This window comes from Vibrio wakamikoensis (assembly GCF_050337275.1).
Taxonomy (GTDB): domain Bacteria; phylum Pseudomonadota; class Gammaproteobacteria; order Enterobacterales; family Vibrionaceae; genus Vibrio; species Vibrio chaetopteri.
Map to the genome: position 1 here is coordinate 230,686 of NZ_JAKJST010000014.1, position 51,545 is coordinate 282,230.

The 51,545-nt window shown below is 45.9% G+C and carries 46 protein-coding genes and 3 pseudogenes (1 of these 49 running past the window's edge); 34 read left to right on the plus strand and 15 right to left on the minus strand.

Annotated features, from left to right (window positions below; translation table 11 throughout):
* Window positions 1–1,577 carry the final stretch of a pullulanase-type alpha-1,6-glucosidase gene (pulA, locus tag L4C42_RS05750; RefSeq protein ID WP_353499169.1) on the plus strand. Its footprint begins 2,428 nt before the window's first position, so only the last 1,577 of its 4,005 coding nucleotides appear in the window; its start codon lies beyond the left edge, outside the window; its stop codon occupies window positions 1,575–1,577.
* A gap of 80 nt (window positions 1,578–1,657) precedes the next feature.
* On the opposite strand, the gene L4C42_RS05755 is transcribed toward pulA, so the two are convergent.
* On the minus strand, window positions 1,658–1,978 hold the full coding sequence (locus tag L4C42_RS05755) for a heavy metal-binding domain-containing protein (protein ID WP_112462795.1): 321 nt from the start codon (window positions 1,976–1,978) through the stop codon (window positions 1,658–1,660).
* Between the two features lie 156 nt (window positions 1,979–2,134).
* Window positions 2,135–2,947 carry a phosphate ABC transporter substrate-binding protein gene (locus L4C42_RS05760; RefSeq protein ID WP_353499170.1) on the minus strand — a complete coding sequence of 271 codons (813 nt, stop codon included), beginning with the start codon at window positions 2,945–2,947 and terminating at the stop codon, window positions 2,135–2,137.
* Between the two features lie 178 nt (window positions 2,948–3,125).
* Here L4C42_RS05760 and L4C42_RS05765 point away from each other — a divergent pair, with 178 nt between their 5' ends.
* Window positions 3,126–3,473, plus strand: a complete 348-nt coding sequence (locus L4C42_RS05765; RefSeq protein WP_353499171.1) for a DUF3024 domain-containing protein — start codon at window positions 3,126–3,128, stop codon at window positions 3,471–3,473.
* 86 nt (window positions 3,474–3,559) lie between these two features.
* Here L4C42_RS05765 and rnb read toward each other — a convergent pair whose 3' ends face one another.
* Window positions 3,560–5,572, minus strand: a complete 2,013-nt coding sequence (gene rnb, locus L4C42_RS05770; RefSeq protein WP_353499172.1) for an exoribonuclease II — start codon at window positions 5,570–5,572, stop codon at window positions 3,560–3,562.
* A gap of 432 nt (window positions 5,573–6,004) precedes the next feature.
* Between rnb and L4C42_RS05775 the strand changes: the two genes are divergently transcribed.
* The gene (locus tag L4C42_RS05775; RefSeq protein ID WP_353499173.1) at window positions 6,005–7,951 is read left to right on the plus strand and encodes a DEAD/DEAH box helicase; all 1,947 of its coding nucleotides are present in this window, start codon (window positions 6,005–6,007) and stop codon (window positions 7,949–7,951) included.
* Window positions 7,952–8,230: 279 nt separating this feature from the next.
* Window positions 8,231–9,424, plus strand: a complete 1,194-nt coding sequence (locus L4C42_RS05780; protein WP_353499174.1) for an acetate/propionate family kinase — start codon at window positions 8,231–8,233, stop codon at window positions 9,422–9,424.
* A 107-nt stretch (window positions 9,425–9,531) separates the two neighbouring features.
* On the opposite strand, the gene L4C42_RS05785 is transcribed toward L4C42_RS05780, so the two are convergent.
* Entirely contained in the window at window positions 9,532–10,374 is an 843-nt protein-coding gene (locus L4C42_RS05785) for a patatin-like phospholipase family protein (RefSeq protein WP_353499175.1), read from the minus strand.
* 306 nt (window positions 10,375–10,680) lie between these two features.
* On the opposite strand from L4C42_RS05785, the pseudogene L4C42_RS05790 reads away from it, so the two are divergent.
* The 6 genes and pseudogenes from L4C42_RS05790 (at window position 10,681) to L4C42_RS05815 (ending at window position 16,919) form a co-directional block, all read left to right on the plus strand.
* Window positions 10,681–11,629 (plus strand): annotated as a pseudogene (locus L4C42_RS05790) (cysteine synthase A).
* Window positions 11,630–12,197: 568 nt separating this feature from the next.
* On the plus strand, window positions 12,198–12,770 hold the full coding sequence (locus tag L4C42_RS05795) for a HupE/UreJ family protein (RefSeq protein ID WP_353499177.1): 573 nt from the start codon (window positions 12,198–12,200) through the stop codon (window positions 12,768–12,770).
* Window positions 12,771–12,782: 12 nt separating this feature from the next.
* Complete coding sequence (gene hypB, locus L4C42_RS05800) at window positions 12,783–13,454, plus strand: hydrogenase nickel incorporation protein HypB (RefSeq protein WP_429759759.1); 672 nt, start codon at window positions 12,783–12,785, stop codon at window positions 13,452–13,454.
* A gap of 11 nt (window positions 13,455–13,465) precedes the next feature.
* Window positions 13,466–16,168, plus strand: coding sequence for an FAD-dependent oxidoreductase (locus tag L4C42_RS05805; protein ID WP_429759761.1), 2,703 nt, complete (start codon window positions 13,466–13,468; stop codon window positions 16,166–16,168).
* Window positions 16,169–16,225: 57 nt separating this feature from the next.
* Complete coding sequence (gene hypA / locus L4C42_RS05810) at window positions 16,226–16,567, plus strand: hydrogenase maturation nickel metallochaperone HypA (protein WP_353499180.1); 342 nt, start codon at window positions 16,226–16,228, stop codon at window positions 16,565–16,567.
* 55 nt (window positions 16,568–16,622) lie between these two features.
* A complete protein-coding gene (locus L4C42_RS05815; RefSeq protein ID WP_429759764.1) occupies window positions 16,623–16,919 on the plus strand; it encodes a putative quinol monooxygenase in 297 nt (98 codons plus the stop codon).
* Here L4C42_RS05815 and L4C42_RS05820 read toward each other — a convergent pair.
* The 5 genes from L4C42_RS05820 to L4C42_RS05840 all read right to left on the minus strand — a co-directional run bounded on the left by L4C42_RS05820 (window position 16,891) and on the right by L4C42_RS05840 (window position 21,823).
* Window positions 16,891–17,790 carry a hydroxymethylglutaryl-CoA lyase gene (locus L4C42_RS05820; RefSeq protein ID WP_353500193.1) on the minus strand — a complete coding sequence of 300 codons (900 nt, stop codon included), beginning with the start codon at window positions 17,788–17,790 and terminating at the stop codon, window positions 16,891–16,893. The genes L4C42_RS05815 and L4C42_RS05820 overlap by 29 nt on opposite strands.
* A gap of 22 nt (window positions 17,791–17,812) precedes the next feature.
* The gene (locus L4C42_RS05825; protein WP_429759766.1) at window positions 17,813–18,610 is read right to left on the minus strand and encodes an enoyl-CoA hydratase-related protein; all 798 of its coding nucleotides are present in this window, start codon (window positions 18,608–18,610) and stop codon (window positions 17,813–17,815) included.
* Window positions 18,611–18,619: 9 nt separating this feature from the next.
* On the minus strand, window positions 18,620–20,170 hold the full coding sequence (locus L4C42_RS05830) for a carboxyl transferase domain-containing protein (protein WP_418643009.1): 1,551 nt from the start codon (window positions 20,168–20,170) through the stop codon (window positions 18,620–18,622).
* A gap of 63 nt (window positions 20,171–20,233) precedes the next feature.
* Window positions 20,234–21,403: an isovaleryl-CoA dehydrogenase gene (locus L4C42_RS05835; RefSeq protein WP_353499184.1), complete on the minus strand. Its 1,170-nt coding sequence runs from the start codon at window positions 21,401–21,403 to the stop codon at window positions 20,234–20,236.
* Window positions 21,404–21,451: 48 nt separating this feature from the next.
* Window positions 21,452–21,823 carry a MerR family transcriptional regulator gene (locus L4C42_RS05840; RefSeq protein ID WP_112462770.1) on the minus strand — a complete coding sequence of 124 codons (372 nt, stop codon included), beginning with the start codon at window positions 21,821–21,823 and terminating at the stop codon, window positions 21,452–21,454.
* A gap of 207 nt (window positions 21,824–22,030) precedes the next feature.
* On the opposite strand from L4C42_RS05840, the gene L4C42_RS05845 reads away from it, so the two are divergent.
* The 7 genes from L4C42_RS05845 (at window position 22,031) to L4C42_RS05875 (ending at window position 29,717) form a co-directional block, all read left to right on the plus strand.
* Entirely contained in the window at window positions 22,031–23,290 is a 1,260-nt protein-coding gene (locus L4C42_RS05845; protein WP_429759769.1) for a thiolase family protein, read from the plus strand.
* Window positions 23,287–24,780, plus strand: a complete 1,494-nt coding sequence (locus tag L4C42_RS05850) for a CoA-acylating methylmalonate-semialdehyde dehydrogenase (protein WP_353499186.1) — start codon at window positions 23,287–23,289, stop codon at window positions 24,778–24,780. Before L4C42_RS05845 ends, L4C42_RS05850 begins: the two co-directional genes overlap by 4 nt.
* A gap of 40 nt (window positions 24,781–24,820) precedes the next feature.
* On the plus strand, window positions 24,821–25,975 hold the full coding sequence (locus L4C42_RS05855; protein WP_429759771.1) for an acyl-CoA dehydrogenase family protein: 1,155 nt from the start codon (window positions 24,821–24,823) through the stop codon (window positions 25,973–25,975).
* 28 nt (window positions 25,976–26,003) lie between these two features.
* Window positions 26,004–26,786, plus strand: a complete 783-nt coding sequence (locus L4C42_RS05860) for an enoyl-CoA hydratase (protein WP_418642988.1) — start codon at window positions 26,004–26,006, stop codon at window positions 26,784–26,786.
* Window positions 26,787–26,794: 8 nt separating this feature from the next.
* Window positions 26,795–27,964 carry an enoyl-CoA hydratase/isomerase family protein gene (locus L4C42_RS05865; RefSeq protein WP_353499189.1) on the plus strand — a complete coding sequence of 390 codons (1,170 nt, stop codon included), beginning with the start codon at window positions 26,795–26,797 and terminating at the stop codon, window positions 27,962–27,964.
* Window positions 27,965–28,030: 66 nt separating this feature from the next.
* Window positions 28,031–28,945: a 3-hydroxyisobutyrate dehydrogenase gene (gene mmsB, locus L4C42_RS05870; RefSeq protein ID WP_353499190.1), complete on the plus strand. Its 915-nt coding sequence runs from the start codon at window positions 28,031–28,033 to the stop codon at window positions 28,943–28,945.
* Window positions 28,946–28,958: 13 nt separating this feature from the next.
* The gene (locus tag L4C42_RS05875) at window positions 28,959–29,717 is read left to right on the plus strand and encodes an SDR family oxidoreductase (RefSeq protein WP_353499191.1); all 759 of its coding nucleotides are present in this window, start codon (window positions 28,959–28,961) and stop codon (window positions 29,715–29,717) included.
* Between the two features lie 130 nt (window positions 29,718–29,847).
* Here L4C42_RS05875 and L4C42_RS05880 read toward each other — a convergent pair whose 3' ends face one another.
* The 4 genes from L4C42_RS05880 to L4C42_RS05895 form a co-directional block, all read right to left on the minus strand.
* A complete protein-coding gene (locus L4C42_RS05880; RefSeq protein ID WP_353499192.1) occupies window positions 29,848–30,345 on the minus strand; it encodes a porin family protein in 498 nt (165 codons plus the stop codon).
* 10 nt (window positions 30,346–30,355) lie between these two features.
* Window positions 30,356–30,865 (minus strand): hypothetical protein, encoded by a 510-nt coding sequence (locus L4C42_RS05885; protein WP_418642986.1) that lies wholly within the window; start codon window positions 30,863–30,865, stop codon window positions 30,356–30,358.
* A 63-nt stretch (window positions 30,866–30,928) separates the two neighbouring features.
* Entirely contained in the window at window positions 30,929–31,306 is a 378-nt protein-coding gene (locus tag L4C42_RS05890; RefSeq protein WP_353499194.1) for a hypothetical protein, read from the minus strand.
* A 133-nt stretch (window positions 31,307–31,439) separates the two neighbouring features.
* Window positions 31,440–31,853: a helix-turn-helix domain-containing protein gene (locus L4C42_RS05895; RefSeq protein WP_353499195.1), complete on the minus strand. Its 414-nt coding sequence runs from the start codon at window positions 31,851–31,853 to the stop codon at window positions 31,440–31,442.
* A 135-nt stretch (window positions 31,854–31,988) separates the two neighbouring features.
* Between L4C42_RS05895 and L4C42_RS05900 the strand changes: the two genes are divergently transcribed.
* The 12 genes from L4C42_RS05900 (at window position 31,989) to L4C42_RS05955 (ending at window position 46,017) form a co-directional block, all read left to right on the plus strand.
* Window positions 31,989–33,182 carry a C45 family autoproteolytic acyltransferase/hydrolase gene (locus tag L4C42_RS05900; RefSeq protein WP_353499196.1) on the plus strand — a complete coding sequence of 398 codons (1,194 nt, stop codon included), beginning with the start codon at window positions 31,989–31,991 and terminating at the stop codon, window positions 33,180–33,182.
* A 78-nt stretch (window positions 33,183–33,260) separates the two neighbouring features.
* Entirely contained in the window at window positions 33,261–33,524 is a 264-nt protein-coding gene (locus tag L4C42_RS05905; protein ID WP_418642985.1) for a hypothetical protein, read from the plus strand.
* A gap of 220 nt (window positions 33,525–33,744) precedes the next feature.
* Window positions 33,745–35,394, plus strand: coding sequence for a mechanosensitive ion channel family protein (locus L4C42_RS05910; protein WP_429759776.1), 1,650 nt, complete (start codon window positions 33,745–33,747; stop codon window positions 35,392–35,394).
* Window positions 35,395–35,454: 60 nt separating this feature from the next.
* Complete coding sequence (locus L4C42_RS05915; protein WP_429759778.1) at window positions 35,455–36,267, plus strand: LysR family transcriptional regulator; 813 nt, start codon at window positions 35,455–35,457, stop codon at window positions 36,265–36,267.
* A complete protein-coding gene (locus tag L4C42_RS05920) occupies window positions 36,257–37,162 on the plus strand; it encodes a LysR family transcriptional regulator (RefSeq protein ID WP_353499199.1) in 906 nt (301 codons plus the stop codon). The genes L4C42_RS05915 and L4C42_RS05920 overlap by 11 nt, the downstream gene beginning before the upstream one ends.
* 305 nt (window positions 37,163–37,467) lie before the next feature.
* On the plus strand, window positions 37,468–38,130 hold the full coding sequence (locus L4C42_RS05925) for a hypothetical protein (RefSeq protein ID WP_353499200.1): 663 nt from the start codon (window positions 37,468–37,470) through the stop codon (window positions 38,128–38,130).
* 425 nt (window positions 38,131–38,555) lie between these two features.
* Window positions 38,556–39,506, plus strand: coding sequence for a phosphate acyltransferase (locus L4C42_RS05930; protein WP_429759781.1), 951 nt, complete (start codon window positions 38,556–38,558; stop codon window positions 39,504–39,506).
* Window positions 39,506–40,585 carry a butyrate kinase gene (gene buk / locus L4C42_RS05935; protein WP_429759783.1) on the plus strand — a complete coding sequence of 360 codons (1,080 nt, stop codon included), beginning with the start codon at window positions 39,506–39,508 and terminating at the stop codon, window positions 40,583–40,585. The genes L4C42_RS05930 and buk overlap by 1 nt, the downstream gene beginning before the upstream one ends.
* 29 nt (window positions 40,586–40,614) lie before the next feature.
* Entirely contained in the window at window positions 40,615–42,012 is a 1,398-nt protein-coding gene (locus L4C42_RS05940; protein ID WP_429759785.1) for an aldehyde dehydrogenase, read from the plus strand.
* Between the two features lie 96 nt (window positions 42,013–42,108).
* Entirely contained in the window at window positions 42,109–43,551 is a 1,443-nt protein-coding gene (locus L4C42_RS05945; RefSeq protein ID WP_353499204.1) for a transaminase, read from the plus strand.
* Window positions 43,552–43,615: 64 nt separating this feature from the next.
* The gene (locus L4C42_RS05950; protein ID WP_353499205.1) at window positions 43,616–44,785 is read left to right on the plus strand and encodes an iron-containing alcohol dehydrogenase; all 1,170 of its coding nucleotides are present in this window, start codon (window positions 43,616–43,618) and stop codon (window positions 44,783–44,785) included.
* Between the two features lie 62 nt (window positions 44,786–44,847).
* The gene (locus L4C42_RS05955) at window positions 44,848–46,017 is read left to right on the plus strand and encodes an aminotransferase class I/II-fold pyridoxal phosphate-dependent enzyme (RefSeq protein ID WP_418642980.1); all 1,170 of its coding nucleotides are present in this window, start codon (window positions 44,848–44,850) and stop codon (window positions 46,015–46,017) included.
* A 52-nt stretch (window positions 46,018–46,069) separates the two neighbouring features.
* Here the strand turns inward: L4C42_RS05955 and L4C42_RS05960 are convergent, their stop codons facing one another.
* The gene (locus tag L4C42_RS05960) at window positions 46,070–46,300 is read right to left on the minus strand and encodes a PAS factor family protein (protein ID WP_353499207.1); all 231 of its coding nucleotides are present in this window, start codon (window positions 46,298–46,300) and stop codon (window positions 46,070–46,072) included.
* A 187-nt stretch (window positions 46,301–46,487) separates the two neighbouring features.
* On the opposite strand from L4C42_RS05960, the gene L4C42_RS05965 reads away from it, so the two are divergent.
* Window positions 46,488–47,417: an alpha/beta hydrolase family protein gene (locus L4C42_RS05965; protein WP_353499208.1), complete on the plus strand. Its 930-nt coding sequence runs from the start codon at window positions 46,488–46,490 to the stop codon at window positions 47,415–47,417.
* A gap of 23 nt (window positions 47,418–47,440) precedes the next feature.
* Here the strand turns inward: L4C42_RS05965 and L4C42_RS05970 are convergent, their stop codons facing one another.
* The gene (locus L4C42_RS05970) at window positions 47,441–49,126 is read right to left on the minus strand and encodes an electron transfer flavoprotein-ubiquinone oxidoreductase (protein ID WP_353499209.1); all 1,686 of its coding nucleotides are present in this window, start codon (window positions 49,124–49,126) and stop codon (window positions 47,441–47,443) included.
* Window positions 49,127–49,241: 115 nt separating this feature from the next.
* Between L4C42_RS05970 and L4C42_RS05975 the strand changes: the two genes are divergently transcribed.
* The 4 genes and pseudogenes from L4C42_RS05975 to L4C42_RS05990 all read left to right on the plus strand — a co-directional run.
* On the plus strand, window positions 49,242–49,991 hold the full coding sequence (locus tag L4C42_RS05975) for an electron transfer flavoprotein subunit beta/FixA family protein (RefSeq protein WP_353499210.1): 750 nt from the start codon (window positions 49,242–49,244) through the stop codon (window positions 49,989–49,991).
* A gap of 19 nt (window positions 49,992–50,010) precedes the next feature.
* Window positions 50,011–50,479 (plus strand): annotated as a pseudogene (locus L4C42_RS05980) (electron transfer flavoprotein subunit alpha/FixB family protein); the annotation flags it as partial.
* A gap of 41 nt (window positions 50,480–50,520) precedes the next feature.
* Entirely contained in the window at window positions 50,521–50,955 is a 435-nt protein-coding gene (locus L4C42_RS05985) for an electron transfer flavoprotein subunit alpha/FixB family protein (protein WP_418643008.1), read from the plus strand.
* Window positions 50,956–51,051: 96 nt separating this feature from the next.
* Window positions 51,052–51,545 (plus strand): annotated as a pseudogene (locus L4C42_RS05990) (transposase); the annotation flags it as partial.

Genomic DNA, 51,545 nt, shown 5'->3' on the forward strand with positions numbered 1-51,545 from the left:
TTCTTGATTCAGAAGGCAACACAACTCTGGGCAAAAACGTAGATTACAATGGTGCGCCAGCAGGTTACACAGAGCAACCGTCAGAAAACATTTCTTATGTGTCTAAGCACGATAACCAAACGCTTTGGGATAACAATGCCTATAAGATTGCGTCAGGTACATCGTCTGCAGAGCGCGCTCGTATGCAAACGGTATCTCTGTCTACTGTGATGATGGGGCAAGGTATACCATTTATCCATATGGGCTCAGAGCTACTTCGTTCTAAGTCAATGCAACGTGACTCTTACGATTCTGGTGACTGGTATAACCGCGTTCGCTTTGACGGTTCAGACAACAACTGGAACGTTGGTCTACCTCGTGAAGACAAAGACGGCGCAAACTGGAAGCTGATTAAAGAGATCATTGCAGACTCAACGGCTAAGCCAGATGCGGACGATATCGAGCTGTCTAAGCAGCAGTTCCTTGAGTTACTTAAAATCCGTAACAGTAGTGACCTATTCCGCCTAACGACAGCAGCAGATGTTAAAAACCGTGTTGACTTCCGCAATGTTGGCGAAGATCAGGTTCAAGGTCTAATTGTGATGTCGATTGACAATGGTACGAAAGCAGGTAGTGACAATCTTGATAAAGAAATTGATGCGATTGTTGTCGTTGCTAACTCAACATCAGAGCAACAAGACTTTACTATCGATGGGACTGAAGGCTTCGTTCTGCATGATGTACAACAGAACTCAGCAGATATCATTGTGCAAGATGCAACATTTGCAAATAGCACATTTTCTGTCCCTGCGCTAACTACAGCTGTGTTCGTGCTACCACGAGATGGTGCTCGAGGAGAAGGTCTTCCGGTTGATCTTTCAAACAAAGATGTGTCAAATCTTCCACCGTATGGCGAGACGAATGTTTACGTCCGTGGTGGTATGAACGGCTGGGGAGCGAGTGAGGACTGGAAGCTGCAGTTTATTGCCAATGGTATGTACACGCTGACAGCGCCACTTGAGGCTGGTGATTATGAGTTCAAGTTTGGAGATGCTAACTGGGGTGATGTAAACATCCCTTGTGATTGGGCTGATCAAGCTAACGACTCAATCGACCTTGGTACAGAGGGCAACTGTAAGCTGTCTGTTGAGACTGCGGGCAAATATACGTTCACTGTCGATGCGTCGTACATGCAAAACGATACAGCGGATAAACCTGTTGTGTCAGTTGTTGCAGCACCAGATGCGCCAACTTGGGGTGATACCGCACTCTACCTACGTGGTGATGTGACTGACTCTGGCTGGGCGGCGATTGATTCGGCGAAGTTTACTTACGTAGCTAACGATGTTTATGCGCTTGAAGTATCTCTAAGTGCAGGTAACTTCAATATGAAAGTCGCCGATTCTGGTTGGTCAGATGCAACCATCTTCGCGCCAGAAGCGGAAGGTGTTTCTGTTGAGTTCGGTACTCCACTAGCGCTTGGCGTTGGTCCTGCTACTAAGAACTTAGGCATCGCTATCCCGAGTGCTGGTGACTATCGCTTTGAAGTTAACTTTGCAGACAAGAGTGCGCCAGTACTTACTGTTACGCAGCAATAACTTGATGTCATCGTAAAAACAAAGGCAGCGGTAATTCGCTGCCTTTTTTTCATCACTAAAATAGAGAAAATAAAGAAAGGTTAGTCGACAACGACCGCAGTACCACTCGCCGATACCATTAACATTCCATTTCCAGTCCCCAAGACTTCGTAGTCTAAATCCACGCCAACAACCGCATTCGCTCCAATATCACTGGCTTTTTGTTCGAGTTCTTTTAAAGCAATTTCACGTGCTCGTTGAAGCTCACGTTCGTAAGTACCAGAGCGGCCACCCACAATGTCACGAAGTCCTGCAAACATGTCTTTAAACACATTTGCTCCAAGGATCGCTTCGCCAGCGATGACACCTTTGTAGCTGACAATTCTTTTTCCCTCAACCGTTTGAGTCGTTGTTACTATCATTGAATGCTCCTGTGTGAGGATGTTTAAACAAGTAGTTACACCTTAGCAGCAGTTCGAGCATACCGAAAAGCGCTATCAATGAAATCAAAGGTTTTGTCACAATCTGAAAAACAGAAAAGGGGAGCAGTGCTCCCCTTGAGTAGATAATTAAATCAATTACTTAACTGGTGTATAACCATACTCTTCAATCAATAACTGTCCTTCTTTTGAAAGAACATACTTAATGAACTTGTCTGCATTGTCATCGATGTCGTCTTTTTTGTGAAGCAGTAAGAATGGGCGAGCCAATTGGTACTTGCCGTCTGAAATGTTCTTGGTGTTAGCCTCTACTCCTTCAAAGGTAATCGCTTTTATTGAGCGATCTACTGAACCTTCAGAGATAAAACCAATCGCGTGTGGATTGTGGTTTACGATGGTTTTCACCATGCTGTTGCTATTGACGACAAGGTTAGTTGGATTGATGTCTGAAACAGTTCTGTCGTTAATCACACGTGTCAGGCCAAGTAAGCTTTCGAAACTTGCTCGGGTGCCCGAAGATGCTTCACGAGTGACCACAGCGATTTTTTGGTCAGGTCCGCCAATTTGCTTCCAGTTGGTTATTTCGCCTTTGTAGATGTCATACAGTTGCTCACGGCTAACGTTTTGCACCGGGTTAGCCAAGTTTACAACCACCGCTAAGCCATCATAAGCAATTGGGAATACCTCTAGCGACTCGCTGTTTTCTTGCACGGTTAGGAAGCGGCTGCTCATGCCGATATCGGTAGCGCCTTTTTCTAACAAAGTGATGCCCGCGGTAGAGCCAATCCCTTGTACTGCAACGAATGTATCTGAGTTTTGGTTGTTGTATTGCTCTGCTAATACATCCATCACACGAGCGACAGAGGTCGAACCGGATACGTTGACTTCTTCTGCTTGAACATGAGCAAAACTGGCAATAGAGAGTAGGGTGGCTAGGGCAATGCGAAGCATAGTTAACTCCAAATAAAGTAAGAATTTTCCACATCTTATTTCGTTAGTGTGACACTTTTGTGAATTAGCATTGTCTGCTTTGGCGTGAGTTCTCAATTGCATCTAATTGGTGTATGCAACGCTAACAAACTCGTCAAAAAGCAGTTATATTAAAGGTATCTATCGAGAGGAAGGGTGTATGACGTTAATTCAAATGTCGCAGTGCCGCCTAGAGCGGTGCGCAGAAATTGTTTGTAGTAACCGAAACCGCAGTATGCCCGTGGAGCTCGGTAAGTCCCTGTTTGAGATGCTTGAACATGGCGTGCTGTTTTCTAAAGCGCACTACTTACTCGACTCAAAATCTTCCAGCTATACCAGTGCGGTAGCTAAAGTTGAACTTGATGCCAATGATAATAAATGGTTGGTTTATGTGCCCGATGAGCAAGATGGTGAAGCGTGGATACCTTATCCGTTTCTTGGTAAGAGCTCTGATTTAACCGCAGTAATGCGTGAGATTGAGAAAGATCCGAAAGCTTACTTTTGGTGATAAGGCGATGACAACTAGCCGAACCGGCATAAAAAATGGGAGCGTTTGGCTCCCATTTTTACTTTATAGTTCTTGCGCTTAAGAAGCTACTTTTGCGCTTCTTCCGCGTCAGATTTTGCTTCGACAGGTGTTTCAGCAAACACTTCAACAGGTTTAGCAACAAGGCTACGCGTTTCTTGGTTAACGTCTGACAATACCACTTTCAGTGTGTCACCCAGGCGGTACACAACTTCTTTGTCGATAGCGACTGTGCCCGTTTCGTTATTGCTTTCGATGCGCTCTTTATTTGCAACGATAAGCGGATTTGGAATAAACACACCAGCGCCGTTTTCTAGAAGGCGAGCACGCATACCTGCACGGTTAATATCGAAGATTTCCGCAGTAAACTCGGTGCCTGCTTTTGGATCATTCTCTAGCGTACGAGCATACAACCAATCACCAACGGTACGTTCTGCAATCTTGTGATGCTTGCGGTGGATAGCCAGTTCTTCGCCCAGTTCGTCATCTGGTTTTTGTACTGGTTCATTGCCAAGGATAAGTGCTTTTAGAAGACGGTGGTTGACCATGTCGCCGTACTTACGAATAGGTGATGTCCACGTTGCGTAAACGTCTAGACCCATTGCGAAGTGAGCATCAGGCTGATTGCTGATTTCGCTGTATGCTTGGTACTTGCGAATGCGGTTATCTAGGTAGCTAGACTCAAGTGCACCTAAGTCACGACGCAGCGCCGCGAAACCTTCTAGTGTCGAGAGAGATTCTGCTGTGTAAGTTGCTTCTTCTTTATCTTGGTTTACTAGATCAACCACATCTTTAAGCTTGTCTGCTTTGAAGCCAAGGTGAGTATTAAATACCCCGTAACCAAATGCTTTGCTTAGAGCACGGCCGGCACAGATGTTGGCGGTGATCATCGACTCTTCAACCAAACGATTAGCAGTGCGGCGCATGTCAGCGTGGATAGCAACGACGTCGTTATCTTCGCTAAGCTCAAAGCGATAATCTGGATGATCTGGGAATACAACCGCGTGTGTTTCGCGCCAAGTCGCACGTGCTTGTGCAAATTCGCTTAGCTCGCGTACAACGTTAGCAATCTCGTCAGAAGGCTGCCATTTGTCACTGCTGCTAGTTTCTAGCCAATCAGACACATGGTCATAAGCAAGGCGTGCATGTGATTTAATGTTGGCTGCGAAGAAGCGAATGTCATCGCCAATTACGCCGTCAGCGTCTACGGTGACTTGGCAGCAAATCGCAGGGCGAACTTCGTTTTCAATCAGTGAACACAGATCGTCGGCCAAATCACGTGGCAACATTGGGATGTTGCGACCCGGAAGATAGATAGTAAAGCCACGCTCGCGCGCTACTTTATCCATATTATCTTCTGGTGTGATGTAAGCCGTTGGGTCGGCGATAGCGATGGTCAGTTCAAACTGGCCGTTATCGTTTTTCTTAACGTAGAGTGCGTCGTCCATGTCTTTGGTCGACTCACCATCGATAGTGACAAACGGCATCTCAGTGAGATCAACGCGCTCAAGTGCTTCGTCATCTTTAATGTCCCACTGTTCAAGACCTTCTGGCTCGGTATTCGGCAGATCATTTTGAGCCAGTGTTACCCACCATGGTGCGATCTTGTCGTCGGCGTCTGTGATTTTTTCTGTGATTTCTGCAAAGAAGCCGTTGTCACCTTTGAGAGGGTGTCGAATCAATTGAGCAACAACCCAGTCACCTTCTTTTAAATCATCAGACTTAAGGCCTTTGATCGTTTTCGCCTTTAGCGTCAGCTTTTTAAGCTGTGGATGATCTGGAGTAACGTTCAGTTTGCCTTTAAATAGCTTAACGCGGCCAATAAAGCGCGTGACTGCTTGTTCAACTAGCTCTTGAGGCTCTGCCACTTCACGCTCTTTTTCCGTACGAATAATCGCAACGACTTTGTCACCGTGCATACATTTCTTCATGTATGGAGGTGGGATAAAGAAGCTGTTCTTTGCGTCGACTTCGAGGAAACCAAAGCCTTTTTCAGTCGCTTTGATAGTACCTTCTTTTTTCGGAAGGTTTTCTTGAATTTGCTGCTTAAGTTGAGCGAGTAACGGATTGTCTTGGAACATGTGGTGTCTGTAAACCTTTGCTTAAGAGAAGCGAATATTGCGCTGGATTCTATCATTGGAAAGGAATGGCGTCACATACAAGTTGCCGTAAATCCGTGATCAAATAGAAAGGACAATAGTGAGCTGAGATGAGCTTAAACCCTGATGCGCTTAGTTTTTAGATTATAAATGTGTCAATTTGACTACGGTTTATACAGATTTTTGCCAAAGAGGAGAAAATTGTGATGTATTTCAATTTTTTCTGGCTTTTTTTGTGCTTTTAGGGAATAATCCGCCTCCTTGTTTACGTCCCTAGCGGCTTGATGCGATTTGTTACTTGTCCGCATCTGAATGGAATCAGCTCTTAATCGATTGTTTTTAGAGACAATCTGGATCAGTTTGGAATTGGTAGAGCTCGTGGGACCTAGTTATTAATCTAAGAATGGGATCCCAATGACAGATTCTACTATCCAGTTTAGCGATTTAGCGCTGAACGACGCAATCCTTTCTGCTCTTGAAGGAATGGGTTTTGTTTCTCCAACGCCTATCCAAGCTGCAGCTATTCCTCACCTTCTAGAAGGTAAAGACGCGCTAGGTAAAGCACAAACCGGTACTGGTAAAACAGCGGCTTTCTCTCTTCCTCTACTCAACAAGCTAGACCTTGGTCAACGCAAGCCACAGGCTATCGTTCTTGCGCCAACTCGCGAACTTGCGATTCAGGTTGCTGCCGAAGTTAAGAACCTTGGTAAAAACGTTGCTGGTCTTAAAGTTCTAGAGATCTACGGTGGTGCATCTATCGTTGATCAAATGCGTGCACTTAAATCTGGTGCTCACATTGTTGTTGGTACTCCAGGTCGTGTTCAAGACCTTATCAACCGTGACCGTCTACACCTAGACGAAGTACACACGTTTGTTCTTGATGAAGCAGATGAAATGCTAAACATGGGCTTTGTTGATGACGTAACAGAGATCATGGAGCACGCTCCATCAACTGCACAACGCGTACTATTCTCTGCAACTATGCCTCCAATGCTTAAGAAGATCGTTGATCGTTTCTTGCGTGAGCCAGAGTACATCGACGTTGCTGGTAAAAACCACACTGTTGACAAAGTAGAGCAGCAATTCTGGGTTGTTAAAGGCGTAGAAAAAGACGAAGCAATGTCTCGTCTTCTAGAAACAGAAGAAACTGACGCGTCAATCGTATTCGTACGTACCCGCCAAGACACTGAGCGTCTTGCAGACTGGTTATCAGCGCGCGGCTTCAAAGCAGCAGCACTGCATGGTGACATTCCTCAGTCTCAACGTGAGCGCACTGTTGATCACATCAAACAAGGTGTTATTGACATCCTAGTTGCAACTGATGTTGTTGCACGTGGCCTAGACGTTCCACGTATTACACACGTATTCAACTACGACATCCCATTCGATGTTGAGTCTTACATCCACCGTATCGGCCGTACTGGTCGTGCTGGACGTAAAGGTAAAGCGATCCTTCTAGTTCGCACAAACCAAATCCGTATGCTTCGCACTATCGAGCGCGTAACTAAGTCTTCAATGGAAGAAATCCAACTTCCTCTACGTGACAAAGTTGCAGAAGCTCGTCTAGTTAAGCTGGGTGAAGAACTTGCTCAAGAAGCTGAGCACAAGTCACTTGATAAGTTTGCTGAGCTTGTTGAGAAGCTGCAAGAAACTCTAGAGATTGACGCGGCTACACTAGCGGCAATTCTTCTTAAGCGCCAGCAGGGTAAACGTCCATTGTTCTACATTGGTGAAGACCCAATGATCGCTGCTATCGAGCGTGACAAGCAGCGTCGCAAAGAGCGTCGTGACAATCGTGATCGCGACGGTGGTCGTGATGGTGGCCGTAATTTCAACACTCAAGATTGGGATACGTACCAACTTCAAGTGGGTCGCGAGCAAGGCGTTCAAGTTAAAGACATCGTTGGTGCACTAGCAAACGAACTAGGCCTAACTAAAGGTTCTATCGGTGCTATCAAGCTAGATCGTGAATCAACTTACGTTCAGCTTCCAAAAGCAATGACTTCAGATGTTGCTGGTAAGCTACAGAAACTACGTATCCGTCAAAAAGAAGCGGGTGCAGTAGTGGTTGATTTTAACGACTTCCGTGAGCCTCGTGGTCGTCGTGATGGCGGTGGCCGTCGTGATGGTAACCGAGATGGTAACCGAGATGGTAACCGTGGCGGGTACCGTGGCAACCGTGAAGGTGGTGGTAACCGTGAAGGCGGTGGCTACCGTGGTAACCGTGAAGGCAATCGTGAAGGTGGCCGTGGTCGTGGTGACGGTGAGCGTCGTTTTGACCGCAACCGTGGTGGTGACCACCGTGGCAGCCATCGTGGAGAGCGTTCATTCTCACGCGGTAACCGTCGTGACGAAGCTTAATTAAATTTGAGTATTCAAAAATATTTGAAAGCCGAGCGTAAGCTCGGCTTTTTTGTATGATGAATATGCAACGTGTCCGCAAAGCGACTACAATCAAGGGGTGTAGGTGATTAAATTCAACTCATGAATTAAATCCTAGTTTGATCATCATCAATAAATATCATTTTGATACAATCAAAACCTTAAAAGAAAGTTGAATGATTCAAAAAATATTGAATAATATCAATCAATGCTAGGAAGTCATCTTCCATCCATGCTCAATAACAGGATAACCCCCCAATGTCGAATTCGTTTGTTCTTGTCATCAACTCTGGCAGCTCGTCACTAAAGTTTGCAGTGATTGATTCCCAAACTGGTGAAGCTGTACTGTCTGGTCTCGGTGAGTGTTTCGGTCTTCCAGAGTCTCGTATGAGCTGGAAATTCAACGGTGAAAAAACTGAAATCGCAATCGAGGGCGATGACAGCCACCACAAAATTGCTATCGGTAAACTGGTAGGTCTTACTGATGAACTGGGTCTGCAAGAGGGCATTGTAGCAGTCGGTCACCGTATTGTTCACGGTGGTGAGAAGTTCACACAAACTGTACGCATCAACGAAGAAGTAACCGCTGAAATTGAAAAGCTGGCCGATCTTGCGCCACTTCATAACCCAGCGGGTGCAATTGGCATTCGCGCTGCGATGGAAGCGTTCCCGTCACTGCCACAATTCGCAGTATTCGACACTGCATTCCACCAGTCAATGCCGAAACGTGCCTACACGGGCGCTATTGCTAACGAGTTATATACTGACTACGGTATCCGCCGTTACGGCTTCCACGGTACAAGTCACTATTTCGTAAGCCGTGAAGCAGCAAGAATGATCAATAAGCCTGTAGAGCAATCTAGCTTTATCTCTGTACACCTTGGCAATGGTGCATCTGTATGTGCAATTAACAATGGTGAGTCTGTAGATACGTCAATGGGCTTTACTCCGCTTTCTGGCCTTATGATGGGCACCCGTTGTGGTGACTTAGATCCAGGCATCATTGAGTACCTTCTTAAGAAAGGTTGGTCACAAGACAAAGTCTTTAACGCGCTTAACAAGGAGTCTGGCTTCCTAGGTGTGTCTGGTCTTACGAGCGATGCTCGTGGCATTCTAGAAGCCATGGAGCAAGGTCACGAAGGCGCTGCGCTCGCATTCCAAGTGTTTACTTACCGCGTATCTAAGTACATTGCATCATACCTAGCAGCTCTAGATTCATTCGATGGCATCATCTTTACGGGTGGTATCGGTGAGAACTCGATGCTAATTCGCCGCGAGATCTTAAACAACCTGAAACTTCTAGGTTTTAAAGAAGATGTGAAAGGCAACGAAGACGCTCGCTTTGGTAATGCTGGTGTTATCGCTAAGTCTGAAATGCTAAATGCAGTAGCGATGGTTATCCCAACTAACGAAGAGTTTGTGATTGCTCAGCAGTCGGTTGAATTGCTGTAAAAGACATTAAACGATGAAATTGAAAGCGAGCTTAGTGCTCGCTTTTTTGTTTATGATTAGATCGGTTTGATGTAGGGCAAAGTAGACCATAGAGACGATAGAAGCGGCTAAGAACCTTGCTGAACGATATCTCGTGCGGCTTGCAATCCCATTTGATACCCAGCTTCAAGTTTTTCTTTGTTTGTCGTGAGCCTTCTTACAGAGAAGCTCTCGTTAGGCGTAATTACATTAATGGTGCAACCCTTTGGAGGATTATTAATAAATGCCATCGTTTGGTTGTATTGTTCAGCACGATTAATCATTGTCTCCGCGAGCTGTGGTGTGTTTCTCATAAGCTGGCGCAGTACCCAAGGTGCATTTGGGGGACGCTTCATATAGCCTTGCTTTTGAGACAGGATCACTGTGATCTCTCTCGCGCCTTTTTTGTATGCCTCTACAACTGGGATAGAGTCAGCTACTCCGCCATCAATCATTTTTCGGCCTTCGAAACTGATAGGGGTTCGGTAAGCAACAGGCAGTGAACACGATGCTTTGAGTATGCTTTCCAAATTACTCTCAGTGCCTAATGTATAAACGGGAGAGCCCGTTGTGATATCTGTGGTCACGATATGGAAAGGGGTCGACTGTTGTTTAAAAGCTTGCATGTCATAGGGGTAGTGCAACGCAATATGATCCCATAACCAGTCGAGATCTAGCCAATGGCCACCTCTGGCAAATTTACCGAAGTTGATAAACTCAGGCCGACAAGAGTAGTCGGAAATGATGGTATAGGTTCGCCCACGCTGATTAGAGAGCCAAGAAGCGATATTGGTCGCGCCCGCCGACACTCCAATGCAAAAATCAAATGGGTTATAGTTGTGGTCGATAAAACCGTCCAAAACCCCGGCAGCAAATATGCCTCGCATTGCGCCGCCTTCAACCACCAAAGCGTGCTTTGTTTTGAGTGTCATCTATATTTGTTTCCCTTACTATTTTTCTGATCCCTGGTTGCCCCTTTTACCCCAACAAGTTGGTTATTGAGAAGCTAAACTGTCGCCGAGTTTGTGGTCATTTGTGTCGATACCCTGATGTAACATATCAAAAAATGGGTGATTTGCTCTATTAAAAATTAGCTTCTTTGGAGGTGATAAGCACGATAACCTGTCGTTATTCCACAGCTGACTCCTAGCCTTGACTCCACACAAGGCACGGCTAAGCTTATGATGTTCAAGTAACAAATCGATTGATTAGTGAATCTGATAACACATGGAGCGGTTATGTCATTTGCCCCTATCGCAAACAATGTTAGTGAACTCATCGGTCATACCGATCTAGTTCGAATCAATAGTCTTTCCGAAATATCCGGCAGTGACATTCTTCTTAAATGTGAACATCAAAACCCTGGAGGCTCGATAAAAGATAGGGCGGCGCTGCAACTTGTGAAAGATGCGATTGATAGCGGCGAACTCAAACCAGGCATGACCATAGTCGAGGGTACAGCAGGTAATACCGGTATTGGGTTGGCATTGGTGGCCAAGTCGATGGGGTACAAAATGTTGGTGGTTATGCCAAAAGGGCAAGCGCATTGGTGCTGAACGTGAAGACTATTGGTGGGCAAATCAGTTTGAAAACTTAAGCAACTACCGAGCTCATTATCTGCATACCGGCCCAGAAATCTGGCAGCAAACTGAGGGTAAGATTGACGCTCTTGTTACCGTTGCTGGAACGGGGGGAACCATTGCTGGAAACTCTCATTATCTATCCCAGCAAAAGCCAAGCTGCAAAACCTGGTTAGTCGATCCTGACGGTTCGGGTATTTACTCTTTTCTGAAGTCTGGACAGCATCAGTCAAATGGCAGCTCCTTTACTGAAGGCATTGGTATCATGCGGGAAGTGGAGAACTTTAGGCAGGCTAAAATCAATCACGCTATCACACTGCCGGACCAGGACTTAGTGACAATATCGCGCTTAGTCTCGGATCATGACGGTATTCTCTTGGGAAGCAGCTCAGCACTGAATGTAGCCGGGGCTCTCTATGCAGCAGCAAGAATGGGTAAAGGAAAGACGATCGTTACTTTCAGTTGCGATCTTGCTGAGCGCTCATACTCCAAGTTATACAATGAAGAGTTTTTGCAGGCTAAGGAAATCGAACTCAACAAAGAGACTCTGGCTGATATATGGTCTCGCTACCAAATGGAAGATGGTAGCATGGTGGTTAACGTTTAACGCTTAGAAACGTGTCGCAACTCATAACCGGCATTTCATGCCGGTTAAGCGGTTACTTTGCCTGTTAAGTACAGTGCACGTAGCACTCTGATAAGCTCAAGATGCGTCTCATACTGCTCTAATTGGCGAAGCCGTTCATAAATAAACTCTACTGATAATTAAGAATCATTAGAAGCAACGACAAACTTGAGTTTTGGTTGAAAAACACAGTGAGCCACCTATCTTGAGATTATGGAAAAGCTTGAGATTATGGAAAAGCTACTTTTAACTTCATAGGGCGCGTTAAATACACTATCCATTTTCTTGACTCACTTGTTATTCGCATTAGTCAAGAATCTACCCGAAGCAGTTTGATTCGGGTTTTTTTTTATATTCCTGACTATTAGCTTCACATTGATTTAGTGAACAAAGTCGATCTCTGTAGCAAATTTGAACAAGTTTTTTCTGTAATCATTTCCTCAACTTGTAATTGAGAGAGCAATCACAGCAAGCCTCGGCTGTCCATATTATTGTTTTTACAAAATAGAGCAATTGCTCTAATTAAATTTTATTATGGAAGGAAACAGCAATGAAAAAGGCAATGAAGTTACTTAGCGGGGCAGTGATCCTGGTGTCGCCAATAGCACACGCTCACGGCATTCATGACGGGCTATCAGTCTCGCTATTGAGTGGTTTTTTCCACCCTTTCCTTGGGCTGGATCATCTATTGATCTTGCTTGCTATGGGCGTTGCTAGCCAAATGTCTTGTTTTGATAAGTTAAAAGGCGGGTCTTTTATTATTGCAGCTCTTTGCATGATGGGTGCTGGCTTCGTATTTGGACTATGGTGGGAGGCCAGCAGTCTGATGGAAACCTTGATATTAAGCTCCGTTTTCGTCGCAGGGTTTGCTGTCTGGATGCTTAACTCGGGCTCTTGGCTGGCGAAAGCACTAGTGACTGCGTCATTGTTCGCGGTATCGATTCATGGTTGGGCACACGGCGTTGAAGTGGGTCATGCGTCTCTAGCTACATTTGCCATTGGGATGTTGATGGGATCGGCTGTCATCATGGGACTAGGTAGTCAATTGGTGAAGTTGGTGTCGTCACAAAAATTGGCAGCGGTCATAGTGAGTTGTGGTGTATTGTTCGGCGTTATTGGCTAGAGGGGAAGGGTGATGTCAGATTTCAAAGTCATGGAAATTAAAGAGAGTGTGTTTGACAACAATGATCGTCAAGCCGATTTGTTAAGAGACTCTCTAAAAGAACGCAAGCTGTTTCTTCTCAACCTAATGTCGTCCCCAGGCTCCGGTAAAACCACGACCTTAGTTCGTACGTTAGAGCATATCAAACACAACATTCGTGTTGGCGTAATGGAAGCGGATATCGACTCGGATGTTGATGCTCAAACTATTGCTAAGCAAGGCGTCAAAGTAATCCAGCTTCATACTGGCGGCATGTGTCACTTAGACGCTGATATGACCGCACAGGGGTTGGAGGGACTACAAGCCAATGAACTCGACTTGGTCATACTAGAGAATGTAGGCAACCTAGTTTGTCCCGCTGAGTTTGACACTGGGGCAGTAAAAAACGCGATGATTTTGAGCCTACCAGAAGGAGACGATAAGCCTCTTAAATACCCGCTGATGTTCTCTATCTGTGATGTGTTGCTGATCAATAAAATCGATACTTTAGAGTACTTTGACTTCGATTTAGACGCTGTCATAGAGCGCGCTAAAGCACTTAATCCTGAGATTGAAATCTTTGCTATTTCTGCTAAAACTGGCGCAGGGATAGCGGATTGGACAGGGTGGTTACGTCAGCAAGTGAGTGATTGGAATGCTAACTAAGGGGCGAGGCGATGGAACAGGTAGTAAAGCAGAAGGTAATCTCATACGCGAATAAGATCAGTATGGTCAAAGATGGCTCGAAACGCGCTGTGACAGCATCGGATCCTGAGTACCGAATTTTTGAACCCATAATGAGTGAGGCGATGGCTGAGGTGGGACTGGCACTGGAGTTAAAACAGCCATTGAGCGCGGAAGAAGTTGCCAACAAATGTGGAAAGTCTGTCGAAGAAACGGAGATTCTACTTTGGGATCTGGCGGTTATAGGCGCTGCATTTGTCAATAACATCGATGGCGTAGATAAGTACTGGCATGATGTGTGGGTACCGGGCCATATGGAGATGGTGGTCAATAACAAAGCTCTTATTGAGCAACATCCACAGCTTGGCAAAGCGTTTGATGACTTTGGTAAGAAGCGCGGTCCTATGGCCGCAGGTAATGTTCCGATTGGTAAAGGGCCGATGCGGGTTATTCCCATCGAAACCGCGATTGACGGAGATACTAGGAGCGCTTCTTATGAAGAGGTGTCGAAATACCTAGATGACAACCACGTGTTCTCGCTGTCAGATTGTGCATGTCGAGCATCACGTGAAGCTCAAGGTGAGGGTTGCGGGCATATCAAAGACGACATTTGTATCCAGATGGGGCATGCCGCCGAGTACTACATTCGCACTGGCAGAGGCAAAGAAATCTCCCGAGATGAAGCCAAGGCGGTACTGCGTAAAGCCGAAGACAATGGCTTGATGCACCAAATCCCAAACTTTGACGGCTCCGGAGAAACCCACGCCATCTGCAACTGTTGTGGATGTGGCTGTTTTGCTTTGCGGTTGGCAGAGCAGTGGCAAAACCCCGACATGATCCGCTCTAACTATGTGGTGAAGATTGATGAGACCAAATGTGTGGCGTGCGGAGAGTGTGTCGAGACCTGCCCAACTAACGCGCTTAGACTGGGGCAGAAGCTTTGTGCCACGCAGCCAAAAATTAGGAATGACCGAGAACTTCCATACACCAATGAGTGGGGAGACGATAAGTTTAATCCCGATTATCGTGTGAATCGTCAGGTCGCCAATGACGATGGCTCTGCGCCGTGTAAAGCGGGTTGTCCAGCTCATATCGGTATACAGGGCTACATTAAATTAGCGTCGCAAGGCAGATATATTGAAGCTCTCGAGCTGATCAAGCAAGAAAACCCCCTGCCAGCGGTGTGTGGCCGTATTTGCCCACGCAATTGTGAGTCTGAATGTACTCGCGGAGATATTGATGATCCCGTTGCCATCGACGATATTAAAAAATTTATCGCGCAGCAAGACTTAGACTCAGACACTCGTTATATCCCAACTAAGCGCCATAACTACACCGATAAGAAAATCGCCGTAGTAGGCAGCGGCCCTGCTGGTTTGTCATGTGCGTATTTCCTAGCGGTTGAAGGCTATAGTGTGACCGTATTTGAGAAGCAGCCTGTCTTGGGTGGCATGCTAACGCTTGGGATCCCTTCTTATCGCTTAGAGAAGAATGTGATTGAGGCGGAAATCGATGTACTCAGGGAGCTAGGCGTAGAGTTTCGCACTGGTGTCGACATTGGGCACTCGGTCACGCTGGAACAGTTGCGTCAGCAAGGCTATCGCGCGTTCTATTTAGCGATTGGTGCCCAAAAAGGCAAAGCGTTGCCAATTGATGGAGCCAATGCGAAAGGCGTGATGACGGGCGTCGAGTTTCTGCGAGATATCAATCTTGGTCATCCTTCGACAATTGCAGGCAAAGTTGTGGTTATTGGCGGCGGGAATGTCGCAATTGATGTTGCGCGAACGGCAGTGAGAACAGAAGTCGAAGACGTTGCGATGTACTGCTTGGAAAGTCGAGTAACAATGCCCGCTCATGGAGAGGAAATCACTGACGCACTGGACGAAGGCATCACAATCAACAACGGTTGGGGGCCGTCACGTATTGTGAGCGAAGAAGGTAAGGTCACTGGCGTGGTATTCAAACGCTGTTTGTCGGTGATGGATGCTGAAGGGCGATTTGCCCCTGTGTTTGACGATAGCGAAGTTCGCTATGTGAAAGCGGATCGTGTTTTGATTTCCGTCGGACAGGCCATTGACTGGGGCGAGTTATTGAACGGTAGTGATGTTTCAGTTGCGCCAAATCAACAAGTGCTGGCTGATGAGGTGACCTACCAAACGGCACAGCCAGATATTTTTGTCGGTGGTGATGCGTTAACGGGCCCAAGGTTTGCCATTGATGCGATTGCACAAGGGAAAGAGGGAGCGATCTCCATTCATCGTTATGTTCAACCTGGTCAAAGTCTTCGTCTTGGCAGGTTAGAGCGAGCTTACACCCCATTTGATAAGTCGAATGTTCAATTGGCTGGCTATGACATGGCGCCTCGTCAAACTTTGCACCATGTCGACGGTGCTCAGTCTCGAAATACGTTCCGTGATTTGCGTGGCAACCTGACGCCTGAACAGGTGCAAAAAGAGGCAGAGCGTTGTTTAGGCTGTGGTGTAGTGACTGCGGATGATTTCATGTGTGTAGGCTGCGGCTCTTGTACAACCAAGTGTAAGTTTGGCGCTATCTCTTTGGTGAGAGCTTATGATGCTGAGGGAAGCGAACTGCGAGATGCACGTAAGCAAATTATCAAGTACGCCATCAAGCGCAAAGTGAAAGTGACTATGTATAAGCCAATCAAAAGAATCAAATCATTGATGCCGATTGGGTAATCTAGTTAAGTTAATTTTGCTGGCAGTCGAGAGGTTGCCAGCTAATAAGGAGTTGTTATGCATGAACTAGGTGTCGTCATTGAAGTAGTGAAAACGGTGCAGCGCTTTGCTAAGCAGCATCAGGTTACTACCGTAGATACCATAGTGCTGCAAATTGGTGAGCTATCATCGATGATTCCCAAGTACGTGGAGGCGTGTTATCCCGTCGCCGTGGACGGCACCGAGCTGGAACAGACCAAATTAGACATTGAGATCATTGAAGCGAATGCGCGCTGCAGGGATTGTGGGCAGGTTTTTGCTGTATTGAAAAATCATTCCATTTGCCCGGAATGTCGGAGTAAAGAGTGGGGACTACTATCCGGTAAGGAGTTCAATATTAAACAAATATTGGCGTGTTGAGAGAGGTGGTGGTACAAAATAGCAGCGTAACAAAATGACGATGTAAGGGAGTACCATGTCAAAAACGATCCTTAAAGGTCATATCGAGGTGCCGGAAGATGAGCTTTCGGTCGTGATAGAAGCGCTGCACAAACACAGAGCGCTGACCTATGCTGAACCTGGCTGTTTAGTGTTTACGGTAGAGCAGGATGTTAAACAACCAACTCGATTCAGTGTTTACGAAGAGTTCGTAGACAAAGCCGCATTTGAGCATCACCAAGCCCGCGTTGCTGACTCTGATTGGGGACGAGTGACGGGGAACGTAAAGCGTTTCTATGAAGTAATCACTGATGAAGAATTTGAGCCAGTGTGATTTTTGATTGAGGCACTCTGTTGAGTGCTTTACATATAGCGCTTGATGCCTGAACAAGTGTATTTAAATCAACACTAGTATCAATGCCTAATCCATGGCAGAGGTATATCACATCTTCTGTCGCGATATTACCACTAGCACCCGGTGCATAGGGGCAACCTCCCAAACCAGCAATGCTACTATCAATGGTGTCAATCCCCATAGTCAGCGCCTGATAGATATTAGCAAGGGCTTGGCCATAAGTATCGTGAAAATGAACGGCGAGATCAGATAGAGAGACACGAGCAGAAACGGCTTCTATCATGTTCGCGATACGCAGCGGTGTACCTGAACCGATGGTGTCACCCAGCGATATTTGGTAGCAGCCCAAGTCGTACATGGCTTTGGCTATATCTGCAACCATGTTTGGGGAGGTTGCGCCTTCATAAGGACAATCGGCTACACAAGATAGGTAGCCACGCACTTTGATATTGTGCTGTTGAGCTAACGCGATAACAGGTTCAAAACGTGCCAAGCTTTCGGCGATAGAGCAATGAATGTTGTTTTGGCTAAAGGACTCTGAGGCAGAGGCAAATACTGCAATTTCGTCCGCCCTTGCTTCTAATGCTGCTTCTAGCCCTCTAACATTGGGAGTGAGAGCAGAATAGATGATACCGGGCCGACGTTGAATGTTTGAGAACACTCTATCTGAATCGGCCATTTGCGGAACACGTTTGGGCGAAACAAAGGCACCAGCCTCGATATAGCGAAGGCCTGATTGTGATAGCGAATCAATAAGGGAGACCTTAGCCTCTAGCGAGACTTTGGGTTCATTTTGAAGGCCGTCTCTTGCGCCAACTTCGACAATGTTAACGGACTCTGGCAGCGTCATTTTCATGGTTCATCTACCTTTTTCATGGCTCATCTACCGTAGCACTCCAATCAGGCGGTACTTTGTCAAAAAAGGCATTGAGACCATGTTGACCCTGGACTGAGACTCGCGCATTGGCTATCACCGCCGCTGTTTGGTGAATAAGCGACGGATCAATCGCAGTAGTACATTGCCGGATTAGCGCCTTAGTGTCACGAATGGCATTCGGGCTGTTAGCAAGTACACTGTTGATGAGCTGAACTAGTACCTGCTTTTGCTCATTGATGTCACAGATTTGGTGGTAAAGCCCTAACTCTAGTGAGGTTTGAGCCGATATCTTTTCTGCGCTTAACATATAGCGACGGGCAGCTCGCGCGCCAATCGCGCGGATAGCGTAAGGCGCGATGGTCGCTGGCACTAAGCCAAGTTTTACTTCACTAAAACAGGCGATACTTAAAGGCTCGGCAATAACAATATCGCAACAGCAGATAAGACCTAATGCACCGCCAAAAGCGCACCCTTGTACCGCTGCAATGGTTGGAATCGGCAGTTCATCGAGCGTAGACATCAATAAGGCAAGCTGCTCGGCATCGGCAAGGTTGTCCTTATAGCTGCACTTGGCCATTGATTTCATCCAATTGAGATCCGCACCTGCAGAGAAGTGTTTGCCTTTGCCTCTTAGTACTACGCAGCGTACAGACGGGTTTTCTTGAATCGAATGCAATGCTCCGATCAGCGCTTGGATGGTCTCCGAAGAAAACGCGTTGCCCTTTTCTGGGCGATTGAGCGTTATTGAGGCTACGCCCAAGTCAGTAACGTTCACTATTAGCTGTTCGCTCATCGTGTTGCCTCACATTCTGAAGATACCAAACTCGCTGTCAGGTATTGGTGCGTTCAACGCGGCGTTTAGCGCTTGGCTGAGAACATGTCGCGTCTGTTTTGGGTCAATAATGCCATCATCCCAAAGTCTTGCGCTGGCATAGTAGGGACTACCTTCGCGCTCATAATTGTCAACGATGTTCCGTTTGAATGCCTGCTCTTGAGCGAGATCCCATTCGATCCCTTGGCGCTGCTTAACATCGTGCTTCACTTGAGCCAACACGTTAGCCGCTTGCATACCACCCATTACCGAGATGCGAGCATTCGGCCAGATCCACATCATAGTGGGATCGTAAGCTCGGCCGCACATGCCATAGTTGCCAGCACCATAGGAGCCACCAATAATCACGGTGAACTTGGGAACATCTGCGCAGGATACTGCCATAACAAGCTTCGCTCCATGCTTGGCAATGCCACCTTCTTCAGCTTGTTTGCCCACCATAAATCCAGTGATGTTTTGTAGAAACACCAGCGGGATCTTTCGTTTCGCACACAGCTCAACAAAGTGCGCGCCTTTTTGTGCTGACTCAGAAAACAAAATACCGTTGTTAGCAACAATACCAATAAGCCTCCCGTCAATTCGCGCAAACCCGCAAACAAGCGTGGTACCAAACAGTGCCTTAAATTCATCAAAATCTGAGTCATCAACAAGTCGTGCGATTACCTCGCGAACATCAAACGAAAGACGCAAATCACGGTTGACGATGCCATACAGTTCTTCAGTATCGTATTTCGGTAAAGTCGCTTGGTGTGACTCTTGTGATGGAAACAGCTGACCGGTATTCGAGATGGCTTGTCTCGCGATCTCTAAAGCTTGGTGCTCATTATCAGCATAGTAATCGGCAACACCGGATTTCTTACAGTGTACATCGGCACCACCAAGGGCTTCTTCTGACACTTGTTCGCCTGTCGCAGCCTTTACCAATGGGGGGCCAGCTAGGAAGATAGTACTTTGCTGTTTGACCATAATGGCGACATCAGCCATAGCAGGAACATAAGCGCCGCCAGCAGTGCAAAGTCCGAGCACAACGGCGATTTGGGGAATACCTTTGGCGGACATACGTGCTTGATTAAAGAAGATACGCCCAAAGTGCTCCTTATCAGGAAAGACTTCAGCTTGATGCGGGAGATTAGCTCCGCCAGAGTCTACCAAATAGACGCAGGGCAGTTGGCATTTAGCGGCTATCTCTTGGGCTCTGAGGTGCTTTTTAACCGTCAGCGGATAATAGGTACCGCCTTTTACGGAAGGATCGTTAGCGATCACCATGCAGAGTATACCGCTGACTTTGCCAATCCCAGCGACAACGCCAGCGCAATGAATCGCCTCATCGTACACTTCCCAAGCGGCAAATTGGCCGACTTCGAGAAACTCTGAATCATGGTCGAGTAGGGAGGTAATGCGTTCACGCACGGGAAGCTTACCTTTTTTTCTTTGGTGTTCGATGGCCTTTTCTCCGCCGCCCTGTTTGATTTGTGCAACTCTCGTTTCCATCTCTTCGACAAGCGTGTTCATTGCCCCCATATTGTCATGATAGAGTTCAGAGTCGCGTTTAATCTTAGTGACTATCTGTGGCATAAGTGCTCCTTATATCGATTCGTCAAACAGTTCACGGCCAATGAGCATGCGACGTATTTCTGAAGTGCCCGCACCAATCTCGTAGAGCTTAGCATCTCTAAGTAGACGACCTGCAGGGTAGTCATTGATGTAGCCGTTTCCGCCAAGCAGTTGAATCGCATCGAGCGCCATTTGGGTAGCGAGTTCTGCGGTGTAGAGAATAACGCCAGCCGAGTCCTTGCGAGTAACATCGCCTCTATCGCAGGCACTAGCAACAGCATAAAGGTAAGCACGCGCAGCATTACAGCGTGTATACATATCAGCGAGTTTGGCTTGTACTAATTGAAACTCGCCAATGGCCTTGCCAAACTGCTTACGTTCATGAACATAAGGAACCACTAAATCTAAGCAAGCCTGCATGATCCCGAGTGGGCCAGCCGCGAGTACAACACGCTCGTAATCGAGGCCACTCATCAATACTTCAACGCCACGATTGACGTCCCCTAACACGTTCTCAATAGGGACTTTGCAGTCCTGGAATACCAATTCACAGGTGTTTGAGCCGCGCATGCCGAGCTTATCCATTTTTTGAGCGTGGCTAAATCCATCAAACTGTTTCTCGATAATGAAGGCGGTAATACCATGTTGAGCCGCGTTAGGGTCGGTTTTCGCGTAGACAACCAACACATCAGCATCGGGACCATTGGTGATCCACATTTTACTGCCATTCAGAATGAAGTGGTCGTCGTAGCGTTCGGCTCTAAGCTGCATGCTGATGACATCTGAACCAGCGTTGGCTTCACTCATGGCAAGTGCACCGACGTGGGAACCTTCAACCAGCTTAGGCAGATATTTATCCTTTTGAGCCTGACTTCCGTTTCGGAAAATTTGATTCACACAGAGGTTGGAATGAGCGCCATAGGAGAGAGCGATGGAAGCGGATGCGCGGCTAATTTCCTCCAGAGCCACTACATGAGCCAAATAGCCCATATCTGCGCCACCATATTGTTCGCTCACTGTTACGCCAAGGAGACCCATATCGCCGAGTTTCGGCCACAGTGGGTTGGGAAAGGCGTTGTCGTGGTCAATGTCGCTCGCAATTGGAGCGATGCATTCGCGAGCAAACCCGCTTACATGATCACGAAGTAAATTGATGGATTCGTCCAAGCCAAAGTCCATGGCGCGATAATGAGTGAACATGGTTCCTCCTCATACTGGACATGGACTTAACTTTGGGTACTTACGGAGTTACTTCGCTTTAGCGAGTGCTGCCTCACAGCGTTCGCGCGCCGTTGTTAAGTCTTCCAGTAATGTATTGATGTCGTCGAGCTGGCGTTTGAGTACCGCTTCCTTCTCATCAATGATTTTCAGCATTTTGGTTAGCTGGTCATCTTCTTGATGGGTGTCGTACAGCTCGAACAGTTCCCTGATCTCCGCAAGAGAAAAGCCGAGGCGTTTCCCGCGCAGAATTAGCTTTAAACGTATTTTGTCGCGACGTTGATAGACGCGCATGGTGCCTTTTCGGTCCGGTTGGATCAGCCCCTCATCTTCGTAAAAACGGATACTTCTTGTGGTGATATCAAATTCTTTTGCCAGTTCACTGATCTTATAGGTGTCCACGTTACAACTCTCCGGGGGCTAGGTTCTAGGGTCTGGGGTCTTAATCCACACATGCTCAACCACTGTTGTTCACAATCGCTGTGATTATTGAGTCAGGTTCTAAATTTGTTTCTTTACGTTTACGTAAATGTTAGTGCTATGCTTACTAAAACGTCAAGCTAATCGTTGAGAACTCCAGTACATCGAGTTCCAAAGAGGAGGGCAAAGATGGAACGAGCGCAGCAACAGACAAAAGGTCAAAACAACGTATGCATTGTCGCAGCTAAGCGCACACCGATGGGCAAGTTTCAGGGGGCGCTTTCACATATAAGTGCTACTGAGCTAGGCAGTGTTGCGATTGCGGATGCGATTGACGCCGTTGGTATGACACCCAGTTTAGTGGATGAGGTATTAATGGGCTGTGTGCTCAGCGCAGGTTTGGGGCAGGCGCCCGCGCGGCAAGCAGCGATAGGAGCCGGCTTCGAAACCCATACGCCTTGTACAACAGTAAACAAAGTATGCGGTTCTGGGATGAAAGCTGTGATGCTTGCGAGTACTCAAATACAGGCGGGTGAAGCTGATTGTGTGGTAGCAGGCGGAATGGAAAGCATGAGTAATGCGCCGTACCTGCTAAATGGAGCTCGCTCAGGGCTGCGCATCGGTCACCATCAAACCCATGACCATATGTTTACCGATGGTTTGCAAGACGCCTATGAGGGTGAACTTATGGGCGTGTTTGGACAGAGAACCGCGGACAAGCTCGGTTACAGTCGCCAGCAGATGGACAGTTGGGCAACACGCTCTGCGAGTCGAGCTAAGGATGCCGTCGGGAATCATCTTTTCCAATCTGAAATTTGTAACCTTACCTCGAGAGATGGCCATTTCATTGATGAAGATGAACTGCCCAATACCATCAAACTAGAGAAAATTCCTGCGCTTAAACCTGCTTTTAAAGTCAATGGTTCCATCACGGCGGCGAATTCCAGTGCGATCTCAGATGGCGCAGCAGCACTTGTGTTGATGAGTGAAAATAAGGCACTAGAGTTGGGTATGGCACCGGTGGCTGTGATCAAAGGGTTCACAACCACGGCTCGCCAGCCTTCGGAGTTCACCTTGGCACCTGTCGATGCAGTTCGAAAGCTTCTCGATAAGCTTCAATGGCAAAGCGGCGATGTCGATTTATGGGAAATCAATGAGGCTTTCGCGGTGGTGACTCAGATTGCGATTGATACGCTAGGCTTAGATGAAGCAAAGGTCAACGTGAACGGTGGTGCTTGTGCATTAGGTCACCCGATAGGAGCCAGCGGCGCACGAATAGTAGTGACCTTGATACATGCATTGCAATCACGTGCAGCGAAGAGAGCTAGTGGTGATCCTTTTAAAGGAATCGCTACGTTATGCATTGGCGGAGGTGAGGCGACCGCTATCGCGATAGAAGTTTCGCCAGTCGGAGTGGGCACTCAAAAAAAAGGGGGGGGGGGTGAATGATGAATAAAATAGCCAACTTTATCGATGGTAATGCTGTTGTATCACGAGCGAGTGAATGGATAGATGTAACCAATCCCGCTACCAACGACTTGCTTGGCATGGTACCGATGACGCCAACAGATGAAATACAAGGTGCGATCGAACAGGCGCTAAGTGCTCAAATGCACTGGAAAGAAGTCGCGATATCAGAGCGGGCGCGATTGATGCTCCGGTACCAGCATCTGCTTAAAGAGCGGCACGACGAAATAGCCACCTTACTGTCGAAAGAAACGGGAAAAACCTTAGCCGATGCTAAAGGTGATGTATGGCGTGGAATCGAGGTCGTAGAGCAAGCCGCCAATGTCGCCAGCAATATGATGGGAGAAACGGTAGAAAACGTCGCTACTGACATTGATAGCTACTCGCTCATTCAACCTCTTGGCGTATGCTGCGGCATCACTCCATTCAATTTTCCCGCGATGATCCCCTTATGGATGTTTCCCATCGCTATTGCAGCGGGTAATGCATTTATTCTCAAACCTTCTGAACAAGTTCCGCTGACTGCCGTCCGTTTAGCTGAGTTATTCCATGAAGCGGGCGCGCCGCCAAGCCTTCTTCAGGTGGTGCATGGCGGCAAAGTACAAGTCGACTTCTTACTCTCCCACCAGGCGATTCAAGCGGTCTCATTTGTTGGTTCAGTCCCAACTGCTCAATACATATATCAAACGGCAACGGCCAATCACAAGCGAGTACAAGCGTTTGCCGGGGCGAAAAATCATATGGTTGTGATGCCAGATGCCAATAAAGCGCAGGTCATAAACAACTTGGTTGGTTCTTCTGTTGGTGCTGCCGGGCAACGCTGTATGGCGATATCTGTAGCCGTGTTTGTCGGCAGCGCCAAGGAGTGGATTGTAGAGCTTGCTGCGGAAATGGCGAAAATAAAGCCGGGACTATGGGATGATCCCGAGGTCGCCTATGGACCGTTAATAAGCCAGCAAGCAAAACTGCGAGTGGTCAATTTGATCGAATCAGGCAAGAAACAAGGTGCTTACTGCTTACTTGACGGTTCAGACTGCATGGTTGAAGGTGCTCCGCAAGGAAACTGGCTAGGCCCCACCTTGTTTAGCGGGGTTAACACCGATATGGAGATCTACCAGCAAGAGATTTTCGGGCCAGTATTGGTGTGTATTGAAGTGGGCTCTTTGGATGATGCTATTGCACTAGTGAATGCCAACCCTTACGGCAACGGGACGTCAATTTTCACTGCGAGCGGCGCGGCGGCCAGAAAGTATCAGCATCAGATCTTAGTCGGGCAAGTGGGTATAAATGTACCGATACCCGTTCCTTTACCCTTCTTCTCGTTCACAGGTTGGCGCGGCAGTTTTTATGGAGATTTGCACGCTTACGGAAAGCAAGCCGTGCGATTTTATACCGAGACTAAAACTGTCACCGCGCGTTGGTTCGATGACGATATTCCGGATGGACCAAACTTAACCATTCAGCTTCGCTAAGCTCGAGCTTTTTCAAGTAACTAGGAATAAGGAGCAAGGTATGGATTTTAAACTCAACGAAGATCAAAGGGCTTTTGCAGATACGGCTCAGCAGTTTGCGATGGATAATCTCCTTCCAAATGCCAGTCGTTGGGATGCCGACTGCCACTTTCCTAAAGAGATCCTTAAACAGGCGGGCGAGCTGGGATTTCTGAGTCTCTATACCCGTGAGGAGCAAGGCGGGTTGGGTTTGAGCCGTCTTGACTCATCGATCATTTTTGAACAGTTAGCCATGGGCTGCACGTCGACGACCGCCTTTATGACGATTCACAACATGGTGACTTGGATGGTGGCCAGTTTTGCCAATGATGAAACTCGCGAGCAGTTCGTACCCAAACTGCTGACTGGTGAGTGGCTTGGATCCTATTGCTTAACTGAGCCTGAAGCGGGTTCTGATGCTGCGTCGCTAAAAACTACAGCAGTGAAACAAGGTGACAACTATATTTTAAATGGTTCTAAAGCCTTTATTTCTGGCGCTGGTGATACTGAGGCGCTGGTGGTCATGGCGCGAACCGGTGACTCAGGTGCTAAAGGTATTTCCGCTTTTGTGCTAGATGCAACAGGCGAAGGGATTAGCTATGGGCGCAAAGAGCCCAAAATGGGCTGGAACAGTCAGCCCACAAGAGCGATCACGTTTGACAATGTTGTCGTTCCAGCCAGACAAATTCTAGGCCAAGAGGGTGAGGGTTTTACCTTTGCGATGAAGGGACTGGATGGCGGGCGAATTAATATCGCCACGTGCTCGGTAGGTACTGCGCAGCACGCCCTAAACCTCGCTATTCAATATTTGCGAGAGCGTAAGCAGTTCGGTAAACCGCTTGCAAGCTTTCAAGCGTTGCAATTCAATGTTGCAGACTTAGTTACAGAGCTGGTGGCAGCGCGGCAAATGGTTCGATTGGCTGCGTTTAAGCTTGACCACGGACATGAGGATGCCACCACGTATTGTGCGATGGCAAAACGTTTTGCTACCGATGTGGGCTTTAAGGTGTGTGATGGTGTATTGCAGCTATTTGGTGGCTACGGTTATATCAAAGAGTATTCGTTAGAGCGGCATTTTCGCGACGTTCGTGTCCACCAAATCTTAGAAGGTACTAACGAAATCATGCGGCTGATCATCGCTAGACGCGTTTTAAGAGATGATGACTCGATACTATAGCGGCTAAGTAAACCAAAGGAGAATGGTTATGTCAGAAGCGACACTCATTCCACATACCATTGAAGGGCATGTTGCAACGATTACTATCGACAACCCGCCAGCCAATACTTGGACGGTGGAGAGTTTAGTGGCACTTAAGCAGCTTGTCGGTGAGCTGAATCGAAACCGAGAAGTCTATGCATTGCTGATTACCGGACAAGGCAACAAGTTCTTCTCCGCAGGTGCGGATTTGAATGTGTTTGCTGCTGGCGACAAGGAGAGTGCGTGCCGCATGTCTCGCGTTTTTGGGGAAGCGTTTGAAGCACTGTCTAACTTTCGTGGTGTCTCAATTGCAGCGATTAATGGGTATGCCATGGGAGGCGGACTTGAAGTTGCTTTAGCTTGTGATATTCGAATTGCTGAGGAGCACGCAGTGATGGCGCTGCCTGAAGCCAAGGTTGGCCTACTGCCGTGTGCAGGCGGCACCCAGAACTTAACCGCTTTAGTGGGAGAAGGCTGGGCGAAGCGGATCATCTTGTGCGGCGAGAAGATTGATGCGTCAAAAGCCCTCCAAATCAAACTGGTAGAGGAGGTGGTGAATTCGGGAGAGGTGTTAACCGCCGCCACTAATCTTGCTAATCAAGTTGCCCATCAATCACCGTCTTCAGTCACTGCTTGTAAAACTCTAATTCAAAATAATCGCCAGCATTTTATCGGTCATGGGCTGGTCAAAGAGCGCGAGTTGTTCATTCAGCTGTTTGATACCGAAGATCAACGAGAAGGCGTTAACGCCTTTTTAGAAAAACGTGCACCACAATGGAAAAATCGTTAGGAGGCGTCATGTCTACAACCAGTTCAACGTCAAATTCGTCGCTAGCGACTCAGGACACAGTTCGATTTCAAGAAATCGTTTGTAGTGACCAACAGAGCAAAATTGCCGTTGCGACCCTATGTAATCCCAAAGCTCTCAACGCCCTAACTCAGAACATGTTGGTATTGCTTAATGACCAACTTGATAAATGGCACGACGATGACGCGGTACTATGCGTAATACTGAACGGTGAAGGAGAGAAAGCCTTCTGTGCCGGTGGTGATGTGCGTACTTTGCATGACAAGATGAAGCACGCGCCAATAGAAGATGCCAAAGCCTATGCAGAAGCGTTTTTTGGCACTGAATATCAATGCGATTATCTCATCCACACTTACACCAAACCTATTATTGCATGGGGCGAAGGCATCGTAATGGGGGGTGGAATGGGGCTCTTTATGGGCGCGTCTCACAAAGTGGTGACGCCAGATTCGCGACTTGCCATGCCAGAGATTCATATCGGTTTGTTTCCCGATGTCGGCGCGACCTATTTTTTGAACCGTCTCGACGATGACATTGGTTTGTTCCTTGGACTCACGGGCGTAATGATGAACGGCACCGACGCTCTCGACGTTAGACTTGCCGATCATATGAACGCGCCTGCGGATAAACAAAAGCTATTGCATCAATTGCAGCAAACGGATTGGAACAGCATCGAAGACAGCTATGACTACTTAACAGAAGTACTCTCAGAGCTTGCAGACAATGCCAACATAGCTAAACCTGCTACTCATCTTCTGCCTCTTATTCCCGATATTCAACGCGCTTGTGCGTCTGATACCCTTGAGGAGGTGTTTGATAACATTCAGGCACTACCTTGTAACGAAAAATGGATGCAAGCGGCTCAGCGAAATTTGATGGATGGCAGTCCAATTACCGCGCATATTTGTTTTCGCCAGTTAAAACAGTATCACCAGTTGTCCCTTGCCGATTGTTTTAGGCTTGAGCTGATTTTGGGGCTCCGCAGCGTCGAGTTTGGTGAATTTCAGGAAGGGGTGCGCGCACGCTTAGTGGACAAGGACGGTTTGCCCAACTGGACATATGCGCACATCAGTCAAGTGCCAAAGTCAGTGATCGACAATTTGTTCACTTCACTGTGGCGTGAGCAAGAGCATCCTCTTGCGATGCTAGGGCATCATTAACTCGCGCAGACAAATAGTGCATCTCGTTTAAACCAACGATGAATTGAAACAGCCAAGGAGGTTGTGATGAGTCAGCCAACAGACACGAAGGTTGCATTTATTGGACTAGGAAACATGGGCAGTCCAATGGCAAATAACTTGCTCAAAGCGGGCTTTAGCGTGCAAGTTTACGACCGAGTGTCCGCATTATCGCAACCTCTTGGGGAGAAGGGTGCTCACGTTTGTCATAGCTTGGAGCAGGTGCTCGATTCGGCGAACGTCGTTGTCACCATGCTCCCGGCTAGTGAGCATGTCAAAGCGGTTTATCTGGGCTGCGATGATGAGAAAGGCATGATTGAACTAGCCTCGAGCGATGTTTTTCTTATTGACTGTTCAACCATTGATCCTGACTCTGCGCGCCTAGTTTCAAGAGAAGCTCAAAACAAAGGGTTGGAGTTTGTCGATGCCCCTGTGTCCGGTGGCGTTGCTGGTGCTGCTGCAGGAACGCTTACGTTTATCGTTGGTGGCAGCGATGAAGGGTTTGCCAAAGCGAATAACCTGTTGTCTTTCATGGGTAAAAATGTGTTTCATGCGGGCAAAGCGGGTGATGGGCAAATGGCCAAAATTTGCAACAATCTGATCCTCGGCTCTGTCATGACAGCGACTTGTGAATCCCTTAGTCTTGGTGTGGATAACGGTCTCAATCCTGAGGTGTTATCGAATATTATTTTGCAAAGCTCTGGCAGAAACTGGGTTTTAGAACTATATAACCCTTGTCCGGGGGTGATTGAGCACGCGCCAGCGAGTGCCCAATATACTCCCGGTTTTATGTGTAAGTTGATGTCAAAAGATTTGGGGCTTGGGCTAGAAGCGGCAAAAATGAGCCAGTCTTCGGTGCCTATGGGAGCGTTAGCTCATAGTCTCTACGCACTCCATAACCGAAACGGAAATGCGGAATTGGATTTCTCGAGTCTTTTTGAGTTTTTTCGCAATAAGCAGTAGAAGGGAGAAGTAAATGGAACTTGAACAGAGCGTTATCGCTATTACTGGTGCAGGACAAGGATTAGGTCAAACTATGGCGACTAGCTTAGCTCAGCAAGGAGCGAGCTTAGCACTGCTCGATGTCAATCAAGACGCCTTAACAGAGACAAAAGAACTTTGTGAGGCATTTGGGGTAAAAGCGCAAACTTATCAGGTCGATGTCACCAATGAAGAGCAAGTTGAAACTGTATTTCGTGACATTGTCACGGAATTTGGCTCTTTGAATGGTTTAGTCAATAATGCTGGTATCCTGCGAGATGGTATGTTGGTTAAATCGAGAGATGGCGAAATCAGTAAAATGTCTCTAGGTGATTTCAATGCAGTGATCAACGTGAATCTGACCGGCACGTTTTTGTGCGGTCGTGAAGCAGCGGTGCAGATGATTGAGTCCGATTCACGTGGTGTCATTATTAATATTTCCAGCGTGTCGAGAGCAGGCAACATGGGGCAAACCAACTACGCGGCTTCCAAAGCAGCAGTCGCGACGATGTCATCCGTATGGGGTAAAGAACTTGCTCGCTACGGCATCCGTTCTGTTGCTATTGCACCTGGCGTTGTGGAGACTTCGATGACAGCCTCGATGAAACCAGAAGCGCGTGAACGTCTGGAAAATATGGTACCAGTACGTCGAATGGCGGATCCAACAGAGATTGCTCATACCGTACGTTTCATTTTGGAAAATGAGTACGTTAATGGCCGAGTGATTGAAGTTGATGGTGGGTTGGTTATTTAAAGCGAGATGTTAACTGTAAGATGAGTACAGTCCCTTGGATGATTTATGGGGGGCTGCTTTTCTTTTAAAGAACCGGTTGATTGTTCGGTTGGATTGAGCAAGTGCATCCGTGCACTTAGTCATTGAGGTATTAGAAGCGGTAATCGATACCAAAGTAAACCGCAGACAATGAATATTCGTGCTTTGAAATGACGGACACGTATTCGGCGTTTAATCCTAAATCATCTGCTATTTCGTAACGTGCGCCGAGACCAAAGCTAGGGCTGCTGATGTTTCTACTACCGTTTGAAAAAACGTCTCCACCTTTAGCATTGGTAAAGCCAGCAAGGCCATAAACTTCAAATCCTGGATCGATTTCGTAGCTGCCGCGCACATATAGGCTGCTGTAAGATCTAAGGTCATTGATATAGCTATCATGGCTATCAACACCGCCAAAACGATATTCCGCGCCAATATTGTCGTTAAATCGATAACCAGCCATTAAATATCCAGTACCGGTGCTTGCATCATTAACGATACTTTGTTGGTTTCCATAACCAATACTTGCTCCGGCATACAAACCTTGTGCGAGCGTTGGCAATGCAAATAGTGATGTTGATAGTAATACAAGTTTATTCTTAAGTTTCATATACAATTTCCTAACGATTGTTGTGTAATGATGTTTTTTCTAAATCTAATGATTCAAAAATACTAAGTGCAGCGGTAAAACCGGTGCTAATTAAAGAGCTACTTAGATACTCTCTTCGGCTAACCATATTGCTGAGTAGGTGCAATATCTGGATTAGAGATAGTCGTCGGCTTTGATCAAGCTCCCATGACGGTTCAACTTCGAGTTTGTCGCCTTTGAGTGCGGATAGCAGAGGCAGCTTTAAGGCTTCAAACTCCTGTTGATGTTTCAAAATCAAGCAGCTTAATGCTCTGATTCTTAGTCGGTTTGTATCTGACTCGAGTAGCGTGCGTCTCTCTGATGACAAGCCAGCTACTTGATTATGATCTAGTAAATGAACTGGCCTAATTTGCGATGAATAACTTGATGCCGATAGAGCACATAGATCAGGAATGCTCACTTTGTTTTCTAAAGGTTCTTGCAACAAACTGCTATGTGCTGTCGAAATAAAAATGCTCGGTATAATTCGTCTATTTTCCACGTGAAGACCGCCTTATATTGCTTAATTCAGTAATAACAAATTTGAGTGGCAACTAACCCGGTGTTATTCAGCATCACTTTCAATCACCTTGCGTTTGATGACTGCAGTAAATCGATTGTCAGTGGAATTGGCGGACACTAATACCCAGCCTTGGCTGTTCATATAATTGAGCGCATCCATTGGAGAGTTAAAGGAAAGGGTTTTACCTTCCTCATCTCTAAGTAGGTCTTTATTTTTGATGCCGATTTTGAGCGCTTGACCGAAATCTACTTCTACTTTCCATTGGGTAAGGCTGAGCATTTTCCCCGACGCGATAACCATCGCATATTGCTCGGTTTGGTTTGATCTAGACGTCGGTTCTGGTGACTTAGCAGCCAATGTAGTCGAGCACATGGCAAGTGTTAGTAAAGGGGTTAGAAAAACTTTATGAATGGCTTTCATGGTTGCCTCCAGTAATCTCGGGCTCAAAGTAAGCACGTTGTGTGCGACTGGGGCTTAGATTACTAGAGTGCCTTTCCATTATTCGGAAAGTAACGGAGTAAATTGTATGAATTATGGATGTGACTTTTGGGTATTAGTCTTCGTTGTTACCATCGCGCTTTTGTAAAGAAGCGTAGAAGTTAGAGAGAAACTCGATGTCCTCTTTAGGTGCCGCTAGCATGAGATCGAGAAACTTTAGCGTACTTGCCGAAAGCGGCAGTTGACCACCATGTACGCGCTCTAACTGAGTCATGGGGAACAATTGCAGTAAGCTAACATCAAGTGCTTTGGCAATTCGGAAAAAGTCCAAAATGGTGAAATGACTCTTCGCTTCTCTATCCATCTTCTCATACAGGGCTGAACGGCCAATGTCCGCCTTTTTTGCCAGCGAGTTTTTAGATAGGCCTTCTTGAACCATGAGCGCTTCGATTCGTTCTATGACCATTTTTCGAAATACCGTCTCTTCAACACCAAAAAACTCGAATCCTTCGGTTTCTATTTCTGCCATCGCCTTTGTCCGTTTTTCTGGAATCAGTCCTTTAATGGTATCTGAATTTTGGAAATTTGAAATGATAATTTAATAGTCAGACACAGAGACATGAGCCGTCTCAACTGATTAACTAAATACATAAGGGTAAACACCATGCTAACGACTAAACGCGCAATCCTTGCTACCGCACTTGCACTCTCTGGCGCAGCTCAGGCGATTTCTCTTGAACCAGCACCAGGACTGGACGTGAATCAGCCGTACTATGCGCCTCAGGCGTATGTGCAGCAAGAAAGCCTACCAATTGTGGACATTCGTGGCGTAAAACCAGCGGAGTACGCTGAGCTGTTTGAAAAGCAGGTAGGAGAAGAAGTTCGACGTGGTATTAAGGAAGCGCAGTACGTCTATAAACTAGCAGGGATTGATGTTGTCGAGTTTGAGAAAAGCTCAATGAAGGTACTAGAAAATTCACGAAAGTTAAATCCTGAGTACTTTGAAATCGTTGAAGCGCTGGCCAAAGTGGGTGGCATTTCACTGGAAACCATGTTCACTCTATCGCAATTAGATGCAGCGTTGGCGTCGGCAGCTCAGTCTTCGCTAAGTGGATGTACAACAGTAAGTTTCGCTGGTACGGGTGTGGTTGGTCAGGTAAACGACACGCCATCACTTTCTGGGGGTAACTATTGGGTATTGCAAGCGGATGATTATGTACAAGTGATGGCATCTGGCTTCTATGGCTCAGGTCAGACGCTCGGCAAAGATATTGGTGTTGTGATTAACTTCCAAGGCACTGACTCTAAAGGTGTTGGGCTTGAAGCAGACAGTGCGATTGAGCTAGGTGCACTTCAAAACTATCTCGTGCGAAATGCTAAGAATGTTGATGATGCCGAAAAGATCCTAGACCAATACCGCACAGTGGTCGCTTCTCACTTTAACTTTGCGGATAGTAACGGTAATACCGTTGGCGTTGAAATGCTTGATGGTGAGAACTATGTGATCAAACGTCCTGCTGGTGTTGGCCACGCCAACCACTCAGAGCGTCCAGGTGTGATGCAAGCCTTCGCAGAGTCTGTTGGTCTAGGTGAGAAAAGCGTACAACGCACGGTTGCGACAGCATACACCGAGTGGCGCGCAGAGTTTGCACAGCAGTTCATCGACAACACACCCGAGGGCAATGTCGATGCTGCTAAATATGTTTTGAATACTAAGCCAATCGCACAGCATGCAGCCTATGGTTCTGATTTCATCTCCACACTGACAGCGGTAATGGATGCCAAAGAGGGCTGTATGGACGTGGCTCCAGGTGTGGGTGATTGGAATGATTTCCAACGAGTATGTATTGAGAAGTAATTCCAAATTCGACGAGTAAATCTGAATAGGGTAGTAACGCGCAATCCTCCTAGGCTTGCGCGTTTTTAGGAAACGATGATGAAACCAAGGCTAGTTTTGTGGTCTTGTACCACGTTGATGGTTGGATGCGCTAGCATTTCAATTGAACATCAAGATACATATGAGCTCTGTCAGTCTCTCGCCTATGGCTACAATGAAGCAGTGATTCAAGAATTAGAAAGAAGAGGGCAGTCCGTTACTGATAGAGAATGCGGAGACGCCAGACGTGCAATGATCCAAGAAATCGAGGCTAGACGTTTACTGTGGAGTGTAGAGCATTCGTTAAGACATGAAGTGGATTAGTTTTCTTTCGATGGTTTGTGCAGTCAGTGGCTGTGCGCAAGAGGTAAGGCAGTTACCACGCCATTCGGTGACTTTTTCAAGAGCCAACCAAGTGGTCGAGGTGGAACACTGCAGGTTATCCGTTCGTTAGGGAAAACAATATTTATATGGATGTGGTGCGGAAATCGAATTCGCCTCAAAGCTGAGAGCGAAAAAAATAGATTAGTATCAGGTGTATGTAATGTTGTTTGAAAATAAAAAGGTAATCAACTTAAAATTAATGTTGATTATTAGCTATTTGCTCTTGGTTTTGTGGTCGAGTGTAATTGTTGCAGAAGAAACTAGTAGTAATAGTAACCAAATAGAAGTGATTAGCTCGGAAATCTCAGAGCTATCACAATCTTTGCAAGGTCTTGAAGGTGAGCAACTAGACGTTACTCAGTTTAGTATCTTCAATAAAAATAAAGAATTACGGGCTGTTCTGGCGCGTACAATGAAGAAACGGTCATTATCAGAACAAGAATTAATTGCTCTGGTAAGGCAGCAGCAACTGTACACCTTAGATGCGGAACAGTACTTGATAGAGCGCCTTTCTGAGCTTAATAAATATTTTGATTCTGCCGAGGATGAATCAAAATTGCTGGTGTTAAAAGATTACAAAGAGGCGCAAGATCATCTTGGCTGGATATATGAAGCAAGATTGACCAACTTCAATTGGCTTGAACAGTTAAATGTGAAAGACGAAGTGGGTGAGTTGCGCTTACGTGACACTATTGAAAAGCAGTTAAGACTTACATCGTCTGCAACCGATTATTACAGCAATCAAATTTCTAACGCTTCTTTCCAATTGATTAATGAGCAGGATTCCAAACAAGCGAAACAGCAATTACACGATATTATCATTGATAAAAGGCTATCGATTGAGTCAGAAGGATTGCGTTACCTTGTGACCATTGCAGATCGTTTGGATATTGAAACTGCAGTCTATAAGAAACAGCTATTTGAGGTGTCAGGGAACATTACACACGAGATATTCGAAGGCCAAGTGTTACTAGAAATACTGGTACATTGGTCAGAACAAGCATTGGAGTGGTTGGTAGAACAAGCCCCACAACAATTGTTCAAGCTCGTTGTATTTTTCATTGTCTTACTGATTACTCGCTCAGCAGTTAAGGTTGTTCGTAGGGTAGTAGCAAAGGCGGTGAAAAGCCAAAACCTTAATTTGTCTCACTTAATGCAGCATTTCTTTATTTCCGTTTCGGGAAATGCGGTCTGGGTTGTCGGTATTCTGGTTGGACTGTCCCAAGTAGGGCTCAATTTAGCACCTATCCTGACAGGCTTTGGTGTAGCAGGTGTTATTGTCGGTTTTGCTTTGCAAGATACATTGTCTAATTTTGCAGCTGGCATGATGCTGCTCATCTATCGACCTTTTGATGTTGGAGACTTTGTTTTTGCCGGTGGCGTTGATGGCAAGGTCAGCCACATGAGCTTAGTCAGTACCACCATTCGTACATTTGATAATCAGGTGATTATTGTGCCAAACGGTAAAATCTGGGGGGATGTGATTAAAAACGTGACCCATGAAAAGACCCGTCGCGTCGATATGGTTTTCGGCATTGGCTACGGGGATGACTTGCATCATGCAGAAAAAGTGCTCAATGACATTGTTCGTTCTCACCCATCGGTACATCTAACCCCGGAGCCAATGGTTAAAGTCCACACTCTTAATACTTCTTCTGTCGATTTTATCGTAAGGCCATGGGTTGATACAGAAGACTATTGGGATGTGTATTGGGATATAACCAAGCAAGTCAAACTAAGGTTTGATCAAGAAGGGATCTCTATTCCATTTCCGCAGCAAGATGTTTACCTACATACGGTGAGTGACTAAGCCTTCTCAATTAAACAAATTAATCAATGGTATGAAAATTCGATCTAAAAGAGGTGCAGGATGTACAGCGTAGAGCAGCTACGGGTATTTGAAACTGTTGTTGAACATGGCTCATTTAGCGCTGCCGCTAGGTTATTAAGGCGAACTCAAGCTTCAGTTTCGTTGTTAATGTCGCGGCTAGAAACGGAATTGGGTTTTCAAGTCTTTGAGCGTAGCGGTAAGAAGGTGACACTGAATACGGCTGGACGTACGCTTTATACCCTTTGTCAGCGTCGATCTGATGCTTTGAGGCACCTAACTAATATAGCGAAAAGTCTACACGCCAAAATTGAAACAGAGATCAAAATCTATATTGATGAGTGTTTTCCTAGAGATTCACTTTGTGAGGTGCTAGAGCAATTTCATTTGCGCTTTCCCCATACACAAATCTTGGCCCAGCGGCGAGCACTTAATGCGGACATCATTATCGTTTCCTCGGATGAGGTTAAGGTGAATCCAAACTTTGCGGATTGGGAATGGCATCGTTTATCGACGTGTAAATTTGTCCCAATAACTAGTAGTTATGCGCATAGACAGGAGAGCTTTATTGGTACGCCTTGGGCACCTATTACCCCGTATGATCACGCAAGCTTGACCGCTAGTAATCCGCAGGTTGTATTACAGCTCATATTGAATGATATGGGCTGGAGTTGGGTGCCAGAACATCTATTAGCCCTTTACAAGCAGGGCAGCGATTATCAGCTTCTCGAAAATAAACAGCAATTTTATCAACAGTTTCTATTGGGTTCACCTGTAGATGTTGGTACCGCAACAGCTTGGTTGGTGGCAAAGATGAACAGAGAACTCAATACGGAGGTTAAGAATGCAAGTTGATGCTTTAAGAGCACTGGTAGCGATCCAAAAGGAGGGGTCCATTAATAGTGTCGCTAAATCAATGGGAAAAAGTCCCTCACAAGTCGGTGTTTGGTTAAGCATGTTAGAGGCAGACCTAGGCCTGGAACTTATTAATCGTGAAGGATACAAAGCACAGCTTACGATTGATGGGGAGATCATCGCCCGTCATGCCAACGATACACTAACGCATTTATCAGAAATTGATAAAAAAATAACGGAAAGTGGTGTTGCTGAGAACAAAAAGCTCAACATAGCAATGCTTGATGTTTTGCCAATAACGCCATTTAACGAAGCGTTGTGGCAGTTAAATAGGCTAAATTCGGATTTGAGTTTGGATATTCAATACTTGTCTACAACAAAAACGTTGCAGGGTATTGAAAATGGTATTGTGGATTTTGGTGTTGTGTTTTTCCATGGAAGTGTTTACACGAGGGTATCTTCACGTTTAATTGGCTATGCGGAGATTGTGACGGTTGTATCACCGAACCATCCGTTAGCGGATATCCAATCTACTTTCAATACAGACGATATAGGCTCTCACTTACAATTATTACCGCAAAGCTATTTGGGTTTTGGTATTGATCAAATATCGAAGTTTTCTGAAAACTATTGGCTAATGAACAGTATAGAAATGACGTTAGCTCTGCTTCAAAAAGGCATTGGTTGGGCGGAGCTTCCTTACTATTGCGTTGAACCTTATTTAAAGTCGGGTCAACTGGTGCAATTGAAAGCAAGGGGAGAAAGCCCGCTTTGGTGGCCACTTCAAATGGTATGGCAAAAACACCGTCCTATTGATAAGAATGCTGCATGGTTGATTAATAAGTTTTCAAGCCCTAAACCAGGGTTAGCCATCTCTGGAATAGCGCTTCCCTGATATATTGTTTAATTATTCATATTACGTATAACTATTTACAACCTTTCTGTGGGTGTAAATAACAGTTTTTTGGGCTCACTTTTTGGATCTGACTCTCAATGCTGTGGAGGAATGGATATAAGCTCAAGAATACTAATAAGTTTCGTCTTATAAGTTCAATTTGTGGTTTCACTCCGTACGCTTTTAGACTCTATTTCCACCGCACTTTTATCTAGAGTGCATTTAGAGAAGAATAGTACGTGTTTGATTTCATTACTCAGCATGTACTAAAAAGTGTCCATTAGCCATTATTAGGGAAGTAAGTGGTGAAGAAACAATCAATCAAGGTTACGCTATGTTTCGCGACTGCTCTAGGATATCATTCTGTAGCGCATGCCCAACTAGCACTAAATCCGACCCATATTGCTGTTGGTATACAGCAACGTCATTTCACACAGAATTCGTTAAATCCTTATTTTAATAATAATTACACTCACGATGAATCCGAGCACATGATGGGTATGTATGCCGGTTTTAATATCAATGTTCAAGAGCGATTCTTGATTGAGGCAGAAGGGGATTTTGTCACTAAAGTGTCCAAGGGCGTTGGTATGTGGAAATTGGGTGCTGGATTTATCCCTTTTAGTAGTGGAAGCGTTTCAATCCCTATTACTGCAGGTGTCATAAACTATGACTCATCAACTGACAAAGAAGACTCAATTTATGGTAAATCAGAGTCTGCAGCCTACATAAAAACAGGTATTTCAGCCATCGTTGCGCCAAGGTGGATGATGGACTTAACGGTTCAATATGAAGCGCTAGACTCCTCGAAGACATCCATAGCGATTGAAAATACATTTGATGCTGGCTTCTATTTGTTCGATATTCCTATTTTCGGTGATCTTCATCCTACAGTAGGTCTTTCTTGGGCTGACAGGAATTCCCGTGAGATAAATATCCGCGTCGGTGCAAAGTATACATTTAATTAGAGCGCAATAAATTTTGACGATAGCCCTGCTTTTGAGCAGGGCTTTTTTTGTTCTATTGCTTCGATCAATCTCTACTAATTTAATCGGATTTTATCTTTATATTAGTAAATTAATGCATGTTGTCATACGAAAGGTTGTGTCGAACCTACACCGTTTAATTGTGTTTTTGTTTTTAGCTCTTTATGGAAATCCCAATGTTAACAATGGTTTAATAACTCAACACTGATTCGAGATTATGAACGCTTAAGTTTTGCTTGTCTCAATGTTGACTTTTAATTGCTACTAGACCGAGTTCAGTTGTAAGTTTTATCGAACATGTTCAATTCATACCTTATTCGTTCTTAGCTTTACACTTTCCTGCGTTCAACAAAGCTACCTAAGCATGAATATGCGCTGGTATCTGTAGGATTGATAGGAAGAAATAAATGAACAATGTTAACCGTTTTCTGAATCAGGTTCGAGAGCAGCAACATCGAGCTAAACGTATTGTTGTCGCAGCAGCCCATGATAAGGCGACTATTCTAGCTGTCGATCTAGCACGAGTAGAGCTCGACGTTGAGATCACCTTGGTTGGAGAGTTTGACAAAATCACTCAAGCTGTCGAATTGGCTGGTGCTTCGTTGGCAAGCTTCGAAGTAGTAATTGCCGAGGGTGATGATGCGATTGCAGAAATGTCAGTAAGACTTATTGCTGATGACAAAGGCCATATTTTAATGAAAGGCCTGATTGAAACATCGACGCTGTTAATACAACTACTAAAAAGAGAATTTGGACTACGTACCGATAGTTTACTTAGCCATACAGCATTACTTATGTCTGAAGGTAGTGAAAAATATTATCTACTGACAGATGCTGGAATGAATATTTCGCCTTCTTTGGAGCAGAAAGAAAAAATAATTAATAACGCCGTCACTATGGCTCACGCATTGGGAAATAGCCATCCGAATGTAGCGATGCTGTGCGCAAAAGAAAAGTCGTATGACAAAATGCCAGCCACTCTCGATGCCACTGAACTACAACGCTTAAATCAAATTGGTCAAATCAAAGGTTGCACCGTAAGCGGTCCAATACAACTTGATTTAGCGTTATCAAAGCAAGCAGCGGAAATGAAAGGTTGTACCGATCCTGTTGCTGGCAATGCAGATATTTTTATCGCCCCATCCATCGAAGTCGGCAACGTATTTGGGAAAGCCTTGAAGTACATGGGCGACTACATCTACGCGGGTGTCGTCCTTGGCGCAAAAGTTCCGGTTGTAGTGGTTTCCCGAGCCGACAGTGAGCAAGAAAAACTCCTCTCTATCGCTATGGCGTGCATGTGCAATGTTGACGCACAAGAAAAAGTAAGTTCTGACAAAGCAGAGTTGGAGAATGCGTAATGAAAATTCTTGTTATTAACCCAGGTTCAACATCGACAAAAATTGGCTTATTCCAAGATTTAGATAAGCAGTTTGAGCACGTTATTCGCCATTCTAGTGAGGAGTTGGCGCAATTCGAAAACGTCACTGCTCAGTACGACTTTCGTAAGCAATTGATTGTTTATGCACTAGTCGAAAATGGTGTCGATATGTCTCAAATCGAGGCGATTGGCTGCCGAGGCGGGGCTTCGAAACCTATTCCTGGTGGTACGTATCTTGTCGATGAAGCGGTATGTAAAGACCAAGCTGAGAGCAAGATCCAACACCCTTCAAGTTTGGCATCACTTATTGGACATGAATTAGCTAAAGAGTATGGCATCGAAGCATATTTCACAGACTCTCCTGTTACCTACGAACTCAGTGATCTTGCTTCATACAGTGGCCTGAGCGACATCAAACGTCATGGTCGATTCCATGCACTAAACGCAAAGGCGGTGGCACAGGTTTTTGCTCAAGAAAATCAGCGTGATTACAAAGAGTTGAATGTGATTGTTTGTCACATGGGTGGCGGTATCACAATCAGTATGCACCAGCAAGGCCGCGCGGTTGACGTCACGGATGCCATTGCAGAGGGCCCTATGACCCCAGAACGTAGCGGACGCCTTCCTTCTCGCGACCTAGTCGATCTTTGTTACTCCGGAAAGTATAGCCACGGTGAAATGAAGAAGAAGCTTCAGGGTGAGGGTGGCGTGTATAGCTACCTTGGCACCGCGGACATGCTTGAAGTAGAGCAAGCTGCAGAGCGCGGAGATGAAAAAGCCCGCAAGATCGTTGATGTATTGGTTTATCAAGTAGCAAAAGAAATTGGCGCAATGGCACCAGTGGTCAACGGAAGAATTGATGGCGTGATTCTGACTGGCGGCATTGCTTATAGCAAGTATGTGGTCTCCGAGCTATCAAAGCGTGTTGGCTATTTAGCAGACATTGCGGTGTATCCAGGTGAGATGGAATTGGAAGCATTGGCTGCGGGTGTTTACCGCGTTTGCAGACAAAACCTTACTCCGAAGCATTACAGCGAAAATATAAAAACGACAGCTTAGTCCAATCGAAACAATACGGGAACTGAACAATGACAACTGATAATTCAAAAGGTCAAGTGAGCAATCAATTAGGTGTGTATAGCACAGTAGAGGAAGCGGTGAAGTGTGGTGCAGCTGCGCAAACTCGCTATCAGCAAGCGTTTGGTATAGAGGGCCGAACACGCCTAATAACAGCAATCCGTGACAAGGTGATGGAGCTATCTGAAGTATTAGGTCAGATGGCAGTAGAGGAAACAAAACTGGGGCGTATTCCTCATAAAGTGGCCAAAAACCAACTCGCAGCGATGGCAACACCAGGTCCAGACTCACTACGAACAGAAGCCGTATCTAGCGATGCCGGGCTGACTATTGAAGAACGTGCGCCTGTGGGACTTATTGGTGCGGTAACGCCAGTGACCAATGAAGTACCAACAATCGTGAATAACGCAATTTCGATGCTTTCTGGCGGAAATGCAGTGGTATTCAATGTACACCCATCTGCAAAAAATACCTCGGCATTCATCATCGATGAGCTGAACAAAGCGATTATTGCGGCAAATGGTCCTGCAGACCTTATCACTATGGTTCAAGAACCGACGTTAGAAACATTGCAAGAAATTGCAAAAGCACCAGAAGTGAAAATGCTTGTTGGTACTGGCGGTCCTGGACTGGTTAACGCTCTATTGCGCTCTGGCAAAAAGGCAATTGGTGCTGGTGCTGGTAACCCTCCTGTGATTGTTGATGACAGCGCAGATGTAGAAGTAGCAGGTCCATTCATCGTGGCTGGCGCTTCTTTTGATAACAACTTGCTGTGCATTGGTGAAAAAGAGGTGTTTGTCACCGAATCTAAAGCAGATGCTTTGATTGAGTCTATGCAAGCGAATGGCGCTTACTTACTCAATTCAGAACAAGCGGCAAAAGTAACAGAGCTCGTACTGACTGCAGATGAGACGCAAGAGACAGCTAAACCTTGTAGTTACGGCATGGATCGCGAATATCACCTACGCAAAGAGTGGGTAGGACAAGATGCCAGCAAAATCTTGGCGGCTATCGGCGTCGAGACAGAGTCACAAGTTGAGCTACTGATCTTCGAAACAGAGTTTAACAACCCATTCGTTCAACTTGAGCAAATGATGCCAGTACTGCCAATCGTGCGATGTAAAGACTTTGATTCAGCCTTAGGGATGGCTGTCGAAGCAGAACATGGCAATCGACACTCGGCCTGTATTTACTCAAACAACATTAACAATGTAACCAAGTTTGCCAAGCGTATTGGTACCACAGTATTCACTCAAAATGGCCCAACCTTGGCTGGTTTAGGATACGGCGGAGCAGGGACCACATCCTTCACTATTGCCGGTCCAACTGGCGAAGGTATTACGACGTCAAAAGACTTCACTCGAGTTCGTCGTTTCGCGATGGCTCAAGGTGGCAACCGAATTATCTAACTATTGAGGCACCAATGTGCCTCAATCTCAAGAAATTTAAAGAGATAGCTAGTTATCTCTAAATACAAACTTAAATCTAGTAGTAAGGAAATTATCATGTCTGATCAATTTTATCGTAACCCTGAACTTTGGATGCCAGAAATTGCGGGTACACATGTAGACGTAGAAAACCTAGAGAATCTGTATCAACAAGAAGAAGCGCTTTACGTTTCTCGTATGAAGAAAAGTAAAGAAATGCACGAGCGTGCGGCAAAGTCGATGCCAAACGGCGTGACTAACTCATGGCAAAGTGTATGGCACGTACCGCATCCATTTTACATTGAACGTAGCAAAGATAACCGCGCATTCGATGTAGATGGCAACGAGTATGTCGACTTTAACCTTGGAGATACACCGGACTTCTACGGTCACTCTCCAAAGAATAAAGTGACGGAAGGTATCATTGAGCTTCTTCAAAACAGCGGTATCAACACACTAGCAACCAGTGAAGATGCTGTTATCGCTTCTGAATTGCTGCGTGAGCGCTTTGGTATGCCTTACTGGTTTACCGCTCTATCTGCATCTGATGCAAACCGTTTTGCTATTAAACTGGCTAAGCTTGCAACGGGCCGCGGTAAGGTACTTCAATTCAACATGGCTTATCACGGCACTGTTGATGAAACTAACGCTTGGATGCCAGAAGAAGGCATGGTTGAGTACCGCGTTCCTGAGATCTACCCAGGTCAAGATCCATCACAGTTTACTCGCGTAGCGACGTTTAACGACTTGGCATCGGTTGAAGAGCAGCTTAAGCACGGTGATGTAGCGGTTGTACTAACTGAACCTGCATTGTCGAACTCTGGTCTGACGCTACCTAAGCCAGGTTTCCATGATGGTCTACGCGAGCTATGTACTAAATACGGCACGCTGCTACTGATTGATGAAACTCATATGCAAACAACAGCTCACCATGGTGCAACAGGTGAGTGGGGTCTAAAACCGGACATTTGGGTAGCGGGTAAGTGTATTGCTGGTGGCGTTCCATGTGGTGTGTATGGTTTCTCTGAGGATGTTGCAAACCTATTCCAAGAAACAGTTGGCAAGGGACCTTGGCATATGGCTGGTCTTTTGGGGCAACAAACGACCATGACTGGTAATGCGCTTTCTCTACGAGCGCTGCGCTTGAACCTTGAGCATAACGTTACTGAAGAAAACTTCCGTGGAATGATCGAGACTAACAGCTATCTTACTGAGAAGCTGAACGAAGTGATTGCTAAATATGATGTACCACTAAGTACTGAGCAAGTTGGTGCGCGTACTTGGCTACACTTCTGTAAAGAAACACCAGTAGAAATTGAAGATTGCGTGAAAGGCATCGGTATCGTAGGACACTTTATTGATTACATCTTCCTATACCTATTTAACCGTGGCGTGATGATCATTCCTTTCGGTCTAAACATGTGGCTTGTATCACCACAAACTACGAAGGGCGATTGCGAAATCTTTGCTAAGTACTTCGAAGAAGCAGTAGTCAACATGTTTCAAATCGAAAAGGCCTAAATAACGGCTACTTATTTAGATTACGGGCCCTAATGGGCCCGCTTTTAGTTTAGGAAAGATTGCAATGTTTCAATACAAAGCTGTTATCGCTATCAGCAAGCAGATCAATAAATTAATTAATATACCGTTTCCAGATGTTCATCAGGGCTTTGGAGCTGTCGATTCAGTAGGTCAAATTCTGGCGAAGAAAGGTATGAAAAAGCCTCTCATTGTGACTGATAAAACGCTGGTTTCGTTGGGGATCGCCGACAAAGTTATTGCCTCGTTGAACGAAAGTGGCTTGGAATGTGCGGTTTTTGATGGTGTAGAGCCAGATCCTTGTGTGGCCTCTGTCGAGTGGGGCTTCAAGATTTATCAAGACAACCATTGTGATTGTATTATCGCATTGGGGGGTGGCTCGCCAATGGATTGTGCCAAGATCATCGGTGCTAAAGCTGTGCGCAACATCGATGTACGTCAAATGGCTGGTCAGCTTAAAATCCGTAAGAAACTGCCGCATCTTATCGCCATTCCTACAACTGCGGGTACTGGTTCAGAAGCAACCTTAGCTGCTGTTATTTCGGACAAAGAAAACAACGCAAAATTTGCTGTTATTGATCCGTCCTTGGTTCCAAAGGACGCTATTTTGGATCCTGCTCTGATGGCTGCACTTCCTGCTTCTATTACCGCAGCAACAGGTATGGATGCATTGACGCATGCTATTGAGGCGTACTTAGGTGGCTACAGCACGACATTGACGGACAAATATGCCGAAGATGCGATTAAGTCTATCTTTAAGAACTTGCCACTTGCCTATACCGATGGTGAGAATATGGTGGCTCGTGAGTGGATGGCCGTTGCATCATATCAAGCGGGTTGTTCGTTCACTCGGGCATTTGTCGGCTACGTACATGCTATCGCTCACCAATTAGGAGCTCTGTATCATGTTCCTCATGGTCTTGCTAATGCAGTGCTACTACCACACATCTTGCGCTTTAATTTGTCTGCTTGTGAGCAAAAGTTTGAAAGTATGGCGAAGATGGTAGGCCTTAACACTGGTCTTGAGTTTATTGAGGCGGTTGAACAGATGAACGATACGCTGAACATCCCTAAAACTATTAATCAGTTAAAAGCGGAAGATTTTGCTGAAATTTCTAAGCGAGCGTTGAAAGAAGCACACGGTACTTATCCGGTGCCGCGTTATATGACGCCAGCTCAATGCGAGAATATTCTCCGTAAACTGCTGCCGAACTGATCGTTGTTCATTGGTACAATAAAACGGCAGTAAAAGCGAAATCTGATTAAGTTAGGTTCCAAATGATCCCGATGCGAATTGTTGAAAATGTAAAACCAGCTGAGCTGGATGATGTGAGGCGCGTTGCCAAACTCATTCAACAGGATACCCGAACGGCAAAGTACGATTTAGTCAGCGGTATTTTGTGTGATGATAATGGTGACGCTATGGTGTTGCCCACTGTGTTAGAAAGCCAGAAACGTGTTGTTCAAAACTGGGGCAGAGTACCATTTTCAACCAGGCGGTTTATTTCCGGCGTAGAGCATTTGGTATTTGGAGCTGATTTCTGTCAGAAAAACGCGCAACAACTAGCCTCAGTACAAGCGCCTGGAGGAACGGGGGCGTTGAGGCTAGCGTTTGATTTTTTCGCTCAGCAACTTAAAGGCGAGCGAATTTGGATTGGTACACCATGCTGGTCTAATTATCAAAATGTCGCCAAAGCTGCCGGACTTGCCACACAATTTTTTGAGCACACTAGCCAAGTTGAAGTATTTGAACAGCAGCTTGTTGATACCAAGCCCAATGATGCGCTCATTTTGCAATCGGGCGCGCACAACCCTTCTGGTAGTGTGTATTCGAGTGAAGAGTGGCAGCAAATCGCACAGGTATGTCGTCGTAAACAACTTATCCCTATCATCGACAATGCCAGCCAAGGGCTTGGACGTGGAGTGGAAGAGGATAGTGAAGCCATTCGTGTTATTTCGTCGATATGCCCAAACCTCATTGTTGCCACTTCGTTTTCTAAAAATTTCACTTTGTATCACGAACAAGTGGGCGCACTAACAATAAAAGTCGAATGTGAAAGGTATACACGTGCGGTTCAGGAGGCAATGAATGGCATTATTCGCAGTAACTATTCTTCTCCTTCACAGTTTGGTGCATCTATTGTGACTGAAATACTAGGCGACGATTCGTTGCGTATGACATGGGAGAAGGAATTGATGGACGTTCGGAGCTTACTAAAACAGCGTAAACACGCTCTATTAACATCCATTAATAATGATAAAGCAATACCTACACACACAGTTTACGGGGTGTTTTTTCAGTTGCCACTCGCACTATCGGATATACGCGCATTGCGAACTAGGGATGCTATATATTTACTTGATAACGGAAGAATTAGTTTAACAGGCTTAACTCCGCGTATTATTGAGAATGTAGGAACTTGTATTCGACACGCACTCTTAAGGTGATTATATTATTGATACAACCCAATTCTAGGGTTGTATCCCTTCCGAAATCTGATTAGTGCTCAGGCGTCTCTAACAAACGAATGGCACTTTCTACAGCCGCACTCATTGCCTGATCATCTTCAAACTTACCTGAACCAGCAGGGCTAAGAACGCTAGCAAACAGATCTGCCTGTTTATTGAAAGGTAGATCTAACTGTTCATAAAGGTTTTGTCTGATTTCAGCGTGCTCTTCTGGCATTTTGTTGGAGAGGCTAACAAGCGTTTGATAAATTAACTCTTTCATGGTGTATCCATTTCTTTTTACTACGGGGGAGTATGATTGTAGCCAGCTTGAGAATGAGTTTCTTATGCAACTGTCACACTACAGACTATCAACGTGAAACTGTTCGCACGTTTTTAACGAAGGATTGCCTCATGGTCAGCATAATGTTTTGATGTTTAATTCTTAGACGGATATAGGGTAAAGCGCAATGAGTATTGTTTACAAAGTAAGTTCTGTTTTGTTTTTGGTGCTGCTGTCGTATTCAAACCATACCTTCGCTCTAGAAGCCCTTGGGCTAATAAGGGAAGATGGTTCAAAGCTTCAATATTATTTAAAAAAGAATACCCCAAACCATGATGACTTACTCATTCTAGTTCAAGGCTCAGACTGTAATAGCGTTACTCAAAACGCCCGAATTAATCAAGAGTTACCAAAGATACTCCCCAACGCCGATGTATTGACTGTCGAAAAGTATGGTATCGATGCAAGCTTGCGTTTGAGTGAGGAGATTGAGAGAGCGGACTGTCCTAAGGCGTATATTGACAATGATTCACCTGAGCAACGTGTCAGTGATTATTTGCAAGTGTTGGCTCATGTGGAGGCAGGCCAGCATTACGATAGAGTCATGATTGTTGGAGGGAGTGAAGGCGGGCTGATTGCCAATATGCTAACAGCGAACTCTGATCGTATTTCTTATACTGTTTCCATTAATAGCGGTGGTAGAAAGTTTATTGATGATGTAATCCACAGTATTCGTGTTGACGCTTCTTCTGAAGAGGTATTTGAACAAGAAAGTCAAGGCTTTATGGGTTTTTACAATCACCTATTAGACAGTGAACCCTTTGAGCTGGATATGAGTAATCACGGTTATAAATGGTGGCGAGGTGTATTCTCAGTCGACCAAGTTGAGGTCATAAAGCAAATCAATACACCTGTTTTACTCATCCAAGCTGGTCAGGATGAGAGCGTCTCGGTCGATTCGGCTATCGAGATGGCCGAAGATATCGCGAGTAGCAATCCCAATATAGAGTTCAAGTTATACGGTGATCTTAACCACGGATTGAAGCGCTCTACGGGAGATGATGCTCTTAGTCTGGTGATTGAGGATATTCAAATCTGGCTAAAAAAACAGTCGTGATGATAAAGCCATTTTCTTGCTGATCACATTCCACGATAGCTTGGTCCTCCACCGCCTTCAGGTGATGTCCAGTTAATGTTTGCCGATGGGTCTTTTATGTCGCAGGTCTTACAGTGAAGGCAGTTGGTCGCGTTGATATGCAACTGTGGTTGTCCGTCGGAATTGATGATTTCATAGACACCTGCTGGGCAGTAGCGCTGACTCGGTTCGTTGTATTGGGGTAGGTGGGTCTCGATAACCAGATCTGGATCATGCAGAAGAAGATGACACGGCTGGTTTTCTTCATGCTGCGTACCAGAGAGAAACAGAGAGGAAGGTTTATCAAAGCTTAGTTTGCCGTCTGGCTTAGGGTAGTCGATGGGCTTGGACTGTTTGACTCGATCTAGGCAGGCATGGTCTTCCGTAAGATCCTGCACTTTCCATGGTGCAGATCTTTTGAATAGCTTTGGCCACCAGTTTTGTTCGACTACATTGACTAGCCCGCCAATGGGCTCACCAAACCGATGAAGGTTAGCACCAAAATTTTGGGTGCTTGCCAGCTCATCATAAAGCCATGAAGATTCAAATTCACTTTGATAGTCAGGCTCACGCTCTGGTTGCGGTGCCACTAGAGACTTAAATACTGCTTCTCCCGCCAACATACCTGATTTCATAGCCGTGTGGCTGCCTTTAATTTTCCCCATATTGAGCGTACCAGCGTCACAGCCAATGAGCAGGCCACCGGGAAACTGTTGTTTCGGTAGTGAACGCAATCCCCCCTTGGCAATGGCTCTTGCCCCAAAACATAAACGCTCGCCATCGGACAAATATTTGGCAATAGCTCGATGATGTTTAAAGCGTTGGAATTCTTCAAAAGGATTGAGATGAGGGTTGCGGTAATTGAGGTCGGTAATCAGACCAACCGCAACCTGGTTATTGGGTAAGTGGTATAAAAAGCTACCACCAGTGGTACTCGTTTCACTGAGTGGCCAACCTACACCGTGGACAACGTGTCCTTGTTTATAATGCGGATGGTCTTTTGGCAGTTGCCACAGCTCTTTAAAGCCAAGCGCATAGTGTTGGGGCTGCATGTCATGGTCGAGAGAATACTTGTCGATGAGTGATTTACCTAGATGACCGCGAGCTCCTTCCGCAAAAATGGTGTATTGAGATAGGAGATCAATACCGGGCTCGAAGTTAGATTTTTTCTCTCCGTTTTTGTCGAGACCCATGTCAGCGGTTTGCACACCAACCACGGTGTTCGCTGAATCATATAAGACCTTACTCGCTGCGAAACCAGGAAAGACTTCGACTCCTAACTGCTCTGCTTGATCAGCTAACCATCGACATAAATTACCAAGGCTTATGACATGGTTGTCTGAGCTGTTTTTTAAACTGTTCGGGGTCAGAAATTCAGGTACTACGACATGATTGAGGTGAGTGGTGAGATACAAACATTCATCATTGGTGACGGGGTTTTTAACTGGAGCGCCGAGGCTTGTCCAATCGGGGCAAAGCTCATCTAATGCACGAGTTTCAAAAACGGCACCGGAGAGTATATGCGCACCGACTTCAGCCCCTTTTTCTATCACGCAGATTGAAAGTGGCTTTTCTTGCTGCTGCAATTGAGCTAGTCGAATGGCAGCCGAGAGCCCAGCGGGGCCCGCGCCTACAATCACCACGTCAAATTCCATTGATTCTCTTTGCATGTTGTACACCTTGGTTGCCATCCATCGGATCTTAAAGATGTTACGTATAACTATAGTGCAGTTGACGTAAACGTAAACTTAGCTAAGCTCATTTTATAACCACTTTATGGCGCTTGTGTTCAAAACAGGAGGGTGTATGAAGGTATTAGTGGCGGTTAAACGTGTCATCGATCCCTATGCAAAAATCCGAGTAAATGACGATGGGTCTGGGGTTGAAACCAACAATATGAAAATGTCGATGAACCCCTTTTGCGAGATTGCAGTTGAAGAGGCAATTCGGCTGCGAGAGGCAGGAGTAGCGACAGAAATTGTAGTGGTCAGCATCGGTGATAGTGCGGTTCAAGAGACACTTCGTAATGCACTTGCCTTAGGGGCTGATCGCGCCATTCATGTTGAAACCGAGTCAATGTTAGAGCCTTTAGCCGTGGCAAAAGTGCTTAAGCAAGTTATGTCACAAGAATCGCCTCAATTGGTGTTAGTGGGCAAACAATCTATTGATACTGACAACAACCAAGTTGCTCAGATGCTCGCCGCTCTGACTGATCGTCCACAAGGTACATTCGCATCGAAACTTGTTATCGAAGGAGATGCTGCATTAGTGACAAGAGAAGTGGATGGCGGATTGGAAACATTGAGTTTGCAGTTACCAGCGATTATCAGCACTGATTTACGCCTCAATGAACCAAGGTATGCCTCTTTGCCCAACATAATGAAAGCGAAAAAGAAGCCGCTAGATGTCGTTCCCATTGAATCATTAGCGGTTGATATTGAGTCGCGTCAAGAGGTGTTAGAAGTGATGGCTCCGAAATCACGCGCACCGGGTCAATCGGTAGCGAGTGTCGACGAGCTGGTGGATAAGCTCCGTAATGAAGCCAAAGTGCTTTGACTAAGGGGGAGGGTAAATCATGGATAGTAAAACATTGGTCATTGCTGAGCATGATAATAGCAATATCGCCGCAGATACGCTGAAAACGCTACATGCTGCAAGCCAGATAGGCGGTGATATTGCTGTTCTTGTGGTAGGCAACAAGGTTACAGCAATAGCGGAAAGCTTATCAAAAGTGAAGGGAGTAACGCAGGTAATCCGTGTCGATGCCGAGCAATTCAAACATCCCACCGCTGAAGATGTCGCTCCTATTATTGTTGAGTTGAGCGGGGTGTTTACTCATTTTCTTGCACCAGCAACAACATTTGGCAAAAACCTTATGCCGACAGTGGCAGCGCTGCTGGATGTTGGGCAGTTGTCAGACGTTATTCAAATCGAATCACCCGATACTGTTATTCGCCCAATTTATGCCGGCAACGCGCTAGCGAGAGTAAAGTCCAACGATTCCAAGTTGGTGATGACGATTCGTGGCTCAGCGTTTGATTCAGCGAGTACGGATAGCCAAGAAAATGCATCAGTTGAAGCGCTTGTGTCAAAGACTTCTCAACAAACCCTGGCTAGCTTTATTGATTCTCAACAGACGGTATCAGAGCGCCCCGACTTGTCGTCAGCAAAAGTCGTTATATCAGGAGGTCGAGGTCTAGGCAGTAAAGAAAACTTTGCTCTCGTTGAGCGCTTGGCCGACAAACTGGGTGGTGCCATTGGCGCATCAAGAGCTGCGGTCGACGCCGGTTTTGTTTCTAACGACCTGCAAGTAGGTCAGACGGGCAAAATTGTCGCTCCTGAGCTATATATTGCTATTGGTATCTCCGGAGCTATTCAGCACATGGCGGGAATGAAGGACTCTAAGGTTATCGTGGCAATTAATAGTGACCCGGATGCAGCGATCTTTGAGGTGGCAGACTATGGGTTAGTTGGAGACTTATTCGAAATCATGCCGGAGCTGATTGATAAGGTGCCTTAGCCTATCTTTCGTTGTTCAAACATACTAGCTGTAGTGGTTTAATGATCCCGGACACCAAATTAGGTGGTAAAGTCTCCACCGTAAATGAGGTGTTCAATGACAAAACGACAACGACGTACATTTTCTCCTGAGTTCAAAGTAGATGCCGCAAGCTTGGTTCTTGATCAAGGTTACTCAATATCTGAGGCGGCACGATCCTTAGATATCGGCGATACGGCCTTACGACGCTGGGTAGATCAACTAAAGATTGAGCGCGGCGGAGAAACGCCAGCGGTTAAAGCTCTAACGCCAGAACAGCAGAAGATCCAAGAGTTAGAAGCTAGGATTAATCGCTTGGTAAGAGAAAAATCCATACCAAAAAAGGCCACAGCTCTCTTAATGTCGGACGAACTCGAACGTTCTCGCTAATTGACCAGTTGAGGGAGCATGAACCGGTCAAAGTTCTTTGTGAGCTGTTCGATGTAGCTTCTTCCTGCTACTACGAGTTTAAACAACGAAAGCCGGATGCCAATCGTATTCGGTTAGTCAGCCGAGTTAAGCAGCTCTTTAACATGAGTCGTGGCTCTGCCGGAAGTCGGACTCTTGCTTCT

Excerpts from the sequence above, each read along its gene's own strand:
- L4C42_RS05755 (WP_112462795.1), bottom strand. The coding sequence starts at position 1,978 with ATGATAGTAACAACGACTCAAACGGTTGAGGGAAAAAGAATTGTCAGC.
- L4C42_RS05760 (WP_353499170.1), bottom strand. The coding sequence starts at position 2,947 with ATGCTTCGCATTGCCCTAGCCACCCTACTCTCTATTGCCAGTTTTGCT.
- L4C42_RS05765 (WP_353499171.1), top strand. The coding sequence starts at position 3,126 with ATGACGTTAATTCAAATGTCGCAGTGCCGCCTAGAGCGGTGCGCAGAA.
- rnb (WP_353499172.1), bottom strand. The coding sequence starts at position 5,572 with ATGTTCCAAGACAATCCGTTACTCGCTCAACTTAAGCAGCAAATTCAA.
- L4C42_RS05775 (WP_353499173.1), top strand. The coding sequence starts at position 6,005 with ATGACAGATTCTACTATCCAGTTTAGCGATTTAGCGCTGAACGACGCA.
- L4C42_RS05780 (WP_353499174.1), top strand. The coding sequence starts at position 8,231 with ATGTCGAATTCGTTTGTTCTTGTCATCAACTCTGGCAGCTCGTCACTA.
- L4C42_RS05785 (WP_353499175.1), bottom strand. The coding sequence starts at position 10,374 with ATGACACTCAAAACAAAGCACGCTTTGGTGGTTGAAGGCGGCGCAATG.
- L4C42_RS05795 (WP_353499177.1), top strand. The coding sequence starts at position 12,198 with ATGAAAAAGGCAATGAAGTTACTTAGCGGGGCAGTGATCCTGGTGTCG.
- hypB (WP_429759759.1), top strand. The coding sequence starts at position 12,783 with ATGTCAGATTTCAAAGTCATGGAAATTAAAGAGAGTGTGTTTGACAAC.
- L4C42_RS05805 (WP_429759761.1), top strand. The coding sequence starts at position 13,466 with ATGGAACAGGTAGTAAAGCAGAAGGTAATCTCATACGCGAATAAGATC.
- hypA (WP_353499180.1), top strand. The coding sequence starts at position 16,226 with ATGCATGAACTAGGTGTCGTCATTGAAGTAGTGAAAACGGTGCAGCGC.
- L4C42_RS05815 (WP_429759764.1), top strand. The coding sequence starts at position 16,623 with ATGTCAAAAACGATCCTTAAAGGTCATATCGAGGTGCCGGAAGATGAG.
- L4C42_RS05820 (WP_353500193.1), bottom strand. The coding sequence starts at position 17,790 with ATGACGCTGCCAGAGTCCGTTAACATTGTCGAAGTTGGCGCAAGAGAC.
- L4C42_RS05825 (WP_429759766.1), bottom strand. The coding sequence starts at position 18,610 with ATGAGCGAACAGCTAATAGTGAACGTTACTGACTTGGGCGTAGCCTCA.
- L4C42_RS05830 (WP_418643009.1), bottom strand. The coding sequence starts at position 20,170 with ATGGGGGCAATGAACACGCTTGTCGAAGAGATGGAAACGAGAGTTGCA.
- L4C42_RS05835 (WP_353499184.1), bottom strand. The coding sequence starts at position 21,403 with ATGTTCACTCATTATCGCGCCATGGACTTTGGCTTGGACGAATCCATC.
- L4C42_RS05845 (WP_429759769.1), top strand. The coding sequence starts at position 22,031 with ATGGAACGAGCGCAGCAACAGACAAAAGGTCAAAACAACGTATGCATT.
- L4C42_RS05850 (WP_353499186.1), top strand. The coding sequence starts at position 23,287 with ATGATGAATAAAATAGCCAACTTTATCGATGGTAATGCTGTTGTATCA.
- L4C42_RS05855 (WP_429759771.1), top strand. The coding sequence starts at position 24,821 with ATGGATTTTAAACTCAACGAAGATCAAAGGGCTTTTGCAGATACGGCT.
- L4C42_RS05860 (WP_418642988.1), top strand. The coding sequence starts at position 26,004 with ATGTCAGAAGCGACACTCATTCCACATACCATTGAAGGGCATGTTGCA.
- L4C42_RS05865 (WP_353499189.1), top strand. The coding sequence starts at position 26,795 with ATGTCTACAACCAGTTCAACGTCAAATTCGTCGCTAGCGACTCAGGAC.
- mmsB (WP_353499190.1), top strand. The coding sequence starts at position 28,031 with ATGAGTCAGCCAACAGACACGAAGGTTGCATTTATTGGACTAGGAAAC.
- L4C42_RS05875 (WP_353499191.1), top strand. The coding sequence starts at position 28,959 with ATGGAACTTGAACAGAGCGTTATCGCTATTACTGGTGCAGGACAAGGA.
- L4C42_RS05880 (WP_353499192.1), bottom strand. The coding sequence starts at position 30,345 with ATGAAACTTAAGAATAAACTTGTATTACTATCAACATCACTATTTGCA.
- L4C42_RS05890 (WP_353499194.1), bottom strand. The coding sequence starts at position 31,306 with ATGAAAGCCATTCATAAAGTTTTTCTAACCCCTTTACTAACACTTGCC.
- L4C42_RS05895 (WP_353499195.1), bottom strand. The coding sequence starts at position 31,853 with ATGGCAGAAATAGAAACCGAAGGATTCGAGTTTTTTGGTGTTGAAGAG.
- L4C42_RS05900 (WP_353499196.1), top strand. The coding sequence starts at position 31,989 with ATGCTAACGACTAAACGCGCAATCCTTGCTACCGCACTTGCACTCTCT.
- L4C42_RS05905 (WP_418642985.1), top strand. The coding sequence starts at position 33,261 with ATGAAACCAAGGCTAGTTTTGTGGTCTTGTACCACGTTGATGGTTGGA.
- L4C42_RS05910 (WP_429759776.1), top strand. The coding sequence starts at position 33,745 with ATGTTGTTTGAAAATAAAAAGGTAATCAACTTAAAATTAATGTTGATT.
- L4C42_RS05915 (WP_429759778.1), top strand. The coding sequence starts at position 35,455 with ATGTACAGCGTAGAGCAGCTACGGGTATTTGAAACTGTTGTTGAACAT.
- L4C42_RS05920 (WP_353499199.1), top strand. The coding sequence starts at position 36,257 with ATGCAAGTTGATGCTTTAAGAGCACTGGTAGCGATCCAAAAGGAGGGG.
- L4C42_RS05930 (WP_429759781.1), top strand. The coding sequence starts at position 38,556 with ATGAACAATGTTAACCGTTTTCTGAATCAGGTTCGAGAGCAGCAACAT.
- buk (WP_429759783.1), top strand. The coding sequence starts at position 39,506 with ATGAAAATTCTTGTTATTAACCCAGGTTCAACATCGACAAAAATTGGC.
- L4C42_RS05940 (WP_429759785.1), top strand. The coding sequence starts at position 40,615 with ATGACAACTGATAATTCAAAAGGTCAAGTGAGCAATCAATTAGGTGTG.
- L4C42_RS05945 (WP_353499204.1), top strand. The coding sequence starts at position 42,109 with ATGTCTGATCAATTTTATCGTAACCCTGAACTTTGGATGCCAGAAATT.
- L4C42_RS05950 (WP_353499205.1), top strand. The coding sequence starts at position 43,616 with ATGTTTCAATACAAAGCTGTTATCGCTATCAGCAAGCAGATCAATAAA.
- L4C42_RS05955 (WP_418642980.1), top strand. The coding sequence starts at position 44,848 with ATGATCCCGATGCGAATTGTTGAAAATGTAAAACCAGCTGAGCTGGAT.
- L4C42_RS05960 (WP_353499207.1), bottom strand. The coding sequence starts at position 46,300 with ATGAAAGAGTTAATTTATCAAACGCTTGTTAGCCTCTCCAACAAAATG.
- L4C42_RS05965 (WP_353499208.1), top strand. The coding sequence starts at position 46,488 with ATGAGTATTGTTTACAAAGTAAGTTCTGTTTTGTTTTTGGTGCTGCTG.
- L4C42_RS05970 (WP_353499209.1), bottom strand. The coding sequence starts at position 49,126 with ATGGCAACCAAGGTGTACAACATGCAAAGAGAATCAATGGAATTTGAC.
- L4C42_RS05975 (WP_353499210.1), top strand. The coding sequence starts at position 49,242 with ATGAAGGTATTAGTGGCGGTTAAACGTGTCATCGATCCCTATGCAAAA.